General features: G+C 69.6%; 43 protein-coding genes and 7 pseudogenes. 24 read left to right on the top strand and 26 right to left on the bottom strand.

The window, feature by feature from the left end:
- The first annotated feature begins 92 nt into the window (after window positions 1-92).
- On the top strand, window positions 93-287 hold the full coding sequence (locus ACWD6R_RS26260) for a hypothetical protein (RefSeq protein ID WP_451820949.1): 195 nt from the start codon (window positions 93-95) through the stop codon (window positions 285-287).
- A gap of 93 nt (window positions 288-380) precedes the next feature.
- On the opposite strand, the gene ACWD6R_RS26255 is transcribed toward ACWD6R_RS26260, so the two are convergent.
- Window positions 381-1,496: a glycerate kinase gene (locus ACWD6R_RS26255; RefSeq protein ID WP_451820952.1), complete on the bottom strand. Its 1,116-nt coding sequence runs from the start codon at window positions 1,494-1,496 to the stop codon at window positions 381-383.
- Between the two features lie 151 nt (window positions 1,497-1,647).
- Between ACWD6R_RS26255 and ACWD6R_RS26250 the strand changes: the two genes are divergently transcribed.
- Together ACWD6R_RS26250 and ACWD6R_RS26245 are read left to right on the top strand one after the other, a co-directional pair.
- Complete coding sequence (locus ACWD6R_RS26250; protein WP_451820948.1) at window positions 1,648-2,142, top strand: NUDIX domain-containing protein; 495 nt, start codon at window positions 1,648-1,650, stop codon at window positions 2,140-2,142.
- A gap of 260 nt (window positions 2,143-2,402) precedes the next feature.
- Window positions 2,403-3,146 (top strand): SIR2 family NAD-dependent protein deacylase, encoded by a 744-nt coding sequence (locus ACWD6R_RS26245; RefSeq protein ID WP_451820947.1) that lies wholly within the window; start codon window positions 2,403-2,405, stop codon window positions 3,144-3,146.
- 438 nt (window positions 3,147-3,584) lie between these two features.
- Here ACWD6R_RS26245 and ACWD6R_RS26240 read toward each other — a convergent pair whose 3' ends face one another.
- A complete protein-coding gene (locus tag ACWD6R_RS26240; protein WP_451820946.1) occupies window positions 3,585-3,995 on the bottom strand; it encodes a (2Fe-2S) ferredoxin domain-containing protein in 411 nt (136 codons plus the stop codon).
- A 349-nt stretch (window positions 3,996-4,344) separates the two neighbouring features.
- On the opposite strand from ACWD6R_RS26240, the gene ACWD6R_RS26235 reads away from it, so the two are divergent.
- A complete protein-coding gene (locus ACWD6R_RS26235; protein ID WP_451820945.1) occupies window positions 4,345-4,929 on the top strand; it encodes a TMEM165/GDT1 family protein in 585 nt (194 codons plus the stop codon).
- Window positions 4,930-5,011: 82 nt separating this feature from the next.
- On the opposite strand, the gene ACWD6R_RS26230 is transcribed toward ACWD6R_RS26235, so the two are convergent.
- The 4 genes and pseudogenes from ACWD6R_RS26230 to ACWD6R_RS26215 all read right to left on the bottom strand — a co-directional run bounded on the left by ACWD6R_RS26230 (window position 5,012) and on the right by ACWD6R_RS26215 (window position 8,594).
- Window positions 5,012-5,530: a methylated-DNA--[protein]-cysteine S-methyltransferase gene (locus ACWD6R_RS26230; protein WP_451820944.1), complete on the bottom strand. Its 519-nt coding sequence runs from the start codon at window positions 5,528-5,530 to the stop codon at window positions 5,012-5,014.
- Between the two features lie 12 nt (window positions 5,531-5,542).
- The gene (locus ACWD6R_RS26225; protein WP_451820943.1) at window positions 5,543-7,015 is read right to left on the bottom strand and encodes an AlkA N-terminal domain-containing protein; all 1,473 of its coding nucleotides are present in this window, start codon (window positions 7,013-7,015) and stop codon (window positions 5,543-5,545) included.
- 173 nt (window positions 7,016-7,188) lie between these two features.
- Window positions 7,189-7,350, bottom strand: a pseudogene (locus ACWD6R_RS26220) (helix-turn-helix domain-containing protein); the annotation flags it as partial.
- Window positions 7,347-8,594: an MFS transporter gene (locus ACWD6R_RS26215; protein WP_451820942.1), complete on the bottom strand. Its 1,248-nt coding sequence runs from the start codon at window positions 8,592-8,594 to the stop codon at window positions 7,347-7,349. The gene ACWD6R_RS26215 and the pseudogene ACWD6R_RS26220, both read right to left, overlap by 4 nt.
- A gap of 122 nt (window positions 8,595-8,716) precedes the next feature.
- Here ACWD6R_RS26215 and ACWD6R_RS26210 point away from each other — a divergent pair, with 122 nt between their 5' ends.
- Window positions 8,717-9,685: a LysR family transcriptional regulator gene (locus ACWD6R_RS26210; RefSeq protein WP_451820941.1), complete on the top strand. Its 969-nt coding sequence runs from the start codon at window positions 8,717-8,719 to the stop codon at window positions 9,683-9,685.
- A 106-nt stretch (window positions 9,686-9,791) separates the two neighbouring features.
- Window positions 9,792-10,076 carry a methyltransferase domain-containing protein gene (locus tag ACWD6R_RS26205; protein WP_451820940.1) on the top strand — a complete coding sequence of 95 codons (285 nt, stop codon included), beginning with the start codon at window positions 9,792-9,794 and terminating at the stop codon, window positions 10,074-10,076.
- A gap of 86 nt (window positions 10,077-10,162) precedes the next feature.
- Here the strand turns inward: ACWD6R_RS26205 and ACWD6R_RS26200 are convergent, their stop codons facing one another.
- Complete coding sequence (locus ACWD6R_RS26200; RefSeq protein ID WP_451820939.1) at window positions 10,163-11,578, bottom strand: phytoene desaturase family protein; 1,416 nt, start codon at window positions 11,576-11,578, stop codon at window positions 10,163-10,165.
- 111 nt (window positions 11,579-11,689) lie between these two features.
- On the opposite strand from ACWD6R_RS26200, the gene ACWD6R_RS26195 reads away from it, so the two are divergent.
- The 3 genes and pseudogenes from ACWD6R_RS26195 to ACWD6R_RS26185 all read left to right on the top strand — a co-directional run.
- Window positions 11,690-12,514 (top strand): nucleotidyltransferase family protein, encoded by an 825-nt coding sequence (locus ACWD6R_RS26195; protein ID WP_451820938.1) that lies wholly within the window; start codon window positions 11,690-11,692, stop codon window positions 12,512-12,514.
- A gap of 43 nt (window positions 12,515-12,557) precedes the next feature.
- The gene (locus ACWD6R_RS26190) at window positions 12,558-12,983 is read left to right on the top strand and encodes a VOC family protein (protein ID WP_451820937.1); all 426 of its coding nucleotides are present in this window, start codon (window positions 12,558-12,560) and stop codon (window positions 12,981-12,983) included.
- A 10-nt stretch (window positions 12,984-12,993) separates the two neighbouring features.
- Window positions 12,994-13,170, top strand: a pseudogene (locus ACWD6R_RS26185) (3-oxoacyl-ACP reductase); the annotation flags it as partial.
- Between the two features lie 19 nt (window positions 13,171-13,189).
- Here the strand turns inward: ACWD6R_RS26185 and ACWD6R_RS26180 are convergent.
- The 3 genes and pseudogenes from ACWD6R_RS26180 to ACWD6R_RS26170 all read right to left on the bottom strand — a co-directional run.
- Window positions 13,190-14,017, bottom strand: coding sequence for an inositol monophosphatase family protein (locus tag ACWD6R_RS26180; RefSeq protein ID WP_451820936.1), 828 nt, complete (start codon window positions 14,015-14,017; stop codon window positions 13,190-13,192).
- 87 nt (window positions 14,018-14,104) lie between these two features.
- Window positions 14,105-14,569: pseudogene (locus ACWD6R_RS26175) on the bottom strand (IS200/IS605 family accessory protein TnpB-related protein); the annotation flags it as partial.
- 23 nt (window positions 14,570-14,592) lie between these two features.
- Window positions 14,593-15,208: pseudogene (locus ACWD6R_RS26170) on the bottom strand (gamma-glutamyltransferase); the annotation flags it as partial.
- Window positions 15,209-15,245: 37 nt separating this feature from the next.
- Between ACWD6R_RS26170 and ACWD6R_RS26165 the strand changes: the two are divergent.
- Together ACWD6R_RS26165 and ACWD6R_RS26160 are read left to right on the top strand one after the other, a co-directional pair.
- The gene (locus ACWD6R_RS26165; protein ID WP_451820935.1) at window positions 15,246-15,836 is read left to right on the top strand and encodes a hypothetical protein; all 591 of its coding nucleotides are present in this window, start codon (window positions 15,246-15,248) and stop codon (window positions 15,834-15,836) included.
- Window positions 15,837-15,846: 10 nt separating this feature from the next.
- On the top strand, window positions 15,847-16,413 hold the full coding sequence (locus ACWD6R_RS26160; protein ID WP_451820934.1) for a M23 family metallopeptidase: 567 nt from the start codon (window positions 15,847-15,849) through the stop codon (window positions 16,411-16,413).
- 584 nt (window positions 16,414-16,997) lie between these two features.
- On the opposite strand, the gene ACWD6R_RS26155 is transcribed toward ACWD6R_RS26160, so the two are convergent.
- The 5 genes from ACWD6R_RS26155 to ACWD6R_RS26135 all read right to left on the bottom strand — a co-directional run bounded on the left by ACWD6R_RS26155 (window position 16,998) and on the right by ACWD6R_RS26135 (window position 24,559).
- Window positions 16,998-20,027 (bottom strand): alpha-mannosidase, encoded by a 3,030-nt coding sequence (locus ACWD6R_RS26155; protein ID WP_451820933.1) that lies wholly within the window; start codon window positions 20,025-20,027, stop codon window positions 16,998-17,000.
- An 84-nt stretch (window positions 20,028-20,111) separates the two neighbouring features.
- The gene (locus ACWD6R_RS26150) at window positions 20,112-21,365 is read right to left on the bottom strand and encodes a glycoside hydrolase 5 family protein (RefSeq protein ID WP_451820932.1); all 1,254 of its coding nucleotides are present in this window, start codon (window positions 21,363-21,365) and stop codon (window positions 20,112-20,114) included.
- Between the two features lie 50 nt (window positions 21,366-21,415).
- Window positions 21,416-22,276, bottom strand: a complete 861-nt coding sequence (locus ACWD6R_RS26145; protein ID WP_451820931.1) for a carbohydrate ABC transporter permease — start codon at window positions 22,274-22,276, stop codon at window positions 21,416-21,418.
- Window positions 22,273-23,142: a carbohydrate ABC transporter permease gene (locus ACWD6R_RS26140; protein WP_451820951.1), complete on the bottom strand. Its 870-nt coding sequence runs from the start codon at window positions 23,140-23,142 to the stop codon at window positions 22,273-22,275. The genes ACWD6R_RS26145 and ACWD6R_RS26140 overlap by 4 nt, the downstream gene beginning before the upstream one ends.
- A gap of 118 nt (window positions 23,143-23,260) precedes the next feature.
- Entirely contained in the window at window positions 23,261-24,559 is a 1,299-nt protein-coding gene (locus ACWD6R_RS26135) for an ABC transporter substrate-binding protein (protein WP_451820930.1), read from the bottom strand.
- A gap of 414 nt (window positions 24,560-24,973) precedes the next feature.
- Here ACWD6R_RS26135 and ACWD6R_RS26130 point away from each other — a divergent pair, with 414 nt between their 5' ends.
- The 5 genes and pseudogenes from ACWD6R_RS26130 (at window position 24,974) to ACWD6R_RS26110 (ending at window position 27,557) form a co-directional block, all read left to right on the top strand.
- Window positions 24,974-25,993, top strand: coding sequence for a LacI family DNA-binding transcriptional regulator (locus ACWD6R_RS26130; protein WP_451820929.1), 1,020 nt, complete (start codon window positions 24,974-24,976; stop codon window positions 25,991-25,993).
- Between the two features lie 74 nt (window positions 25,994-26,067).
- Window positions 26,068-26,280: a DUF4287 domain-containing protein gene (locus ACWD6R_RS26125; RefSeq protein ID WP_451820928.1), complete on the top strand. Its 213-nt coding sequence runs from the start codon at window positions 26,068-26,070 to the stop codon at window positions 26,278-26,280.
- A 59-nt stretch (window positions 26,281-26,339) separates the two neighbouring features.
- Window positions 26,340-26,504: pseudogene (locus ACWD6R_RS26120) on the top strand (lipoate--protein ligase family protein); the annotation flags it as partial.
- Window positions 26,505-26,663: 159 nt separating this feature from the next.
- Window positions 26,664-26,876, top strand: coding sequence for a hypothetical protein (locus ACWD6R_RS26115; RefSeq protein WP_451820927.1), 213 nt, complete (start codon window positions 26,664-26,666; stop codon window positions 26,874-26,876).
- Between the two features lie 327 nt (window positions 26,877-27,203).
- Window positions 27,204-27,557, top strand: a complete 354-nt coding sequence (locus ACWD6R_RS26110; protein WP_451820926.1) for an antibiotic biosynthesis monooxygenase family protein — start codon at window positions 27,204-27,206, stop codon at window positions 27,555-27,557.
- A 473-nt stretch (window positions 27,558-28,030) separates the two neighbouring features.
- Here the strand turns inward: ACWD6R_RS26110 and ACWD6R_RS26105 are convergent, their stop codons facing one another.
- The 3 genes from ACWD6R_RS26105 to ACWD6R_RS26095 form a co-directional block, all read right to left on the bottom strand.
- A complete protein-coding gene (locus tag ACWD6R_RS26105) occupies window positions 28,031-28,306 on the bottom strand; it encodes a hypothetical protein (RefSeq protein ID WP_451820925.1) in 276 nt (91 codons plus the stop codon).
- Between the two features lie 526 nt (window positions 28,307-28,832).
- Window positions 28,833-29,396: a GNAT family N-acetyltransferase gene (locus tag ACWD6R_RS26100; protein WP_451820924.1), complete on the bottom strand. Its 564-nt coding sequence runs from the start codon at window positions 29,394-29,396 to the stop codon at window positions 28,833-28,835.
- 21 nt (window positions 29,397-29,417) lie between these two features.
- Window positions 29,418-30,029, bottom strand: a complete 612-nt coding sequence (locus ACWD6R_RS26095; RefSeq protein WP_451820923.1) for a hypothetical protein — start codon at window positions 30,027-30,029, stop codon at window positions 29,418-29,420.
- A gap of 523 nt (window positions 30,030-30,552) precedes the next feature.
- Between ACWD6R_RS26095 and ACWD6R_RS26090 the strand changes: the two are divergent.
- Both ACWD6R_RS26090 and ACWD6R_RS26085 read left to right on the top strand, forming a co-directional pair.
- A pseudogene (locus tag ACWD6R_RS26090) lies at window positions 30,553-30,648 on the top strand (IS5/IS1182 family transposase); the annotation flags it as partial.
- 393 nt (window positions 30,649-31,041) lie between these two features.
- The gene (locus ACWD6R_RS26085) at window positions 31,042-32,106 is read left to right on the top strand and encodes a lipoate--protein ligase family protein (RefSeq protein ID WP_451820922.1); all 1,065 of its coding nucleotides are present in this window, start codon (window positions 31,042-31,044) and stop codon (window positions 32,104-32,106) included.
- A 39-nt stretch (window positions 32,107-32,145) separates the two neighbouring features.
- Here ACWD6R_RS26085 and ACWD6R_RS26080 read toward each other — a convergent pair whose 3' ends face one another.
- On the bottom strand, window positions 32,146-32,766 hold the full coding sequence (locus tag ACWD6R_RS26080; protein ID WP_451820921.1) for a DUF7134 domain-containing protein: 621 nt from the start codon (window positions 32,764-32,766) through the stop codon (window positions 32,146-32,148).
- 166 nt (window positions 32,767-32,932) lie between these two features.
- Here ACWD6R_RS26080 and ACWD6R_RS26075 point away from each other — a divergent pair, with 166 nt between their 5' ends.
- Both ACWD6R_RS26075 and ACWD6R_RS26070 read left to right on the top strand, forming a co-directional pair.
- Window positions 32,933-33,523, top strand: coding sequence for a hypothetical protein (locus tag ACWD6R_RS26075; protein ID WP_451820920.1), 591 nt, complete (start codon window positions 32,933-32,935; stop codon window positions 33,521-33,523).
- Window positions 33,520-34,302, top strand: coding sequence for a class I SAM-dependent methyltransferase (locus ACWD6R_RS26070; RefSeq protein WP_451820919.1), 783 nt, complete (start codon window positions 33,520-33,522; stop codon window positions 34,300-34,302). The genes ACWD6R_RS26075 and ACWD6R_RS26070 overlap by 4 nt, the downstream gene beginning before the upstream one ends.
- A 38-nt stretch (window positions 34,303-34,340) precedes the next feature.
- Here the strand turns inward: ACWD6R_RS26070 and ACWD6R_RS26065 are convergent, their stop codons facing one another.
- Both ACWD6R_RS26065 and ACWD6R_RS26060 read right to left on the bottom strand, forming a co-directional pair.
- Window positions 34,341-35,777, bottom strand: a complete 1,437-nt coding sequence (locus ACWD6R_RS26065; RefSeq protein WP_451820918.1) for an amidase — start codon at window positions 35,775-35,777, stop codon at window positions 34,341-34,343.
- Window positions 35,778-36,359: 582 nt separating this feature from the next.
- Complete coding sequence (locus tag ACWD6R_RS26060; RefSeq protein WP_451820950.1) at window positions 36,360-36,713, bottom strand: hypothetical protein; 354 nt, start codon at window positions 36,711-36,713, stop codon at window positions 36,360-36,362.
- Window positions 36,714-36,889: 176 nt separating this feature from the next.
- On the opposite strand from ACWD6R_RS26060, the gene ACWD6R_RS26055 reads away from it, so the two are divergent.
- Window positions 36,890-37,015, top strand: coding sequence for a hypothetical protein (locus tag ACWD6R_RS26055; RefSeq protein WP_451820917.1), 126 nt, complete (start codon window positions 36,890-36,892; stop codon window positions 37,013-37,015).
- Here ACWD6R_RS26055 and ACWD6R_RS26050 read toward each other — a convergent pair.
- Window positions 36,987-38,572, bottom strand: a pseudogene (locus ACWD6R_RS26050) (NCS1 family nucleobase:cation symporter-1). The gene ACWD6R_RS26055 and the pseudogene ACWD6R_RS26050 sit on opposite strands and share 29 nt — an antisense overlap.
- Here ACWD6R_RS26050 and ACWD6R_RS26045 point away from each other — a divergent pair.
- The 3 genes from ACWD6R_RS26045 (at window position 38,493) to ACWD6R_RS26035 (ending at window position 42,017) form a co-directional block, all read left to right on the top strand.
- Window positions 38,493-38,678 (top strand): hypothetical protein, encoded by a 186-nt coding sequence (locus ACWD6R_RS26045; RefSeq protein WP_451820953.1) that lies wholly within the window; start codon window positions 38,493-38,495, stop codon window positions 38,676-38,678. The pseudogene ACWD6R_RS26050 and the gene ACWD6R_RS26045 sit on opposite strands and share 80 nt — an antisense overlap.
- A 17-nt stretch (window positions 38,679-38,695) precedes the next feature.
- Window positions 38,696-39,763 (top strand): effector-associated domain 2-containing protein, encoded by a 1,068-nt coding sequence (locus ACWD6R_RS26040; RefSeq protein WP_266749895.1) that lies wholly within the window; start codon window positions 38,696-38,698, stop codon window positions 39,761-39,763.
- A gap of 364 nt (window positions 39,764-40,127) precedes the next feature.
- Entirely contained in the window at window positions 40,128-42,017 is a 1,890-nt protein-coding gene (locus ACWD6R_RS26035) for an HEXXH motif domain-containing protein (RefSeq protein ID WP_451820916.1), read from the top strand.
- Here ACWD6R_RS26035 and fxsT read toward each other — a convergent pair.
- From fxsT to ACWD6R_RS26015, 4 genes are all read right to left on the bottom strand, one after another.
- Complete coding sequence (gene fxsT / locus ACWD6R_RS26030) at window positions 42,014-46,327, bottom strand: FxSxx-COOH system tetratricopeptide repeat protein (protein WP_451820915.1); 4,314 nt, start codon at window positions 46,325-46,327, stop codon at window positions 42,014-42,016. The two genes, ACWD6R_RS26035 and fxsT, sit on opposite strands and share 4 nt — an antisense overlap.
- A 110-nt stretch (window positions 46,328-46,437) precedes the next feature.
- Complete coding sequence (locus ACWD6R_RS26025) at window positions 46,438-47,478, bottom strand: AAA family ATPase (RefSeq protein ID WP_451820914.1); 1,041 nt, start codon at window positions 47,476-47,478, stop codon at window positions 46,438-46,440.
- A complete protein-coding gene (locus ACWD6R_RS26020) occupies window positions 47,475-49,076 on the bottom strand; it encodes a VMAP-C domain-containing protein (protein ID WP_451820913.1) in 1,602 nt (533 codons plus the stop codon). Before ACWD6R_RS26020 ends, ACWD6R_RS26025 begins: the two co-directional genes overlap by 4 nt.
- Before the next feature lie 68 nt (window positions 49,077-49,144).
- Window positions 49,145-49,543, bottom strand: coding sequence for an alpha/beta fold hydrolase (locus tag ACWD6R_RS26015; protein ID WP_451820912.1), 399 nt, complete (start codon window positions 49,541-49,543; stop codon window positions 49,145-49,147).
- Window positions 49,544-49,664: the final 121 nt, after the last annotated feature.

The raw sequence follows: 49,664 nt of genomic DNA, 5'->3' as shown, positions 1-49,664 counted from the left end.
CCGCCCGGAGGTGAAAGCGGACGACCAGTGCGCCCAAGACCGTTCGGGGCGCGCCAGTGCGCGGACTCACTTCCGCTCACTGCCAAGGAACGGTGGGCGAGTTCCAGGGTGACGATGCCGCTCAGGAAGTCCGGCCGGGCCGCGGCGCCGGCAGTGACTCGGATGCGGTCGAAGCGATCCCGGAACACAACGGTGGCGATCAGGGCGGCGAAGGCGATGCGTTGTCTCACGCAGGCGGCGAGGTTGCCGCGGCCTGCGCCCGGATCACGAGCGTGGGCCGGCCGTGACAGCGCTCGCCGGTGACGCCGACTCCGTGCACCGGCGGCGGCCGGTCGGCGAGGGAACGGCCTCGCCCCACCTCAGCTCGACAGGGGCTCTGCTCACGACAGGAAGTCGCGCGCGATCCCCTCCGCCACCCGCTCCAGCAGTGGCCCCGCCTGCGCCATGCATACGGCGGGGTCCGGCTCCAGGTCCGTGAGGGCGTACGCGCGCCGGATGCCCGCACGTCCCAGCGCCTCCGGGGGCAGCGCGAGGCGGCCGCAGACCGCCACCACCTCCAGGCCCGCCGCGCGAGCCGCCGCCGCGACGCCCGCCGGAGCCTTGCCGTGCAGGGTCTGCTCGTCGAGGGAGCCCTCCCCCGTGATCACCAGCGTGGCGCGGGCCAGCGCCGGGGCGAAGCCGAGGACGTCGAGCATGACCTCTATGCCGGGGCGGAACCGGGCGCCGAGAGCGACGAGCGCCCCGTAACCGATGCCGCCTGCCGCACCCGCCCCGGGCAGTTTCGCGTGGTCCGCGCCGAGGACGGACGCGTAGTGGGTGAGTGCCGCATCGAGGGTCGCGATGTCGTCCTCGGTCGCGCCCTTCTGCCGCCCGTAGACCTCCGGGGCGCCCTTCGGGCCGGTCAGCGGGTTGTCCACGTCGCTGGCGAGGATCAGGTCCACATCGGCCAGCCGCGGGTCGAGGCCGGTCAGATCCGCCTCGGCCAGCTCCGCGAGGCCACCACCCCCGGGGCCGACGGGCTTGCCGTCCGCGTCGAGGAAGCGGGCGCCGAGTGCGGCGAGCATGCCCGCGCCGCCGTCTGTGGTGGCACTGCCGCCGACCCCGAACACAATGGTCCGGGCGCCCGCGTCCAGCGCTGCGGCCAGCAGCTCGCCGGAGCCGTACGTCGTGGCCGTCAGGGGGGCGAACACCCCCGCCGGAAGATGCTGAAGGCCGGAGGCCTCGGCCATCTCCACCACCGCGGTGGTGCCCCGCAGGGCGTACGCCGCGGTCACGGTCTCCCCGCGCGGCCCGGTCACCTGCGCCTCGCGCCGCTCGAATCCGGCGGCCACCGCCGCCGCCACCGTGCCGTCGCCGCCGTCCGCCACGGGCAGGGTCTCGACCTGCACCTGGGGGACGACGCGCCGCAGCCCGGCCGTCACCCGCTCCGCGACCTGTACCGCCGTGAGCGAGCCCTTGAACTTGTCCGCCGCGACGAGCACGCGGGCGGTCTCCATCACTGCTCCGTCCGTCACCTTGCATCCCTTGCTTTCGAACAGGCAGTCGCGCCGCCCCGACCGTATCCGGAGCACCGGCCCTCTGCCCATGGGTGTCCGGGCCCTGGACCTGCGGAACGGCGGACGCGCCGGCCCCCATTACGCTGCGCACGTGACCACCACTGACTACGCCACGTACATCGCAGGACTGCCCAAGGTGCTGGCCGCCGCGGCAACCGTCTTCCGGGACGGGGAAGGACGAGTGCTGCTCGTCGAGCCGAACTACCGGGACGGCTGGGCCCTGCCCGGTGGAACGATCGAGTCCGACGAGGGCGAGACCCCGCGGCAGGCCGCACGCCGCGAAACGGTCGAGGAGATCGGCCTCGATCTGGAGCCGGGACGGCTGCTGGCGATCGACTGGGCACGCAGCCCCGAGCGGCCTCCGATCGCCGCCTACCTGTACGACGGCGGGGTCCTGGACGAGGCGCAGTTGACGGCGATCCGGCTGCAGGAGGAGGAGCTCCTCTCCTGGAAGCTGGTGGAACGCGGCGCACTCGGCCGGTATCTGCCCGGTTCCCTCGGACACCGGGTCCGGGCGGCGCTGGAGGTGCTCGACTCCGGAGCGGGCGCCGTGGAGCTGGAGGACGGCAGGCCCGTCGCCTCCTGACCTCCCGACTCACGGTCATTCATCCCGTATCGGCATCGTGTGCCTCCGCGTCCGCTGTTCTGACAGGCCATCACAATGCTCGTGCGTAAGGAAGTTGTCGGCACCGTCGGAAGCGCGGCCGCAGATCAGGCCCCGGCTCCGGCCTCGCATGCGTCTTCCGTTCCGCTGCCGCTCCCGGCGAACGGCAGTTTGACGACAGGACCCAGCACCGGCCGATATCACCTCGCGGGCGGCAGCCGCCGCTGCGTACGCTCGCACGTATGACTCTCGTCGCGATCCTCAGCGGCGCCGGAATCTCCACGGATTCCGGCATCCCCGACTACCGCGGGCCGAACGGGCTCTGGCGGAAGGACCCGGAGGCCGAGAAGCTCGTCACGTACGACTTCTACATGGCCGATCCGGAGATCCGCCGCCGCTCCTGGCAGATGCGCCGCACCAGCGCGACCTGGCGCGCCGAGCCGAACGCGGCCCACCGTGCCGTGGCGGACCTGGAGCGGTCCGGGGTCCCCGTGCGGGTGATCACGCAGAATGTCGACGGGCTGCATCAGCTGGCCGGCCTCTCCGCCCGCAAGGTCCTCGAACTGCACGGCACCGCGCGTCAGGTGGTCTGCACCCGCTGCCATGCCCGCTCACCGATGGCGGCGGCGCTGACCCGGGTGGAGGCGGGTGAGGCGGACCCGGCGTGCACGGTCTGCGGCGGCATCCTGAAGTCGGCGACCGTCATGTTCGGTGAGCGGCTCGATCCAGTGGTGCTGGGCGAGGCGATGTCGATCGCGAAGGCGTGCGAGGTGTTCATCGCGGTCGGTACGACGCTGCAGGTACAGCCCGCCGCGTCGCTGGCCGGGATCGCGGCGGAGCACGGGGCGCGGCTGATCGTGGTGAACGCCGAGCCGACGCCGTACGACGAACTGGCGCAGGAGACGATCCGCGAGCCCATCGGGACCGCGCTGCCGTCGCTGCTCGCGCGGCTGTCCGCCGAGGCAGCCCCGGGGACCGGCGGCTAGTGCCCCTCCCCGGGGAACGACCTCGCCCGCCCCGCCGTGCGGTGAGCCTTCCCTCATGAACCGGTCGCGCCCATCGCACCACCGTGCACGGCCGGTTCAGGTCACCGTCCTGCTGCGCAGGCTCCTGCGGCGGGGCACCACTCGCGATCATCCGCCAGCACATCGCTCAGCAACAACGTCCGCTCTGACCTGCGGGTCAGAGCAACCCGGAGATGCGTTTCATCCCCGGCCTGATGGCCGAGGCTTTCACGCAACATGATCGGTAACGACATATTCTTCCCCGAACCCGGCGCCCGCGCCTATGTGCGCGATCTGCCCGACGCCGAACTGCACCTCTTCGACACCGGGCACTTCGCGCTGGAGGACCACCTCCCGGAGATCGCCCCGCTCGTGGCGGACTTCCCCCACCGCACCTGGGAGAAGGAGGTCCAGGCCGGTCTAGGCCCTGTCCAGTTCCTGCGCGATGCGGCGCGAGGGCCGGAACGTGTAGAGGTCGAGAATGTCGGGGGCGTCCGCGAGGCCGGGGCCGCCCGCCTCGACCCAGGTGACGATGTCGGCGACGGCATCCGGGTCGTTGACCAGGCCGAGCCAGACCGGGCGGCCACCCGCCCTCCTGCCCTCGGCCGACGGCTGCACGACCATCACATTGGCCTGCTCGCACGCGTCCAGACATTCGACGGCCCGCACCGTGACGATCTCGCCGAGTGACCGGCGCAGCGTGGCGAGCTGTCCGGCATGGTCCACGTCCGGGATCTTCGGCGTACCGCAGCAGCAGCCGCGGCAGACGCTGACGGTGGGGCGGGGCGCGCCCTGGGCGGGCGCGGCAGCCTTGCGCGTGCGGCGGCTCATGCGGGAACGCTCCAGGTGGTGGCGCGGATGATCACCGTGGGACTCTATCGAGCACTCTCCGCAATCGAACACCTGCACCCCTCCCGCGGCGGCCGAGTGAACCGGTGAGGTAAGGTGGGTGGCTGCGAAGGGGAGTAGCCCCGCAAACCGGTCGTCGACACACTGGAACCCCCGGGTTCCCGGTGGCCGGGCTCGTAGATCATTACGGGCGGGCGAGACCTTCGGTCAGGTATGACACGCCCGCACCTTGTGGGCGCTGCAGTCATGCCGGGCCGAGTGGTCCTCCGAAAAGCCCGAGTGGCGCTTCGCGGAAAGGCCCGGGCCCGGCTCTCACAGAAAGCCACCCGGAATGCATCTCGACCCCCTGGCGATCGTCACCGCCTTCGGGCTGATCTTCCTCGCGGAGCTCCCCGACAAGACCATGTTCGCGTCGCTGGCCATGGGCACGCGCATGCGGCCGCTCTACGTCTGGTTCGGCACCTCGTCCGCGTTTCTCGTGCATGTCGCGATCGCCGTCGGCGCGGGCGGTCTGATCGGGCTGCTGCCCGACTGGATCGTCAAGCTCGTCTCGGCCGTCCTCTTCGCGTTCGGCGCGTTCATGCTGCTGCGCGCCGGGGGTGGCGACGGCGACGAGGAGAGCGAAACCAGGACCGTGACCGGCTTCTGGCCGGTCTACTCGACCGCATTCATGGCGGTGTTCATCAGCGAATGGGGTGACCTCACCCAGATCACCACCGCCAACCTGGCCGCCAGCAACGGCACCTGGTCCACGGCCATCGGCTCCGCGGCCGCTCTGATGTCCGTCTCGGCGCTGGCGCTGGTCGCCGGGCGCTTCATCGCCAAGCGGGTGCCGCTCAAGACTGTGCAGCGCATCGGTGGCCTGTGCATGCTGGGGCTGGCGATCTGGTCGGTCGTCGAGATCTTCATGGCCTGAGCCGGTTCCATGGCGCAGCCACCACGAAGCCCGACGGTCGCCCCGTGCGTCCGCCGGGCTTCGGCGTGTCCGGAGCTCGGCACTAGAAGAGCGCCGGTGTGTCGCCCTCCGTGCCGTTCTCGAAGGCCAGCAGCCGCTGCTTGCGGTCGAGTCCGCCGCCGTAGCCGGTGAGGCCGCCCGACGCTCCGATGACCCGGTGGCAGGGGACGATGATCCCGACCGGGTTCTTGCCGTTGGCCAGGCCCACAGCGCGGGAAGCACCCGGCTTGCCCAGGTTTTCGGCGAGTTCCCCGTACGAGCGTGTCTCGCCGTACGGGATCGACCGGAGCTCTTCCCATACGCTGCGCTGGAACGGGGTGCCGTCCAGGTGCAGGGGCAGGTCGAACTCCCGCAGCTCGCCCGCGAAGTAGGCGTCCAGCTGGCGGATCGTCTCCGTGAAGGGGCGTGGGTCCGGGTCGCCGAAGGTTTCCTCGGGCGGGCGGTGCCGCTGTCCGGTCATATAGAGGCCGGAGAGGACGCCGTCGGTGGCGACGAGGGTCAATGGACCGTACGGGCTGTCGACGACCGTGTGCTGCCGGGTCGCGGCGCGTGTCGCAGTCATGCGTGAACTCCCTTATACGGGAAGGTGATTGATGGGGTGATCGTCGACGGTCCAAAGATACTGGACCGCGTACGCCCGCCAGGGACGCCAGGCCGCCGCGCGTGCGGTCAGCGCCGCGGGGGTCGACGGGAGACCGAGTTCCTCCGCCGCCCGCCGGATGCCGAGGTCGGTGGGGAGGAAGGCGTCCGGGTCGCCGAGCGCTCGCATCGCGATGACCTCGACGGTCCAGGGGCCGAAGCCGGGCAGGGTGATGAGTTCGGCCCGGGTCCTTTCCCAGTCGGTGTCGGTGCCGAGTTGCAGCGAGCCGTCGGCGAGAGCGCCGACGAGGGTCGTGAGGGTGGTGCGACGGCTGCGCGGCAGCGCGAGCTGCTCGGGGTCGAGCCCGGCGAGCGCTTCCGGGGTCGGGAAGAGGTGGGTAAGACCGCCCTCGGGGTCGTCGACGGAGATGCCGTGGGCGGTGACCAGGCGGGCCGCGTGGGTGCGGGCGGCAGCGGTCGAGACCTGCTGGCCGAGCACCGCCCGTACAGCGAACTCCGCCCCGTCGACGGTACGCGGCACCCGTCGCCCCGGCGCCTTGTCGACCAGCGGGGCGAGCAGCGGATCGGCCCGCAGCTGATCGTCGACGGCCACCGGGTCGGCGTCCAGGTCGAGCAGCCAGCGGCAGCGGCTGATGGCGAGGGTGAGATCGCGCGGGTCGGTGAGCGAGAGCCGGCACGCGATGTGGTCGGGGCGCGGAGTGAGGGCGACGATGCCGTGCCCGTACGGGAGGGTGAGCGTCCGGCGGTAGGCGCCGTCGCGCCACTCCTCGACGCCGGGAACCGCGGTCGCGGCGAGATGGCCGAAGAGGTTGGAGGGATTGAGCGGGGCCCGGTACGGCAGCCGAAGCGTTATCACTCCCGGCGTCGACGGCGGTTTCGCGGACCGGGCGGCGCGGGTGCGCAGCTCGCTCGGCGCGAGCGCGAAGACCTCACGGACGGTGTCGTTGAAGGTACGGATGGACGAGAACCCGGCCGCGAACACCACGTCGGCCATGGGGAGTTCGGTCGTCTCGATGAGCAGCCGGGCGGTCTGGGCGCGCTGGGCGCGGGCCAGGGCGAGCGGACCGGCACCCAGCTCGGCGAGCAGCTGCCGCTCGATCTGCCGGGCGGAGTAGCCGAGCCGGGCGGCCAGCCCCGGCACACCCTCGCGGTCGACGACCCCATCCCCGATGAGCCGCATCGCACGGGCGACGGAGTCGGCGCGGGCGTTCCACTCCGGGGAGCCGGGGCTGGTGTCGGGCCGGCACCGCTTGCACGCCCGGAACCCGGCCTGCTGGCAGGCGGCGGCACTTGGGTAGAAGGTCATGTTCTCGACCTTGGGCGGCACGACGGGGCAGCTCGGACGGCAGTAGATCCTGGTGGTCAGGACCGCCGTGAAGAACCAGCCGTCGAAGCGGGCGTCCTTGGACTGGACGGCCCGTACGCAGCGCTCGGTGTCGGTGTACATGGCTCAAGCATGAGCCACCCGATAGCGCCGGGCTAGCGGAAATCCGACATCAGCCTTGCGCTGCCAGGGCCTCTTCGAACTCCGCGTACGCATGTGCGTCGAACAGCACGAATCGCACCTCCTCCACCGGCGCTCCCGCCTCCGCCAGGACCGTGCGGACGGCGATCCGCGCGCAGTCCGAGCTCGCCGTAGCGGCGGTAACGATTCACCCACTTCGACGCCGTCGCTCGCGATATCCCCATCTCCGCGGCAACATGCGCGACCGGGCGGGTGCGACAGCGCTCGATGAGCCTGCGGCGCCCTTCCGGGGTGAGCGGGGCGTTGCGGTGAGTCATGCGGCCCGGACGTCTTCGGCCCACACGGCGGGTTCAGGGTCGGACAAGTGTGTCCGTTTGGGCAGCAAGAGTGGGGTGGCGAGCAGGAGAACGCCGGAGATGGTGATCGCGGCGAGGGGGCTGGTGAGTGTGGCGAGGATGCCCCAGATCACCATGAGGGTGGCCTGCACGAGTTTGCTGCTGACACTCCATGTGCTGAGGACTTGGGCGGCATGATCCGCGGGAGTCCGTTGCAGGCGTTCTGTGGCGTAGATCGGGTTGAAGATGCCCATGCATGTGATCAGCAGGCCCTCGACGATGATCACGGTGAGGAGTCCGGGGATGCCGGGATGGATGAACGCGAGACCGAGCGGGAAGAGCGATCGCAGCCAGCCGGAGCCGGTCATGACCCGGTGCCGGCCGTAACGCTTCACGAGGCGTGCGGAGAGGCGGGCGCCCACGAAGCCGCCGAGTGCCGGGATGCCGAAGGCAAGACCGTATTGCCAGGCCGGGAAGTGGTATTCGCCCAGCAGGAGGACGGCCAGGAGCGGGACGGTGGCCATGATCAGGCCGCCGACCAGGATCGAGTTGAGGAACAGGCACCGTAGTGCGCGGTCGTGGAGGATGAACCGCCAGCCACCAAGAAGGTCGGCTCTGCGCAACCTGGTGGCCGGGTCGCGGGGTGCCGCGACGTCGCCTCCGCGGATGCGGAGGACCCCGAGCGCGGATAGCAGGTAGCTGAGGGCGTCGGCCATGACAGTGACGACCGGGCCGAGCAGCCCGATGAGCGCGCCGCCGAGGGGCGGTCCGGCCGCAGTCGCCACCCAGCTCGTGCCCTCGAATCTCCCGTTCGCGGTAAGGAGGTGATCGCTGCGGACGAGGTATTTCAGGTACGCACCGGATGCGGCGGTGAAGGCGATGCTTGCGGTTCCGGAGATGACCGAGACGATCAGCAGCTGGCCGTAGGACAGCAAGCCGAGGAAGTACGCGACCGGAATACTCGCCATCGCGAGGAACCGAGCCAGGTCCATCGTCATCATCACCGGACGCTTGGCCCGGTGCTCGACCCACGGCCCGAGCGGGAACGCAATGATCGCCGCGACGGCAAGCCCGGCTGCCTGCAGAAGCGAAACCTCGAATGCCGACGAGTGCAGCACTCGAACCGCGATGAGTGGGAACGCTCCGAAGGCGATCCACGTGCCATACGTGCTGACGGCGTAGGCCGACCACAGCCAGCCGAAACTGGACCCCAATTTCACGCGCACATGACTCCTCCGCAACAACCGATGTTTGGGTACCTGAATCACATCGGCTACACGAGAGCAGGATCAAACAACCGCCTTTCGGCGAGCCACAACGATCAGTTGGGCGGGCATAAGCTGGACCAATGGATACCGAGGCAGTGCGATCGTTCGTCCGGGCGGCCGAGCTCGGACAGTTGCAACACGCGGCCGACGAGCTGGGCGTGACACAGCAGGCGGTCTCGAAGCGGATCGCCGCCCTAGAGCGCGAGCTGGAGGTCCGCCTGTTCACCCGTACCGCCCGAGGGGTCGAACTGACGCTCGACGGCCAGGCGTTCCTCCCGCACGCACGGAGTATCGTCGCGGGTGTCGATCGCGCCGTCACCGCGGTCAGGCCGGGCTCGCGGGCCCTTCGGATCGACGTTCTCGGCCTGCGAAGCGCGCAGGCCGTCGTTCTGCACGACTATTGGCGATCGCATCCCGAAACCGACCTCGACGTGGTGACCCTCAGGGTCAACGACCCTCACGGGGCGGCCGCCGCCGTCCAGGCAGGCGATATCGACGCCTCGTTCCGCACCGTCACCGATCCGGCCACGCTGCCGCGCGACGTGCAAATGATCCACGCCTTCGACTCCCCACTGGAACTCCTCGTCGGCCCCAGGCATCCGCTCGCCTCCGCACGAACACTGACACCACCCCAGCTGCGCAAGCTTCGGATCTGGGTGCCGGGTATCGCGCCCCGAAGCGAATGGGCAGAGTTCTACGATCAGCTCGCCACCGCCTTCGACCTCCGCATCGACGCGGCAGGCCCGAACTTCGGTAACGAGGTACTCCTCGACGCCCTCGCGGACTCCGCCGACGTGGCCACCCTCGTCGGCGCGCGCGACCGGTACATCTGGCCGACGAACTACGACCTGCGCCGCATCCCGATCGTGAACCCGACGCTCGCCTACCCGCTCTCCCTCATGTTCCCCAGAACGAATCCGCACCCGGGACTTCGGGCGATCATCAACCACTTCGCAAGCCTGACACCGCTCCCCGAGACGGCCTGGCTCCCGTCCTGGGCAACGACACCATGCCGCAGCGCCGGCGACATCGCGCACACCCGCCACTAACAATCGTTTGCACGGGTGCATACCAACATGACTCGCTTAACCAGCTCGCCACCGATTTGACTCAATCTGCCGCCGCCAACAACGTCATGGCCAGCAACAGCTAGTTGTGTTGGGCGGCGCGGCGCTGGACGTCGCGTGCGGGACGGGCGAACTGGCACGGCTGCTGAAGGCGATGGGCTACACAGTGGATGCCGTGGACTACGCGTCCACCGCCATCGGCCGCGCGACGCGCCCAAGACCGTTCGGGGCGCGCCAGTGCGCGGACTCACTTCCGCTCACTGCCAAGGAACGGTGTGCGCATGCTCCCATCCTGCCGTTCCCGGGGCTGCTCCGCGGGACGGGAACTCCGCCGTACCGAGTTCACCGGCAGGGCGCCAGGTGTGCCGCATGACCGGCTGGCCGGGCAGGACGCCGGTGGCCGAGGTTCGCGGGGCGGCGTGCTCGGGCGCCTTGCCCCGCAGCCTCTTCGGCCTGACCTCAGGTCGCGCGGAGCCTGCGCCACACCGCCTTCGCCGCGTGGTGGCCGGACATCCCGTGCACGCCGGGCCCGGGCGGGGTGGCCGAGGAGCACAGGAACACCGCCGGGTGCGCCGTCGCGTACGGCACGCGGGCCAGCTTGGGCCGGATCACCGTCTGCAGACCGGCGAACGCACCGCACGCGATGTCACCGCCGACGTAATTGGCGTTGCGCGCGGCGAGTTGCGGCGGGCCCGCGACGGCGCGGGCGAGCACCAGATCGCGGAAGCCGGGGGCGAACCGCTCCAACTGCCTCTCGATGACCTCGGTGGCGTCGCCCTCCCAGCCCGCCGGGACATGTCCGTACACCCAGAAGACGTGACGGCCCTCGGGTGCGCGGGACGGGTCGATCAGGCTGGGCTGTGCAGTGATCAGGAACGGCACGCTCGGGTCGCGGCCCGCCACGGCTGCCCGCATCGCGCTGTCGATCTCGCCTGCCGTGGGCCCGATATGGACCGTGCCGGCCCGCCGGGCCTCCTTCGCGGTCCAGGGGACGGGGCCCGACAGCGCATAGTCGATCTTGAAGCAGGAGGCGCCGTACCGGTAGCCGCGGTAGGCCTGGCCCAGTCCGGCGATCCGTGCGAGGGCGGTCGGCGAGGTGTCGAAGACATAGGCGCGGGCGGGCGGGAGCTCGTCGAGGCGCTTGACCTCCGTGCCGGTACGGATCGTGCCGCCCAGTTCACGTACGTACGAGGCGAGGGCGTCGGAGATGGCCTGTGAGCCGCCTCGCGGCACCGGCCAGCCGTTCTCGTGGGCGGCGACGGCGAAGAGCAGCGCGATGCCGCCGGTCGCAAGGCCGCTGGTGGGGGCTATGGCGTGGGCGGCGAGTCCGGCGAACAGGCCGCGCGCCTTCACGCCCCGGAACCGGCGGGCGAGGAGCGTGGCGGGCTGGATCGCGTCCAGCCCGAACCGGACCCAGCGGTACGGATCGCGCGGCAGCCCGATCCACGGCGTGCGCAGGATGTCCTCCGCGAGCGTGTCCCAGTGGCCGAGGTACGGGGCGAGCAGCCTGCGGTACGCCCCCGCGTCCTGCGGTCCGAGCGACATGGCGCTCTCCCCCACCGAACCGGTGAGCACGGCGGCGGAGCCGTCCGGGAAGGGGTGAGCGAGCGACAGCTCGGGCTGGAGCCACTCCAGACCGTGCCGGGCGAGCGGCATCCGGGCGAACGCGGGCGAGCCGATGCCCAGCGGATGCACGGCTGAACACGGGTCGTGGCGGAAGCCGGGGAGTGTGAGCTCCTCGGTACGGGCGCCGCCCCCGACCGTCTCCTGCGCCTCGAACACTTCCACGGAGAAGCCCCGGCGGGCCAGTTCGGCTGCGGCGGTCAGTCCGTTGGGGCCCGCCCCCACGACGACGGCATCGAGCATCGATGGCACCTTCGGACTCCTTCGTCAGCCGACGGCAAGAAACTCCAGGATATTCCGCTGCGCCGACAACCGAACCGCGGGTACCGTCCGGGCCGATGAATGCGGGTACCGTCCGGGCCGATGAATACGGAATCGGCAGCAGAACGAGTTCGCGCATCGATGGTCGACGACATGGCGGCCCGGCTGACCGCGGTGTCCGGCGTCCGGGCCGTCGCCCTCGGCGGCAGCCGCGCCCGCTCAACGCATCGCCCGGACTCCGACTGGGATCTCGGCGTCTACTACCGCGGGACACTCGACCTGGTCGCCCTCACCGCACTCGCCTCTCAGGCGCAGCGCTCCCCGGTGGAGGTGGCCGGTCCGGGCGGCTGGGGTCCCTGGGTCAACGGCGGCGCCTGGCTTCGGGTGGACGGCACGGCGGTGGACTGGATCCTGCGCGATCTGGACCGGGTCGAGAGCGTCTGGTCCGACTGCCGCGAGGGCCGCTTCGAGGTGGGCGTCCAGCCCGGCCATCCGCTGGGCTTCTGGTCGCCCTGCTATCCGGGCGAGGTCGCCCTGGGCCGCGTACTGGCCGACCCCTACGGCGAATTGACGGAACTTCAGCAGCAGACGCGTAACTATCCGGACCCCCTGCGCAGGGCGCTCTGCGACGCCGCGTGGGAGGCGGACTTCTCCGTCACGGCGGCACGCAAGTCGGCGTCCTCCGGGGACACGCTCCATGTCGCGCTCTGTCTGTCGCGAGCGTTCGGCATTCTGGCGCAGGCTCTCCACGCCCACCACCGCACCTGGTGCCTGAACGAGAAGGGGGCACTGGCCGCGGCCGCGCTGCTGCCGGAGACTCCGGCGGACTTCGCCGAGCGGGTCGGTGGGGCGCTGCGCGGCCTGGACACGGCCGCGGTGGAGACGGCGGCGTCCGTGGTGCGCGACGTGCGGGAGGTTCTCGGGTGAAAAGGTGCCCTGCCGGGTACCGGGCCGGGTTTAGGGTCCGGGCATGATCGCCGAACTTCAGTGCGTGGTGCTCGACTGCCCCGATCCCGTACGCCTGGCCGAGTTCTACGGGTCGGTCCTCGGCGGCCGGGTCAACGAGCCGGACCGGCGGTGGACGCTCGGCGAGGACTGGGCGACGCTGCACACCGACGCCGGTCTCGTCCTGGCGTTCCAGCGGGTGGCGGACCACCGGCCGCCGCGGTGGCCGGACCCGGCGCGGCCCCAGCAGTTCCATCTGGACTTCGGCGTGCCGGATCTGGACGCTGCGCAGACGGAGGTCGTCGCGGCGGGCGCGACCGTGCTCGACGACGGGAGCACGAGCGGGACCGGGGGCGGGGAGGCGGACGCGGAGCGGGCCGAGCGGCCGTGGCGGATCTATGCCGATCCGGCTGGGCACCCGTTCTGCCTGGTGCTGCACCGGGCGGCGTAGCCGCTGTCGCGCCGTCCCGGTCGACGAGGGTGTACGGCCCGTCGTGCGGCTGATCACCGACCCGGCTCTGGCCACCGTCACCGGGCGGTACTTCGACCGATTCACGGACACCAGGGCCCATGAGCAGGCGTACGACCCGCGGGCCCGGGCCCGGCTCGCCGCGGTGACCCGCGCGCTCATCGCCTGACCGGTGCCGCCGGTGAAGGTCAGCCCCCGGCGCGCAGCGCCGCCAGGATCCGTTCGGCCGTCGCCTTGTCGCGGGCGGCCGTGAACGGCAGGTCGTTGCCCCCGACGATGCGGAACGGGGCGCCCGAGAGCGTGGCCTGGGCGCCGCCCGCCTCGGTGACCAGGAGCAGGCCCGCCGCATGGTCCCAGGCGTACTCCCAGTTGAAGGCGACCGCGTCCTGGTCGCCGCGGGCGACAGCCAGGTATTCGAGGCCCGCGGAGCCGCACGGACGGGCGTGGATGCCGTCGACGAACAGGCCGAGCAGGGCCCGCTTCTGGGCGGCGGTGGTGTAGTCGGGGTGCGACATCGCGACGTCGAGTTCGGCGCCGGGCGCGGGCGATCCGGAGCGTATCGGCACACCGTTGAGCACGGCTCCCCGGCCGCGTACCGCGACCGCCATCTCGTTCAGTGCCGCGGCGTACGTCCAGGAGGCAAGTAGTTCGCCGTGGTGGGCGAGGGCGACGAGGGTGCAGAAGCCGGGCTCGCCGCGGACGAACTGGCGGGTCCCGTCGACCGGATCGACGATCCAGACCGGTGCGTCGCCGCCCAGGGCGTCGTACACCTTCGGATCGGCGTGGACCGCCTCCTCACCGACGACCACCGAACCGGGGAGCAGCCGCGTCAGGGACGCGGTGAGGTGTTCCTCGGCAAGGCGGTCGGCGGTGGTGACGAGGTCGTGCGGGCCGCTCTTCTCGACGATCTCGTGTGCGGCAAGCTGCCGGTAGCGCGGCATGATCTCGGCGGCGGCCGCTGCGCGGACCGCCTCCTCGACCTCGGTCAGGTCCCCGGCAAGGAAGGCATCGATCATGCCTCCAGCTAAGCACGGTCCACCGGGAACCCGACGGCCTGGTCATGACGCGGAGGTGACCGGTCAGCGACCGACGGCGTACCGTTCCTAACCAGTGTGCGTAAGTGAGTCTTGGACCCACTGCTGCGTCCTGGGCGCATCCCGAACGGTTTTGGATGCACTGGGTTCCCGCTTTCGCTTCCCGCTCGGCGGCACTCCTCCAGGGGCGTGGTCCGTCGCGGGCGGGCGGGTTCCCTCACGCCCCTGGTCACCTGACCCGGCCTGGACGGTCCGATGCCCCGCACGATCACTCCGGTCGTGCGGGGGCGGTGCCGTCCGACGCCGGACCGGGTGCCCGAGGGCGCGTCGTCCGATCGCGATGCCCGCGGCATCGTGACGGGACATCTTTCGGCGTGGGGTGGTCAGCGGTTTCTGCCAGTGCTGGGCACCCCACATGCTGGTGTAGGCGGGGTCGACCGCGACAATGCTCAGGCCGTGTTCGGCGGCCATGGACACCAGCCGGGCCTTGAGCTTGCCGGTCGGCATGCCGGAGATGAGCTGCCGGAACCGCTTCACCTCAGCAAACCGACAGCAGCTCACAACCCCTGCATGCCGCGGGGGCTCGCAACGGCGGAGAGCACACCGGTCTCCGGATCGCGGGCGACGGCGCACATCCGCCCTTCCGGCCACGGGTCGCCCACGGTGACGTCATGGCTGCGGCGGCGGAGCTCCTCGACGACCACCGGGTCCATGCGCTCCTCGACGGTGACGCTGCCGGGCCGCATGCCGCGCGGGAAGAACGAGCCGGGGAAGCTGTCGTTGTGCCAGTTCGGGGCGTCGATGGCGCCCTGCAGGCCGAGTCCGCCGCGTACCTCGGCGCGCAGGGCGACGGCGAGGAAGAAGTGCAGCTGCCACTGGTCCTGCTGGTCGCCGCCGGGCGTGCCGAACGCCATCACCGGGACGCCGTTGCGCAGGGCGAGGGACGGGGTGAGGGTGGTGCGGGGCGGCGGCCGGGGGTGAGGGAGTTCGGCAGGCCCTCGTCGAGCCACGCCATCTGGAGACGGGTGCCGAGCGGGAAGCCGAGCTCCGGCGACCGGGTTGGACTGCAGCCAGCCGCCGCTGGGGGTGGCGGAGACCGTTGCCCCAGCGGTCGACGACATCGATGTGGCAGGTGTCGCCGCGGGTCGCGCCGTCCGCTGTGACGGTCGGCTCATGAAGCGGACACACGCCCGGCGGCTAGGTTCGACACATGTCACGGACCGGCACTGCTCTTCTGCTCCTGAACGCCGCCTTGATCCTCTTGGCTCTGACGGCCGTCCACCGGCACCTGTTCCGGCGCCTCGTCAAAGACGTCTCCCACGAGGGCTCCCCGTGGCGGCGTGCCGGCACGGTGCTGGTGTGGCTGCTCTCGGCGACCACAGCGGTCCTGCTGTTCGCCGGGCCCGCCGAGCCGCCGTTCGAGATCGCACGGGTCCTCACCCCGGCGGGTGAGGTCTGGCTGCCGCTGCTGATGTACCTCACCCTCGCGCTGCTCCTGGGCGAACTCGTCCGCCTCCTGCTCCGCCGGGGCCTCGCCCGGCGGGCCGCCACACCGTCATCGGACGGACCCGACGCCCCTGGTGGGAAGGACCCCTCCCGGCGGCTCTTCGTCGCGCGCACCGTCGCGATCGGCGCCACCGCCTTCGCCACGGCAGGCGTCGCCGCCGGGGCAGGCGGAGACTCGGGCGCGGGGCGTCGAGCTCTCGCTGCCCTTCACCGGGCTGTGGCGTGCCAGGAACAGCCCGGCACGGCGGATTCCGAGTCATGGGACCGAGCTGTTCGGCAGCAGTCACGCCATTGACTTCATCGGCGTGGACGACCGCCACCGCACGGCCGGCCACCGCAGCTGGCGGACCTTCTTCGCCACCGAACCGCCCGAGCTCTTCCACAGTTTCGGCCGGTCGGTCCTGGCTCCCGCCGCCGGCACCGTGATCGCGGCCCACGACAGCGAGCCCGACCACGAGGCACGCAGGTCGCAGCTCGCCCTGGTGCCGTACATGCTGGGCCAGGCCGCACGGGTACGCCGAGGGGCGAACGCCATCGCAGGGAACCATCTGATCATTTCGCTGTCGGAGCACGGCCCCTACGTTGCCCTGGTGCACCTCAAGTCCGGCTCCGTCCAGGTGTCCGCCGGACAGCGGGTGGTGGCCGGCCAGCACCTCGCGAACTGCGGCAACTCCGGCAACTCGACCCAGCCCCATGTGCACATGCAGGTCATGGACAGCTCCGACCTCTCGGTCGCCCGAGGCATGCCGATGCTGTTCCGGCGCTTCCGTGAATGGCCCGGCGGCCCAGGTGGGGATTGCCGGGTCAGGGAGTTGGCGGTGCCGGACGAAGAGGCGGTCGTGGAAGCGCTTCCCGCCCCGGCCCGGGACTGACCGGTCCCGCTCGTCGGCCGGCCGGCCCGGTTGCCAGGCGCGGTGCGCCGGGAGGGAAGCGCCGGTCGCAGTGGATCCTCTGCGGCTGCCGGGCCGGGCCGGCAGCCGGGTACCTTCCCCGTTCGCCGGTGGTGTCGAAGGCCGCCGTGAAAATCCTGTGGGTCATGACGTGACCGGGGTGCGGGTGGCCGCCGTTCTCGTGGTGGGCGGTCATCCCGCGCGGGCAGAACGCGCGCGGATGTCCGCCCGGGGGAGAGTGTCGCCCTGGAGCCCGGGGCTGAGGACGGATCCGCGGGGCGATGCTCCTGGCTCAAGTGGGCCCGGCCAGGAGCATCGCGGAGTCGTCCGCCCTTCCGCGGTCGCGGCTCAGGGCCGCCTGGAGGTCATCCGGTAGGTGATGAGGAACCCGATGAGGGACCAGATCGCCAAGACGGCGAAGGGGAGCGCTGCGACGCCCTCCGGTGGCCTGTTGAGTGTGTCCCGGACCGCCTCGGCCATGTACTGGAACGGGAGCAGCTCATGGCTTTCCGCCGCAGTCCGGCCATCCCCTCAGCGGCTGAGCGGCGACGCGTCAGCCGCACGCATCAGCTGCGCCCGAACCGCAGCGTGATCAGCTCGAACGGGCGCAGCGTCAGCTGTACACCGTCGCCCGCCCGCTCCGGTACCGTCGCCCCGGCCAGCGGCCGCTCCAGCAGGTCGGTCACCACGAGGTCACCGAACTCGAATCCCGCACCGAGCCGCACCTTGGCACGGCCGCCCGTCGACTCGTAGAGCCGTACGACCACATCGCCGCTCGCGTCGTCGGCCAGTTTCACCGCGCTGACGACGACCGCGTCGTTGTCGACGGTCACGAGTGGCGCCACCGCGCGGTCGCCGGCCACCTGGCGCTCCGGCAGGTTGATCCGGAAGCCCTCGCGGACCGCGTCGGCGATCGTCGCGCCGGGCACGAGCGCGTGGCGGAAGCGGTGCACGCCCTGGTCGGTCTCGGGGTCGGGGAAGCGCGGGGCACGCAGCAGGGAGACCCGGACGGTGGTGGTCGTCCCGGCGGTCGAGTCGCGGACGGTACGGGTCACGTCGTGGCCGTACGTCGAGTCGTTGACGAGCGCGACGCCCCAGCCCGGCTCCTCCACGTGGACGAAGCGGTGGTTGCATGCCTCGAACTTGGCGGCCTCCCAACTGGTGTTGGTGTGGGTGGCCCGGTAGAAGTGGCCGAACTGCGTCTCGGAGGCGTACCGCTCGGCGTGGATGTCCAGCGGGAACGCGGCCTTGAGGAACTTCTCCGTCTCGTGCCAGTCGACCTCGGTGTCGATGTCGAGCCGCTTGACGCCCGGGGCCAGTGTCAGCAGCTGGGTGACCTTCGAGTCGCCGAAGCTGCGGACGATGCGTACGCCGACCGATCCGTCTGCCTCGACCGGGGTGAGCTCGTCCAGGTCCGTCAGGTCGGTGACGGTGTTGCGGTAGAACGCGTCGACGTCCCAGGCGTCCCACATGTTCGGGAAGTCGGGGTGGATCTGGAGCAGGTTCGCGGCACCTCCGGGCGCCACGGTCTCGCGCCCGGCGGCGATGTCGTACGCGGAGACGACCAGCCCGCGGCCGTCGATCTCCACCCGGAGCAGGCCGTTGTCCAGGACGTGGCCGCCGCCCTCGCCCGGTGCGAGCCGCCCGCCGCTGCCGGTGGTGAGCGCCCCGGCGCCACCGGCCGGAATCCCGCCGCGCGCGTGCGGTGCGGAGTTGAAGAGGAGCGTCTCCCCCGCCGCGGTGTCGCCGGCCAGGGCACGCTGCGCCGCGTCCACGATGCCGTTCAGTTCCTCGGCGACAGCCGCGTAGGTCTTCTCGGCCTCGCGGTGCACCCAGGCGATCGAGGAGCCGGGCAGGATGTCGTGGAACTGGTGCAGCAGCACTGCCTTCCAGATCCGGTCCAACTCCTCGTACGGGTAAGGGAACCCGGTCCGTACGGCGGCGGTCGCGGCCCACAGCTCGGCCTCGCGCAGCAGGTGCTCGCTGCGCCGGTTGCCCTGCTTGGTCTTCGCCTGGCTGGTGAGGGTGGCGCGGTGCAGCTCCAGGTAGAGCTCTCCGACCCACACGGGCGCGTTCGGGTACTCCGCCTCCGCCTTGGTGAAGAAATCGGTGGGGGTCTCCCACGTCACGGTCGCCGACCCTTCAAGGCTGCGCATCCTGGCCGCCTTGGCGATCATCTCGCGGGTGGTGCCGCCGCCACCGTCCCCCCAGCCGGACGGCGCGAGGGAGTGCTGGGCGACGCCCTTGTCCTTGAAGTTCTTCGCCGCGTGGGCGATCTCGCTGCCCTTCATCGAGCAGTTGTAGGTGTCGACGGGCGGGAAGTGGGTGAAGATCCGGGTGCCGTCGATGCCCTCCCACTGGAAGGTGTGGTGAGGGAACTTGTTGGTCTGGCTCCATGAAATCTTCTGCGTGAGCAGCCACTTGGATCCCGCAGCCTTGATGATCTGCGGTAGTCCCGCGGCGAATCCGAACGTGTCGGGGAGCCACGCCTCGTCGTTCTCGATGCCGAACTCGTCGAGGAAGAACCGCTTTCCGTGCACGAACTGACGGGCCATCGCCTCGGAGCCCGGCATGTTCGTGTCGGACTCGACCCACATGCCGCCGGACGGCACGAACCGCCCTTCTGCCACGGCCTTCTTGACCTTGGCGTAGACCTCGGGGCGGTGCTCCTTGATCCAGGCGAACTGCTGGGCCTGCGACATCGCGAAGACGAAGTCGGGCTCGTCCTCCAGGAGAGCGGTCATGTTGGACGTCGTACGGGCGACCTTGCGGACCGTCTCGCGCAGCGGCCACAGCCAGGCGGAGTCGATGTGGGCGTGACCGACGGCGCTGATGCGGTGCGCGGACGGCTCGGCGGGGGTCGCGAGGACGTCGGCGAGCTCGGCGCGGGCTGCGGTCGCGGTGCCGTTCACGTCCTGCAGATCGACCGCGTCGAGGGCGCGGCCGATCGCTCGCAGGAGGTCCCAGCGGCGAGCGCCCTCGATGGGAAGTTCCTGCATCAGCTCGCCCAGCACCTCCAGGTCCTGGACGAGGTTCCACACGTTCTCGTCGAAGACGGCGAGGTCCATCCGGGCGAGGGTGTACTGCGGTTCGCTGCCCGCGGTCTCCTTGTCGCCGAGCCGCGTGGGCAGGAAGGGGTGGTAGTCGAGGATGACCGGGTTGGAGGCGGCCTCGATGTGGAGCAGCACCTCCTCGCCGCCTGCGGCGGGGGCTCCGACGCGCACCCACTGGTTGCGCGGGTTGAGGCCCTTCACCGGGGTGCCGTCGGGGCGGTGGACAAGGCCCTCGCACTGGAAGCCGGGCATGTTCTCGTCGAAGCCGAGGTCGAGGAGCGCCTCGACGGTGCGGCCCGCCCACGTCTGCGGGACGGTCCCGGAGACCCGGAACCAGCTGGTGCCCCAGGGGGCGCCCCACCGGTCGCCGACCGCGATCGGCACGGTCGGAGCGGCGAGGCCCTCGGCGACCGGCACGGGCTCGCCCGGCGCGGTCCAGACGGCGACGTCCAGCGGTACGGATTCCGGGTATACGGCCGGTCGGATGCGCTCGTCGAGGACGCGCCCCAGACGGGCTTCGACCAGGCTGCGGTCGTCATGCATGAGGGTGGCTCCGTGGTGAGGTGGGGGCGGGTGGGGCGGGTGGGGCGGATACCGGGTGCGCGCGGCGGGGCGCACCGGGCGGGGTCAGTGGACCTGGTCCGGGGTGAGGACGTCGGTGATGCCGCGCGCGGCCAGGTGCTCCTTGTTCCCGGCCTGGCTCGCGAGGACGGCCGTGGGCCGGACCCCGTCCGCGGTGAGCCGGGCGAACGCCTCGAAGAACGCGCCGCCGGGGGCGCACGTCGAGCGGCGGGGTGCGGTCTCGTCGTCGCCGGTGTCGACCAGCAGGGCCGTGGTGCGGCGAGCCGGCCGGACGGCCGCCCCCCGCCGCTCCTCGACGATCCGGGCGATGGCCTCCCCGGCCGGTTTCACCTGCCGGTTGTTGGTCAACAGACCCAGTCCGTATTCGAGTTCGGGGAAGTCCGCCAGGGAGCGGGACACGTCGTGGGAGCACCACCAGGTGACGCCCCACACGTCCTCGCAGTCCAGCGCGTTCGCAACGGTCGCCTCGGTGAACGCGGCGGCGTGCTCGGCGGGGATGAGCGGCGAGGGGGCACCGACCTCCTGCAGCCAGACCGGCCGGTGCGGGTCGACGGCCCACGCCTTGGACAGTTCGACCAGGTAGGCGGCGTGGTGCTCGGTGGCGGTACCGGTGCGGCCGTGCCGTTGGGCGGTGCCGTTGAAGACCCAGGAGTGCACGGCGGTGACGGCGCCGATCCGGGCGGCGTGGGCGGGGGTGAACGCGTGGTCGTCCTGGTACCAGGCGGCGTCGTACTCGGCATGCAGATGCAGCTTGCCGGGCGCCCCCGCCTCGCAGGAGTCGAGCAGGGTACGCAGCCAACTGCCCGCCTGCGCAGGGGTGATGGGGTCCGGGTCGGGGTGCGGAGGGCCCGAGAACTGGTTGATCTCGTTGCCCAGGGTCATGCCGATGAAATTCGGGCGGTCGGCAAGGGCGGCGGCGAGCGTACGCAGGTACGCGGCCTGGCCCGCCACCACGTCCGGGTCGGTGAAGATGTTCCGCCGGTGCCAGGTCTGCGTCCACGCGGGCAGGAAGTCGAAGCTCGACAGGTGGCCCTGTAGTCCGTCCACGTTGACGTCGAGGCCGCGCTCGGCGGCGGCGTCGACGAGCTGGACCAGCTGTTCGACGGCGCGTGGCCGGATCAGGGTGCGGTTGGGCTGGAAGAGCGGCCAGAGCGGGAAGACCCGGATGTGGTCGAGGCCGAGTGCGGCGATCGAGTCCAGGTCGGCGCGGACCACGTCGAGGTCGAAGTCCAGCCAGTGGTGGAACCAGCCCTGGCTGGGCGTGTAGTTGACGCCGAAGCGCAGCGGGGAGTGAGGCATACGGTACGGGTGTCCTGGTTCTTGTGGTGGGGGGTGGCGGCGGCTCGGGGTCAGCCCTTGACGGCGCCTTCGCCGACGCCCCTGAAGAAGAAGCGCTGCAGGCAGGCGAAGAGCACGATGAGCGGGAGCACGGCAATGATCGTGCCCGCGGCGACGAGGCGTTCGTCATTGGCGAACGTGCCGTGCAGATAGTTCAGCCCGATGGTCAGGGTGAAGTTTCCCGGGTCGCTCAGCACGATCAGCGGCCACAGGAAGTCGTCCCAGGCCCCCATGAAGGCGAAGATCGCGACAACGGCGAGGGTGCCTCTGACCGAGGGCAGGGCGATCCAGAAGAACCGCTGCCAGACGTTGGCGCCGTCGACGAACGCCGCCTCCTCCACCTCGTGCGGGAGGTTGAGGAAGGCGTTGCGCATCAGCAGGACGTTCATCGCGGCGACGGAGCCCGGCAGCAGCACACCGATCAGGGTGTTGTTCAGACCGAGCTCACGCATGGTGGTGAACTGGGCGATGATGATGCCCTCGACGGGGACGAGCATGGCGAGGATGAACGCCAGCGCCGCGGCCCCGCGCCCCCGGTACCGCATTCTGGCCAGCGCGTAGCCGGCCAGTGCGGAACCGACACAGTTGGTCACCACATTGGCGGTGGCCACCTTGAGGGAGTTCAGCGCGTAGTCCCAGACCGGGATGGTGTCGGCGACCCGTGAGTAGTTGTCCAGCGTCGGATGACTGGGCAGGAAGCTCGGCGGCGAACTGAAGATGTCCTCGCCGGGTGCCTTGAGCGAGGTCGAGAGCTGCCACAGGAACGGTCCGACGGTCAGCGCGAGTACGGCGAGCAGCAGGACGTAACGGAGCAGGAGCTGCCAGGCCGGGATGCGGCGCCCCTCGGCGTCGGTGATGTTCAGGATGCTCACGCGTCCTCCTTGCGGTCGGCGCGGAGCACCAGGAGCATCAGGGCGACCGTCACGACGAAAATGACGACGGAGATGGCCGAGGCATAGCCGACCCGCCCGGTCAGTCCGGTGCCCACGCGCTGGACGAGCATCACCAGGGTGGTGTCCTCGCCTGCCGGACCGCCGGAGGGTCCGGCCATCAGATAGACCTCGGAGAACACCTTGAAGGCGGCGACCGAGGCCAGCGCCCCGACGAGGACCATGGTGGAGCGGACGGCGGGGACGGTCACGGTGAAGAATCGGCGGACGGCTCCGGCACCGTCCACGGACGCCGCCTCGTGGAGTTCCCTGGGGACGTTGGCCAGCGCTGCCAGATAGATGATCATGTAGTAGCCGAGGCCCTTCCAGACCGTGACCGTCATCGCGCTGAACAGCAGCAGCCACTGGTCGCTGAGGAAGCCGACCTTTCCGATCCCGACGGCTTCCAGCGCCGCGTTGATGAGCCCCCGGTCGTCCAGCATCCACACCCAGATCAGACCGACGACGACGATGGAGGCGACGACGGGGGTGTAGAACGCGGAGCGGAAGAAGGCTATGCCGGGAATGTGCCGCTGGACGAGCATCGCCAGCAGCAGCGGCAGGATGACGAGGGCCGGGACGACACCGAGGACGTACAGCGTGCTGTTCCGCAGTCCGGTCCAGAACATGTCGTCATGGATCAGCTCCCGGAAGTTCGCCAGACCGACGAACTTCCCGGGCATCAGCGTCCGGCGGTCCGTGAAGGCGTTGACCAGGGTGCTGAAGAACGGGAACAGGCTGAAGGTGCCGACGACGAGCAGTCCGGGGGCCGCGAACAGCCAAGGACTGAAGGGCAGATGACGGCTGATCCGGTGGCCGGACCGGCGGTCGCCGGAACGTGTGCTCCGGGCCGCCGGTACCGCTGCGACGGTGTCCCGGAGCGGCGGGGAATCGGTGGATTGCACGGCGGAGGTCTTCACAGAGGACTCAGCTCTGCTGCAGGAGCCGGTCGCAGGCCTTGACAGCGTTGTCAAGAGCTTCCTTGGGGCTCTGCTTCCCCTGCAGCGCCTTCGCGATCTGATTGCGCAGCTCGGTCTTCATCTGGTCACTGAAGAGGACCGGCGTGTAATTGACCGCCGTCTTCAGTGACTTGGCGGCGGCGACCCGGACACGCGTCACATCGGTGCCGTCCTCCTCGGTGAAGTACGGGTCGTCGAGGGATCCGGCGGTGCTCGGGAAGATGGCGACCTGCTTCGCGAACTCCATCTGGCGGGTCGCGTCGGTCACGTAGTGCGCGAAGGCCACGGCCGCGGGCTTCTGCTTCGTCTGCGCGTTCACCATCACGCCCATGACGTACATGTTGGCCTTGCCGGTGCTGCTGATCTGGTCGGTGATCCCGATGTTCTTGTAGAGACTCGGCGCCTGCTTCTTGAAGTTCTCCAGGTCCAGCGCGCTGCCGGGGTTCATCGCCACGGAGCCGGTGAGGAACTTGTGGCCGGACGACTCGGGGGTCGCCGTCAACGCCTGCGGGTCGAGCGCCTTGGCGTCGTACAACTCCTTGTAGCGCGTGAGCAGTTCGAGGCCCTTGGCGTCGTTGAAGGCGAAGCCCGTACCGTCCTTGTTCATCAGCTGTCCGCCGTACCGGCCGAAGTCCTCGATGGTGGGTACGTTCGCCAGCGTGGCGACCCTGCCCTTGCTGTGCCGGGCCAGCTTCAGACCGGAGTCGAAGAGTTCGTCGTACGTGGTCGGCGGCTTCTGCTGGTCGAGTCCGGCTTCCCTGAAGAGGCTCTTGTTGTAGAACAGCGGGCCGGTGTTGAGGTACCAGGGGAAGGCGTATGTCCCCTCCAGGCCCGGTATCCGATGGCTCTGCCAGGCGCCGAGGAGGTACTCCTTGCGGTACTTCGACGCCGCCTTGTCGAGGTCCAGCGCGATCCCCGCCTTGGCCAGCGGTGCGACCAGGTCGGGCGAGACATTGACGACGTCCGGCAGGGTGCCACCGGCTGCGTCGGCGCTGATCTTGTCCGCGTAGCCCTCGGCCGGCCGGTCGACCCACTTGACCTCGGCGCCCGGGTACTTCTTCTCGAAGTCCGCGATCAGCCCGGTGAAGTACGGCTTGAAATTGGCCTGAAGGTTCCAGGTCTGGAAGGTGATCCTGCCCTGGATCTTTCCTTCGACCTTGCCGGACCCGTCGGACGAGTCCCCGCCGGATCCACCGCCACAGGCGCTCAGCGGGAGGACAGCGGCGAGAACGGCGGCAGCGGCGACTGCTCTGCGGGAAATACGCACGGTGAACGGCTCCTTTGCTCGGACCAGGCGTGCGGACGGGACGCGCCGGGTCCGTGGTGGACTCACCGGCTGCGTACGCCCAGCAGACCTTCCAATGCGCGCGACGCAAAGTCAATACATTCGCTTGAAATTAACCCGAACTTTCGCCATACATGCAGGTCAGAGCAGCACAGACAGGCATTGGCGGTGATTGACTAATGCGCTTTAGGCCTACACAGCTCAAGCGCATTAGTCGACAACGGACCTCGTTCGACCCATGCCGTCGGAAGGCTTACGATGCCCCGGGGTGGAGCGAACACCGCACCCCTCGAGAACCATGGGGAACGCAGGAAGAGGGCAGACCGGGTGACACCGAAGGGGCCACCGGGCGGGGAGACGCCGCCGACCAGGCGCACACCTGCGCGACGGCCGACCATGAAGGACATCGCCCAGCGCGCCGGAGTGTCGGAGAGCGCCGTGTCCTTCGCCCTCAACGACCGCCCCGGCGTCTCGGAGATCACCCGGGACCGCATCCGGCGCGTCGCCGAACAGCTCGGCTGGCGGCCGAGCACCGCCGCCCGCGCACTGTCGGGCGAGGGGTCGGCCACCGTGGGACTGGTCGTGGCCCGCCCTGCGGCGAGTCTGGGCGTGGACTCGTTCTTCCTGCAACTGATCTCCGGCATTCAGGAGGTGCTGGCCGAACGCCAACTCGGCCTTCTCTTCCAGGTGGTGGAGGACGTAACCGCCGAGTGCGCCGTCTACCGTCGGTGGTGGGCGGAGCACCGGGTCGACGGGGTGCTGGTCGTCGATCCGCGGACGGACGACCTACGTGCCGAGCTGCTGGACGAGCTCGGGCTGCCCGGAGTCGTGATCGGTGCGCTCCCCGGCAGCGACACCGGCCCGCACCCGGGCCTCTCCCAGGTGCGCGCGGACGATGCGGGCGCCATGGCCGCGATCGTGGGCCGGCTGCACGAGCTGGGGCACCGTCGCATCGTGCACATCGCGGGCCTGCCCTCGCTCGCCCACACCGACCGGCGCATCCGCTCCCTGCGCGTCGAGGCCGACCGGCGCGGGCTGGCCGAGGCCCACTCGGTGACCACGGACTACTCCGATACGGAGGGAGCGGCCGTCACCCGCCGGGTGCTGGAACAGCCCGTCCCGCCGACCGCGATCATCTACGACAACGATGTGATGGCCGCTGCCGGGACCGCCGTCATCGCAGGGCTCGGCATCTCGGTCCCGCGCGATGTGTCGGTCGTGTCGTGGGAGGACTCCGCGCTGTGCAGACTGACGGCCCCGTGGCTCACCGCGCTGTCCCGGGACACGGTCGCGTTCGGGCGGATCGCCGCACGCGAGCTGACCGCGCTGCTCGACGGCGGCACGGCGCGCACCGTACAGGTACCGCTGCCCGGGCTGATCGAACGCGGAAGCACGGCTTCCGCACAGGGCAGTTGACGGGACGGCACCCCTGTCCGGCAGCATCCTCTCGGTACCCGGCAACGGCCGGTGCGCCATGGCAGACTGCGGTCATGACTGAAGCCGTGAACGGCCCCGCCAGCTACTTTCCGTCGATCGAGAAGAAGTACGGTCGGCCGATCCCGGAGTGGAAGGACCTCATCCGGTCCTCACCCCTGACCAAGCACATGGAGCTGGTCTCCTGGCTCAAGGCCGAGCACGGCCTCGGCCACGGCCACGCCAGCGCCCTCGTCGCGCACACCCTCGCGGAGGACAAGGGCAAGTAGCGGCGCCGTGATCGCCGGAACGCCTCGGCCTCACGGCTCACGTGGCCAGAATGGGAGAATTGCATGGAATGAACCGAGTCACCCGTGGCGTTGTCATTGGTGGGTACCGGTTCATACGGGTCGCCGGCGACTTCTTCCTCGAACCCGACGACGCCATCCTCGCCCTCGACGCGGCCCTGGAGGGCGCCCCGGCCCACACCGACACCGCAGGCCTCGCCGCCCGACCTGTGCGGCGACCGGGGCCCGGGTCGTGTGTCAACGCTCTCTAGTTGTCGGGTTTCGGCACTTCGTCGCCCGGGAGACGGCCGATTGGGCCCTGTCTTGACCCCAACACGTCCTCATATGCTCGACGTTCGGCTTATCCGCCTGTTTCAGGAGGTGTCATGCCACCAGACACGATGTACTGCTTCACCTGCGACTCCGACGAACAGCACCGTCCCCTCACCAGGAACGAGAAGGTCTGGCTCAAGAACCGCACGGGCCGCAGGACCGTCGAAGAGTTCTTCATGTGCAAGGCGCCGAGCTGCCGCAATGTGCGCAGCGGTTTCAACAAACGCCCCTTCGATCCCGTTATCCGCGTGCCCCTGCCCGACTGACGCTCAACGGCAGCACGCTGCAGGGCCCCTGGACAGAATCCGGGGGCCCTGCAGCATGGGGGAGCCTCACGATTCGATGTACGCCACCACCACGACGGTTATCTGGGGTTGTCAAGGCATCATCGCAGCTCAGCTGGCAAGTCATAGGTTCTGACACATGAGGCACATAGCTCATGTGCAGACACACTGCGCGCACAGATTCCGCCGTCACCAAAGGTGGCCGGAGAACGTCAGTTCAGACAGCTTTGATCAAGAGCCGGATCCCTTATGTATCCCGTTCAGGAAAGACGCTGGATCGTTGGGCGCATCCCGCCTTACGGTGGCGGCATGAGCAATCACTCCGAAGCGCCTGTCGCGCCCGTCGAGGCCTATGACCCCCCTTACTACGTGGCTGTCTTCACTACGGTGCGAACCCAGGACCAGAGCGGCTACAGCGAGACCAACGCACGCATGGAAGACCTGGTGAAGGACGTCCCTGGGTTCCTGGGGATGGACCACGCGCAGACTCCTGGTGGGCTGTCCATCACCGTCGGGTACTTCCGCGACGCCGACGCCCTCACGGAGTGGCGGTGCAACGCCGAGCACCGCGCGGCGCAAAAGCGCGGGCAAGTCGAGTGGTACCAGAGCTACACGCTGCATGTGGCGAAAGTGGAGCGGAGCCACGGGTTCATGCGAGCGTAGGTCCCGCAGCGCCCGACAGCAGGCTGACCAACCGAAGTCACCTCAGCGACCGTCCCGCCACAAGCTCGCATCGAACGGGTCGGCGTGCCCCTCGCGAGCCCGATCTAGCGGGAAACCGCGGGGAATGACGGGTAATCACGGGCACCGCGAGCAGGAAATGCCCGGGAGCTGGGGCCGCCCGCCCTCGGGGGAGCGGCCCCGTTCGCCACCTGCGGGGTGTTCCCCTCCGACAACAACGGCTACTTCGCGGTGGCGCTGACGAGATCCGCAGGTCTTCGACGCCGCGGCAAGACTCTTCCCCGGTGGAGCGGACTGGCTGTCCCTGCACCACCGGCCGGTGACCCCCGTGCACGTGATGGCAGGACTCGACAACCGGTGGACGGCGCTGGTGGACGAGCACGGGCCGCAGGTCACTGGCCTGATCAGCATCGGCGACAGTGCCGTCCACACCAACCCGACCCTCGGACAGGGAATCAACCCTCGCCCTGCGAACCGCCCACTGGATCGCCCGCCACGACCTGACGGACCATCACCTGACGACGTCCTACCACCAGTGGCGTGTCGACCACCTGAGGCCGTGGTTCGATGCCCAGGCGGCAGCCGACCGAGCCAGCCGGAAACGGCTCAGGGCCGGCATCCTCGGCACGCAGCCACCCGCCTTGACCGGCGAAGCCCTCCTCAGCGCCGCCCTGCCTGCCTGCGGCCGTGACGACCTGGAAGTCGCCCGTGTCCGCGCGCAGGTGCGCCATCTCGTCCGAACGTTCGCAGTGCTCTTGGCGCGGTACTGCCGCTCAGCTCCGGGCCGACGGCTTCGAGGTGGCATCGGCTCCTCCACCAACCAGCGCTGAAATGCCATCAGCTGAGCCAGAGACGGCGCCGTCCAGTCGATCCCGAACTCCTGGCAGTAGGACAGGTATAGCGCGATCCGCGGGGCGTAGGTCCGGCCGGTGTTCCACTCACGGCCCGCCAGGAAGAGGCAAGCCTCCGGACGGAGCTCGAAGGAGTCGTCGACGACCACCCACCGGACACTCCCGTCGCCGGACGTGGCACGCTCCGACCGGAAGTGACGAGGCAGCACATCTGATGTAACCAATGTGCCTTAACACCCTCAGATATCATTCAGTGGCTTCGTCCACGAGAACGGACAGCGCTTCGACAGCGTTTCGGGAGGCGTTCGGCCGTCTCCGCCTGGTGAGATGTTCACGAGTTTCAACAGCGCTGGGCTCCGTCCTAGCAGTGCTGTCGAGTTGCGGATCCGCGCTGTCGAGCACGAGCTCAATCGGACGGCGTGGCCGAAGACCACACGCCGAACCACTGCTCGGCGCCGTAGTCCTCAAACCGCTCTACCTCGATGAACCCCAGCTTCGCCGCGAGGCGCATCGAGCGGACGTTGGCGGTCTGGGTGGCGAGCACCACTGGTTCGCCGGGAAGCGCGCCGGCGAACCAGCCGAGTGCTGCTGCGCACGCCTCGGCGGCGTACCCGCATCCCCACGCCTCCGGCAGGAACAGGTAGCCGAGCTCGGCCTCCCCGGCAGCCTGACGAATGTGCCCCGTTGCTCTGGTGAGCGTGATCTGGCCGATCATCGCTCCGTCGAGATCGACTATGAAAAGGCCGGGGCGCCGGCTGGGCGCCCCGGGCATCGCGCGCTCGAGCTCGTCACGCGGTCGAGGGCCACCGAGGTAGGTGCCCACCTCTGGCGCACCCTCGTCCGAGATCTGCTGCCCGGGTTCAAGAAGTACGCCGGAGCGGAAGGAGTCGAGGAACTCCTCGAACTCGCGCGGGCCAACTGACCTCCGTCCGCCGATGGCCCGGCCCGCGCTGCCGCCGCAGGGGTGCACACAGCGGCAGCCCGTTTCCGGTTACTTCCGGGCGGGGAACGCCTCGTCGAGCGAGGGAACAGTGAGGTGGCCGGTAGTCAGTGCCTGCTGGACGTCGTCGACCCGCAGATACCGTCCCTGCTGGATCACCGGCGCAATCTTGTCGATCGTGCCGGCCTCGCTGAGGTAGAAGACGGTCCACGGCTTCTGCGAGGTGTCCAGCGTCTCCCCGTCACGCACGATCTTCCGGGTCCTCGCGGTCGTACTACGGGTCCCGGGGACCTGCTGGTTGACGGTCTCCACCGCATTGACGTTGAAGACCAGGCCCTGGCCCCCCGGCCGATACATCACGAACAGCCGGGGGCGGGCGAGCCCCACGTGGCTGCTGCTGAGTGGGCACAAGTACGCGTTGTACATGGCGAGTTCGGCCACGGCCAAACAATTCGCGGGCACGACCACCGCGTGCTCGTGCAAGGCGCGGAACCAGTCCAGCGCGACCTCCTCCTTCCATACGCACTTCCCGCGGTTGCGATGGGTCGGGTCCGCGACAAGCCCGCGGCTCGCCATCAGCTCGATGCTGCGGGGCTCGCGCCCCACTATGGAGGCGAAGTCGGACCGCGTGAGGACCTCCGGCAACTCCTGGACCCACGACATACAACCGCTCTCCCACGAGGCGAAGTTGAGGAACCTTGAGGCGCCCTCTCCAGGATAGCGGTTTCCGAACACGAGCATCCGATTCTCTGAAACCTCGCTTCTCGGAGGTCGCCAGCCGTTGGGAGCGGTCTTGAGGACCCGGTCGCGGACTACGACGCGACCCGCCGCCGCTTCAAAACAGGGCAGCCCCTGAACTCAAAGGTCACCGTGGCAGAGTGGCTCGACATCTGGCTGGGGGGACGCAAGCGTCTGCGGCGCGGCGGGGCAGCTCGCTACGAGTGCGATATCCGCGTCCACCTGAAGCCGCATCTCGGCCACTGCGCCTCGACAAGCTCCGCATGCACCACATCGATTCGATTTTCGACGCGATCAACGAGCGCAACATCGAGATCCAGGAACAGAACACCCAGCGGCGCGTAGTGCGCGAAGACCTCAAGGCCACGTCGAACAAACGTGCCGAGAACCGCGCCCGACGCCATTGGCTGTGGGCCCAACTCGACGCGATGCCTCCCCTTCAACCGCCGTCATCGACGCCGACACCCGGCTGGTCGTTGCCGTCCGGAAGCTGCTGCCCGGCAACCGCAATGACTGCCGGGCCTGGGCGGAATCCGACGCGAGGACCCGAGCCCGAGCCCGGACTATTCGCCCATCTGAGCTGAACCGGATTCTGTAGCGGCCCTGAAGCCGGGCATGATTGCCTCGGCAGATGGGAAGCACAGGGTCTGATGCCTGCACCCCGGAAGTATCCGACGAGCTTCGCGAGCGAGCCGTCCGTGAAGTACAGAACTCTGGCCGTCCGGGGTCGCACATGTGGTCCGGGTTCTGTTCGGCCCGCAGGCGTATGGCAGGCCTGACGGTCGCACTTCCGATGCCGCTCCAGCGGCATCGGGGCTGCGTAGCCGCTCGTCACGAGCGAGCATTAAAGTGCGATGCGAAGTATGTGCGCGTCTATCCGGATGTCGGAGCAACAGGGGCTCAGGAACCACGCCGCGCACTGGAAGGGGACGAAGCCGTGCATGGCGAGTACAAGGTGCCCGGCGGCAAGCTTGTCGTCGTAGATCTGAACGTCGAGGAAGGCGGTCTACGCAACGTGCGCGTCGCCGGGGACTTCTTCCTGGAGCCCGACGAGGCGATCCTCTCGATCAACAGGGCCCTGGAGGGCGCCCCTTCTTCGACGGACGCCGCAGGCCTCGCGGCCCGGATCACGGCGGCACTGCCGGAGTCGACCGTCATGCTCGGACTGACCGCGGAGGGCGTCGGCATCGCCGTTCGGCGAGCCTTGGCCCACGCGACCGAGTGGAGCGACTACAACTGGCAGCTGGTGCACATGGAGCCGCAGGCCCCGGCCCTGCACATGGCGCTGGACGAGGTCCTCACCGCCGAGGTGGCCGCCGGGCGACGGGCACCCACGCTGCGGGTCTGGGAATGGGCCTCGCCTGCTGTGATCATCGGCAGCTTCCAGTCCCTGCGGAACGAGGTGGACCCCGAAGGGGCCGCGAAGCACGGGATGACCGTGGTTCGCCGCATTTCTGGTGGTGGTGCCATGTTCGTAGAGCCCATGAGTACAATCACATACTCCCTGTCCGTGCCGGAGTCCCTGGTCTCGGGCCTCTCCTTCGCCGACAGCTACGCCTACCTCGACGACTGGGTCCTGGGCGCACTCGGCGACATGGGCATCAAGGCCTGGTACCAGCCCCTCAACGACATCGCCACCGATGCCGGAAAGATTGCCGGTGCCGCCCAGAAGCGCATGGTCGGCCCTGATGGCGGCCCTGGAGCCGTCCTCCATCACGTGACGATGTCCTACGACATCGACGCCGACAAAATGCTCGAGGTGCTCCGCATCGGCAAGGAGAAGATGTCCGACAAGGGCACCAAGAGCGCCAAGAAGCGCGTCGACCCGCTCCGCCGGCAGACGGGCCTCGCCCGGGAGCAGGTCATCGAGAACATGATCGCCTCCTTCCGCAACCGCTACGGGCTGACCACCGGCGAAGTCACAGCGGAAGAGATGGCCCGCGCGGAGGAACTGGTGCGGACGAAGTTCGCCACCGAGGAGTGGACCGCGCGCGTGCCGTAGGGGTCCGTCCCACCGCTCCGGACCCCCGACAGGTCGCGGCTATCGGGGGCATTCGCCAATCGCGCATTGTGACAGCCCTTCTCCTGCGCCGGCCTGACCTCGTCCGGCACTGCTGCCGGTGGGTCCAGATGGAGGGGAGGGCATGTCACGGGCGTTCGAGGCGATCGACCGGTTCGAAGCGAGGATGCAGGCGGGTGCCCGCCGGGGCGCCTGCCAGTTCTTGTCGATGAGTCCGGTGACCCCGGCGCAGAGGAACCAGCCGAGCAGCAGCAGGGTCCGCTCGACGGTGTCCTGTGCGCTGGGTGCGGCGACGATCAGGACCGTGAAGTACCCGGCGAGGAAGAGAACGCCCGCGGCGATGCCCCCCACGCGGTGTCCATTGCGTGCCGCCGCATGCACGGCGGCCAGCACGGGGAACGCCGCCCAGCTTCCGGGGTGGGCGTGCACGACGTACCCCAGCATGGAGACGGTGGTGACGGCGAGCACGGCGCGCGGCGCCCGCCGGTGCCCGGCGAGTGCCAGGGTGCCGACTGCGACGAGCAGCAGGTCGAGTGCGTCCGGCCCCGAGGCGGCGTAGGCCGCGGCGAGGACCGCCGCGCCGATCGCGACGGCGAGTGCGATGTCCAGCAGGTGAGTCCGCCGGTCGATGTCCCCCTGCATGAGCCGCACCCTAACTCCGCTGCAAGCGTGGTCATCATCCTGCGGGACGGACTCCGCGCTACTCCCGGGGCAGTAGTCGCGGCCACCGCTGGTCGGCCGGGACCATCCTCGACTGCCTTCGGCTGTACGACGACCGGGCACCGTTCGACGGGTGAGCATCGTCTCCATGACCGGACCCTTTCGATACACCTCACCCGAACCGCCGAAGTCGGCGACCGGAGTGGTCGCCGATGTGTACGCACAGCTGGCCACCGACTTCGGCATCGACCGCGCCACGACCTTTGTCGTCCTGTCCGCCGCACCGCCCCTGCTGGCCGGCACCTGGGCCGTCATGCGGGAGTCCCTGCTGGCCGGTCAGGCGTCGCGCACCGGAAAGGAGGTGGTGGCGGCCGAGTGGGCGGCGGACACCCCGATCGGCACCGCGTTCGGCGCGCTGCGAGCGGCGGCGCACCTGGGCGCGGGGCTGCTCAGCGACGACGACGCGGCGCTGGTACGGGCGTCGGTGGCGGCCTGGGACGGTGTCGCCCCGCTCCCCCTGCACGGCGAGGAACTGCCGGACCGGGCGGAGCGGCCGGGCGCACGGCTCGCGCTGCTCGCGGCGCGTGCCCCGTACCGGATCACGGACGAGGACGTGGCGGCCTGGCTGGCGCCGCCGTTCACCGATCACTGCCTGGTTCATCTGATCGCGTTCGGCGCGATCTGCGCCGTCGAGCGCATCGAGGCAACCCTGACCGCTAGGACCGAGGAGCACGCATGACTGTGTCCGACGCGTGGAACGGACCGATCGGCCTGCACTGGGCCGACCATCCCGACCGCTACAACGCCATGCTGGCCCGCTTCGACGAGCCGCTGTTCGACGCCGCGGCGATCGGCGCGGAGGACCGGGTCGTCGACATCGGCTGCGGCAGCGGGCCCTCGACCCGGATCGCCGCCCGGCGCGCCCCGCGGGGCCGGGTCACCGGCGTCGACGTCTCCGTGCCGCTCGTCGAACGCGCCAGGGCTCTCACCAACCCTGGAGAATTCCCCTCCGTCTCTTACGAGTTGGGGGACGCACAGGTCCATCCGTTCGAGCCCGGCGGCTATGACGTGGCGATCAGCCGGGGCGGCGTCATGTTCTTCGCCGACCACATCGCGGCGTTCACCAATATCGCGCGCGCCCTTCGCCCCGGCGGCCGGCTGGCGTTCATCTGCCCGCAGCCCCCGTCGCCGGACGGCGAGGAGCGCAAGGCGCTCGGGCTGCTGGCTTCGCTGCTGGGACAGGAGCACCCGGTGGAGAACGCCGTCGCGGAGGCCATGGCCTCGCTCTCGGACCCGGAGCATGTCCGGAAGGTGCTGGGCGCGGCGGGCTTCGAGGAGATCGGCATCGCCCCCGTGACGGCCACGACCTGCTGGGGGCGGGACGCGGCGGACGCGGTGGACTTCTTCGTCTCCCGTACGCCGGGTCTCACCGTCTCCGACACCACCCGGGCCTCGATGACGGACAGCCTGCTGCCGTACGAGGCAGCGGAGGGCGTGCTGCTGCGGGCGGGGGTGTGAGTGGTCGACGCCCGCCGCCCGCTCTGACCGGCGGTGCGTCAGAAGCCCGCGGGGGCAGGCGGCCGGTGCTCGTACCAGCGCTGATCGGCCTCCAGCTGGGCGGCGAGGGAGATCAGCAGCTCCTCACTGCGGGAGGGGCCGAGCAGCTGAGCGCCGATGGGGAGCCCGTCGTGGGTGAACCCGGCCGGGACATTGATGCCCGGCCAGCCCAGCACATTCCACGGCCAGGCGTACGGACACGCCTCGGTGATCGCCACATCGGTGCGCCAGGCGCTCAGGCCGTCGAATGTGCCGATCCGGGGTGGGGGCGCTGCCGTCGTCGGGGTGAGCAGTACGTCGAACCGGGCTCCCACCCGGGGCGCGTGGAAGAGCGCACCGATCCTGCGCTGCTGGCGCACCTCCCGGGCCCGGGCCGCCCGCACCACCTGTCCCCCGAGCCGGGTGCCGGTGCGCAGGGCGCTACGGGTGCGCGGGTCGAGGAGGGCGGGTTCGGGGTGGAGCGCGGCAAGTTCGGCGATCCCGGCCGTGGCACGGGGGACGAAGCCGAGACCGATCAGCCCGTAACGGGGCCTGGCCTCCTCGACCTGATGGCCGAGCCGGGCGAGCGCCTCGGCGAGTACGGTGACAGCCCTTCGTACGTCGGGGTGGGGGGCGGTACCGGTGAGAGTGAACGGGGGCTGCCACGCGAGGGCGATCCGCAGTCTGCCGGGGTCGCGGCCGGCGGCGGCCGAGGCCGCGACGGGCGGTGGCCGGTGCAGGTCGTCGGGGTGCGGTCCGGCGGCCGCGTCGAGCAGCAGGGCGGCGTCAGCGACGGTGCGGGCCAGCGGACCGTTGACGGTGAGGCCCTGGAAGGCGTCGTGGTGCGGGTGGACCGAGATCCGGCCGCGCTGCGGTTTGATGCCGACGAGATGGGTCCAGGCGGCGGGGATACGGACGGACCCGGCGCCGTCCGAGCCAAGGGCGGCGGGCACCAGCCCGGCGGCTACGGCCGCGGCGGAACCGCCGGACGAGCCGCCGGGGGTGTGGTCGGTGTTCCAGGGGTTACGGGTGGCACCGAAGGCGGGTCCTTCGGTGAAGGGCCACTGTCCGAGCTCGCAGGAGTTGGTCTTCCCGACGATCACGGCCCCGGCGGCGCGGAGCCGGCGGACGGCCTCGCTGTCGGCGGTGGCCGCGGGCAGGTCGCCGCGGCAGCCGAAGTAGGTGGGCATTCCGGCGACATCGGTGTCGTCCTTGACGGCGACCGGCACCCCGAGCAGGGGCAGCCGCTCCCCCACGGCAAGGCGCCGGTCGGCTTCGGCGGCCTCGGCGAGCGCTTCAGTGGCACGGAGGTGCCGGAAGGCGTTGAGAGTGCTCTGGCTCGCTTCGATGCGTTCGAGGGCGGCGGACACCTGCTGGATCGAGGTGGTCCGGCCGTCGGCCAGCTCGCGTGCGCTGTCCGCCAGTCCGGTCGACTCGGTGAACTCTGCTGAGGACATGGCCTGCCTGCCTCCCGGATTTCGACGCGTGCCCGCGCCTTCCGAATCTGTCCGCCCAAGCGAACTTACTGGAGGGTAACGAGTAGCGGCCGGTCCACTCAACCGTTCAACGGGGAGTGTCCGTACCGCTTGCTGGTTTCTCCGGCAGGAGTGGACAGACCGAACGGCTGGGGTGGGGCCTGTGGGAGCAGAGTTCGCGGGAGAGTTCGAGACGCATCTGACGGTGCGCCTCGACACCGCGGCCGGCGCTTGGATGCGAGTGCGCGCCTGGAACACTGGGCGGGCCGGATCGGACTGAAGCTCGCCCGCATCGTCCTGGACCGCGGTTCCATGCCCGACCAGCCCATGCTGACCGAGACCGGGCACGGCACCCTCACCGAGCGGCGGGCCGCCGCTCTGCTCCGTTCGGCCGAACTGCGGGCGGCGGACTTCCCCGTCATACGGGTGAAAATCGAGGTTTCCCCATGGAACGCGGACAAACCGCAAATGGCGGATACGGACAGCCGCGCGGTAACGGACCCGGTCGGCCGAGGACTGTCGACTCACCACCGCGCTCACACACGCCCGCTCCGGCGGGCTGCCCTACGGCCGGACGCTGATCTCGCCGATCCCGGTGCCGATGCCCGCGCAGTGTGCGGTGGACTGGCCGGACTGGCCGGGGTTGAGGGTGACGTGTTCACCGTCCACGTCCGGCGACCAGCCGCAGACCAGGTGCACCCAGAAGGTCTGCGCCGTGGTGCCGTCGTTCCGGCACAGCGCGTATCCCGTGTGGTCGTCGATCTCGTGCTTTCCCGTGTCGCAGGACAGGCCGGGCGGCGTCGCCATGGGGGTCACGGCGGTGGCAGCCGTCGCGGGTGCCGCGAGCGCCGCGGTCATTCCTGCGACAACGGCGCCCCGCAGCACGGCCCCGGACAGACTCCCCATGCACAGCTTCATCGTTCGCATTTCCTCTTCCTGGTGACGGACTCGGTGCCCCGACACCGTCCCCCACCGTCCGTGACAGAAAACAGGGCTGGGCCTCACCCTGTGTACGCAGGTGGGCGGCCGTTCCGGCCCGGGCGCCGACGACGTGCGTCGCGGCCACGGGCAAGCCGTATCCGCTGAGGATCGACGTGCGGAGCGACTCGCCGAAGGCGAACGCGACCGTGAGCTTCTCCGCGTTCGACAAGCCGGTGCCGGCCACGCCGCCGCCGGCCGAGACGCTCGACATCAGCGCGCCGCTGAGCCGTTCCCAGTAGCCGCTGTGACCCCCGACCGGCCACTGAGCAGCACGTACAACAGCAGTGAGGAGGCCAGACCGACCGCCCAGCCATAGTCCGCGAGCGGCTTCAGGAACGGGATCAGGCCGTCCTCCGGGAACGGCCCTTGCTGGGAGCGGAATGGGAACCGCCGATGGCCAGAACGCCGCCGACCGCGAAGGCACCGACGGCGCGCCAGTTCCAGCGTCCTTGTACCAGTAGCGGCCGTCGGGGCGGTAGAGGTCGGCCAGGTCGAGGACGGTGCGCCGGACGATCCAGTGGTCGGCGATCAGGATGCCGGCCACCGTACCGAGCAGACCGCCGACCAGGCCGAGCCAGGTGAAGATGTACAGCTCCGGGGTCTCGGTGAGCTTCCACGGCATGATCAGCACACCGACGACACCTGTGGTCAGCGCGCCCGTACGGAAGTTGATGAGTTTGGGTGCGAGGTTGGCCAGGTCGTACGCGGGCGACACCACATTCGCCGCGATGTTCACGGAGATCGTCGCGATCAGCACGGTCACCAGGGCGTAGAGCAGTCCGAAGACGTTGTCGGTCCTGGCGACGAGCTCGACCGGGTCCCAGATCGCCTTTCCGTACACGGCCTGTGAGCCGGAGGTGACCAGGACCGAGAGGAGCGCGAAGAGCGTCATCGTGGTCGGCAGGCCCAGCTTCTTGCCCCAGATCTGGGCGCGCTGACCGGCGCCGAAGCGGGTGAAGTCGGGGATGTTCAGGGAGAGCGTGGCCCAGAAGGCGATCATGCCCATCAGGGAGGGGAAGAAGACCGGCCAGAAGTCCGCGCCCCAGCCGAGCTTCGAGGGCTGGTCGAGCAGCGGGCCGAAGCCGCCGGCCTTGACGGCGACCCAGACCAGCAGCACCAGGGCGCCGACGATGACGAAGGGCGCCGCCCAGTTCTCGAACCGCCGCAGAGTGTCCATCCCCCGGTAGATGATGGCGAGTTCAACCGCCCAGAAGAGGGCGAAGCAGAGCCAGAGCGTCCAGGGCTGCCCGCCGATCTCGGAGGCGTCCGCCCAGCCACCGAAAATCTTCCCGAGCAGCGTGAAGATACCGACGCCGCCGATCCAGGTCTGGATGCCGAACCAGGCGCAGGCCACCGCGGCCCGGATCAGCACGGGCAGGTTGGCCCCGCGCAGACCGAAGGAGGCGCGGGCCAGCACGGGGAACGGGATGCCGTACTTGGGTCCGGCGTGGCCGGTTAGCAGCATCGGGCCGAGCACGATCAAGTTGGCCAGCGCGATGGTGAAGACGGCCTGCTTCCAGTCCATGCCGAGGGCGACAAGACCGGAGGCGAGCAGCCACGACGGGATGTTGTGGGGCCATCCCGACCCACAGGACTGAGTCCGCCACCCGACCACCGCTGGAGTCTGTCGTCAATGTAATCTCGGCTGGTGGATCACGGTCGGGTGATACGCCGCCATGAACTGACCGATGCCGAGTGGGACTTCGTGGAGCCGCCGTGCCCCGGACGTCGATCGAGCGGCCTCGGCTGGATGACGACCTCGGCGACGGCAACGCCTGCGGCGGCCACGGGGTCACCACCTTCCTCACGGCGGGCGAGCTCCCGGTGCGGGACGCGTACTGCGCGGACGAGTCCCGACTGCCGCCCCGGGGCCTGCTGTTGGCCCACAATGGCTGTGGGTAAGGCGACGGGAGATGTGGATGCGGGCGCTCGTGGTCGGGGTGGAGTCTTACGAGGCGGGGTCGGTCTGGAACCTCGACGGGCCGGTGCACGACGCGCTGGGGTACGCGCGCTGGCTGCGGGAGCTCGGAGTGAGGGACGAGTCGCTGACCCTGTTGCTCTCTCCACTCGAGCGCAACCGCGAACTCGCCGACGGCTTCGGTCTGCCGTACCGCCCGGCCGACCGGAACACCGTGCACCAGGTGCTGACCCGGGAGCTGGCGGACGAGAGGACTGACTGGCTGTTCGTCGCCTGGTCCGGGCATGGCCTCATCGACGCCGATCGCAGCCGCCGACTGCTTTTTGCGGATGCGGTCCACCGGGATCTGCGTGGTCTGGACGTCGAGGCGGTGCTTGCTATGTACCGGTCGGACGGCGCACCGGGACATCCGCGCCAGCTCTGGCTGTTCGACGCCTGCCAGACGTACGCTGACCCGGCGACGACGGCTGGGGCCCTGCGGCCCGACCCCATACCGCGTTCGACTCCACGTCAGCAGGCCGATCAGTACGTGCTGTTCGCCTGTGGTCCCGGTGAGGCGACGCGCAATGGAATGCGCTCAGGTGTGTTCAGTGCCGAGGCTCTGCGGATGCTGCGCGAGCACCCCGACTGGCGGCGGTCTCCCCGGCCACTGGCCGAAGCGCTGCGCAGCCGGTTCGGGACTACCACCTCTCTCTGGTTCGAAGGGGACGGGGAGGCCGGGCGGACCGCCGTGAGGCGGAAGATTCCGGGGCGGAGACTCGATCTGTCCGACAAACGTCGTCTGCGCGACGCACTGGCCGCGGTGGGGGTGATGCGGCAGCCGGAGTCGCGTAGCCAGGTCATTGGCTTGCTTCCTGATGAGATAGCGGGAAGTGTCGCCAGATCAGGGGTAATGCTCCTGGAGATCCTGGATCTCGTCGAAACCTGTCTGACATTTGGTGACGGATTGACGCACTTGTGGTCGGCGGTGTCCCTGGTTGATCCTGGTACGACTGCGCTCGATGATCTCCTGGAGGTCTTCCGGAGTTATCCGGAGTGGTTTACTCCGCCTCATCTCGACGCGAATTGACGCTTCGTGATTCAGCCATTTCAAGCCTGTGATGGCGCAGGCTGACCGGTTGAGCATGTTTCCAGCAGCGCATGCATAGGACATCATGTAAGTGTGGGTCGAACATCGCATCGCACTGACTCGGGGGAGGTCTCACGGCAGTGGTAAAGCCGAAAAGCGCCGCCATATCGGATCTGCCTGATCTCACTGGTACGTCCCTGGAGGCGTTGCGCGCTCGATCGAACGACGACAGAGCGGCCGCCAAGAAGCGGCTGCTGGAGGAAGTCGGGCGGTCGGCCAGAAGCCTGTCCCCCGGCGGAGAGAACAGCTGGACCGCCTGACATCCCCGGTCCGTCCCGATCCGGTGCCAAGGCAGAGGGAGCGTATGCGCCCTGACTCACTGCACGAAGCGGAGTCGCGGCATTCACTGACACCCCAGCAATTCCGTGAACTCGCGCGCGGCGACGGCAGTCCCGCCACGCTCGCTGCGCTTTCGCGAGCCGAGTACAGCCACCGCCTGCTGTTGTTCGATCTGCTGATGGATGCTCTCAGCCCTCTGGCCGGGGTGACCGGCCGGCTCCCTGCCGCCCAGCGGGCCTGGGACCTACTCGCCGCGGCACAGCGCCAGAATCCGGCAGCGGTGGAGGAATTGCTCCTCCTTCCGGAAACCGGGCTGTGGCTGACCCGGCTGTTGACCCGGCTGCGCTCCGCCGACCGTGCCGAGACCCCTTTGTGGGCAGAGGCAGGACATCTGCACACCCTGGCCGCCGTGGCCGCGGCACGGGCGGGCCTCACCTTCAGCTTTCCCGTCCCTGCCCTCCAGGAGAGGGTCTGGCTGCCCACGATGGGACTGGCGCGGCTGCCCTCGGCGCACCGGCAGCGGAACACCTGGACCGTGGCAGAGGTCCGATCGGTGTGCGGCCGGCTCACCCTCATCGGCGCATACGGCTATCTGCGTCTGCCCTCCGGCCCGGAGCACCCGGCGCGTGGCTGGCTGCCCCAGCGTCGGCCGGCTCTCGGCGCAGGCGCTTCCCGCCGGATCACGCTGGACGACCTCGGCCACCACCGGCTCGCCCCGCTGCCGGACGGTGCAGCCAAGCGGTTGACGCAGAGCGCGTACGACTCCTGGAGCAGACTGCTGCAAGACGCGTACGGGCTGTTGACCACCATGGATCCGCCGACGGCCGACGCGGCCGCCGGGTTGCTGCGCTCCCTCCAGCCGATGCCGGCCCACGAGCGGTTCCGGGTACGCAGCGTCAGCAGCGGGCACGGCGTCGGCGGACTGGCATCGTCCATGCCGGATACGGCGCCCCTCTGCGCGGCCACGCTGGTGCACGAACTCCAGCACAGCAAGCTCAGCGCGCTGATGCACCTGTACCCGCTCCACGAGCCCGCGCCCCCGGCCGCGGCGCAGCGGCTGTACTACGCTCCCTGGCGCGATGACCCCCGACCGCTCGGGGGAATGCTGCAGGGCGCCTACGCCTTCACAGCGGTAGCGCGGTTCTGGAGTGCTTGCGCCGTGCAGCTCACCGGACACGTCAGCAGCCTCGCCCGCTTCGAAAGTGCCCTGTGGCTCGGCCAGCTGGCCGACGTCTTGCCGGACCTGGCCACCGACCCCGCGCTGACCGCGCTGGGACGTGACGCCCTACAGGACCTGCTCGGGGCCGTCGTCCGGCTGCACGACCGGACCGGTGAAGGCCCCGAGGTGACGATGGCCCGCCGGATGGCCGCCGATCACCGGGCGACGTGGAGGCTGGCCCATGTGCGGCCTCATCCGGACGACGTGGGGCGACTGGCGGCCGCCTGGTGTGCGGGCCGGAAGCAACCGCCCGCGCTGCCACCTCGCCCGCACCCGGAGATCCGGGAATCCGGGGCGCGGCACCTCGACGCCCGCGCCATGCTGGTGCGCGTCGGCCTCGCCGACCCGGCGGCACTCGACAAAATGCGCGGCAGCCAGGGTGACCACGTGCCCGGGGTCGCCGGGGCCGGGTCGGCCGATGTCCTCTGGGCCTGCGCCGAGTTCGCCGCTGCGCGGCGCCTCTACTCACAGGATATCCAGAGCGCATCCGCCGACCCTGGCGCATGGACGGGTCTGGGGCTGGCCCTGGCGGACGCCGGCCGTGCTCCGGAGGCCGTCAAGGCCCTGACGGCGGTGCCTGAAATGGTCGCTGGCGTTCACGGTGCCGCCCGGCGGATGTCACAGCGGACGCCGGACCCGATCGTCCTGGCCAGTTGGCTCGGCCAGGGCGATGCCGGTCCGCCCGGCATCTGTTAGATCGGCATGGGGTCGACGTCGCAATTGGCCCGGCGCCAGGCAAGCGTGTCAGTACTGGCCCGGTGATCCGGTCCCAACTGCTCGTTGATCGCGTCCACAGCATTCCGGTGCAGTTCCTCCGCCTCCCCGGTACGGCCCAGCGCCCTCAGGTCCGACGCGGTATTGCCACGCAGCACAAGCACAGTGGGGTGGGATTCGCCGAACTTCTCGATCAGCGCTGCCGTCGTCTTCCGGTCGAGTTCCAGAGCCGCGGCAGCATCTCCCTGGGCGAAGAGATCGTTGGCCAGGTTGATCGCGCAGATCAATGTGTGCGGGTGTGCGTCGCCGAGCGGTGCCCGGAAACGGGTCAGTGCCGACTCGTTCAGCTTCCGCGCCTCGTCCACCCGGTCGAGCAGCCGCAGCGTGACAGCGAGATTGGCATCGGCCGCGACGGTGTGCGGATGGTCCTTGCCGAATACCTCCGCGTACAACGCCCGGGTTCGCTCCCCCAGCTTCAGCGCCTCCGGGAACTTCCCGTTCTGCCGCAGGTCGATGGAGAGGTTGAGCGAAGCCTGCAGGCCGTCGGGGCTGCGCTCGCCGTACCGGTCGATGAGCGCGGTCCGGGCCATCTCCGTGCTGGCCTGCGCAGCCTCGTGATGGCCCGCCTTGCGCTGCGCCACCCCGAGCCTCGCCACCGCCCGCAGTGCGGACGGGTGGAGGTCGCCGAACGTACCGCGGAAAGTGTCGACCGCGTCCTCGCAGGCCTTCTCCGACGCTGCGTACTCCCCGAGTTCCTGCTTGTCCAGGGTGAGTGAGACCTCCGAGTTGAGAGTGGTGGGCGCGTCCGCGCCGAACATCTGCACCTTGGTGCGCCAGCTGGCCTCGTCCAGGTCCCGCGCTTCGCGGAAGAGGCCGTTGCCGCGCCGGGTCACCGCGAGGTTGTGGGCATGGAGCAAGGTCTCGGGGTCCTCGTCGCCGTACGACCTGACGGCCCGCGCGTAGACCTCCTCGTCGAACTCCAGCGCGCCTCGGTAGTCCCCGCGCGCTCTGCGGTCACCGGACACCTGGCCCTTGACGCGCAGGTACTCCTCCTCGAGATCCGGGCCGGCCTCCTCCAGCGTGGCGAGCATGCGCTCCCCCAGGGCCGCGGCCTGCGGATAGCGGCCCATCGTCCACATGATGTAACGCACATGCCGACCCAGGATCAACGTCTGCTGGTCGTCCTCGCCGAAGAGCCGGCACCAGTTCTCGTACGTCTCGCTGGAGAAGTCCAACGCCGCCTCGTGATCGCCCCAGTAGAAGAGGTATTCCGCGACGTTGTAGACCATCTGGCGCACATTGCGGTTGGGCGAAAGCGACGCCTGGGAGGCGATGACATGCGGGTAGAGCTCACCGAAACGCGTCCAGTTCTGCGGGGCACGCGGGTCGCTGGGGGCGTTCGCCGCGAGGAGCAAGTGCGCTCCGTGCCGGAATGTACGGCGTTGCTCCTCCGCCATGCGCGCTTCGAGCACCGCCTGGACCAGCCGGTGCATCTGGATCGAGTTGGTGCGGTGGTCGATCTTCGCCAGGGAGTAGCGGCTGATCTCGCGGATGGCCCGGCTGAGCCGGATCGGGTCGGTGAAGATCCGGTCCAGCTCCGGGGCGATCGGCTCGGAAACCGCGTTGGTGAAGAACTGCCTGGAGACTGGTTCCGGCGCGAAATAGGCGCAGAGTTCCAGGAGTTGGATGGCCCCGGCGTTCTTCCCTTCGACGTGGTCGAGGGAGACGTTCCACGCGGTGGCGACGGTCTTCTCGTACTGAGTCGGCGGGGACACCGCCATCAGCTCAGCGCTCTTTTCTTCGAACACCCTCAGATATTCGGCCGGAGGCATGCCGGTCTCGGCCCGCCACGCCGATGCCTGCTCCACCGCGAGCGGCAGGTCGCCGAGGACCTCGGCGAGCATGTCCGCCTCCTCGGTGGACAGATCGGGGTTGCGCCGCCGGAGCAGCTGGATGCTTTCTTCCCGCTCGAACACATCGACTTCCAACGGGTGGGCCAAGGTGTTCCACTGGGGATTACGCGATGTCACGATTACGGAGCCTACCGGTCCGCCCGCAGGCGCGCTCGGGAAGTATTCCTGCACCGCTGCCGGACTTTCGGCATTATCGAACACCAGAAGCCATTTACCGTACGGGTTTCCGATGCGCAGCGCCTCCAGGACGGCCGGCACTGCGGTAATCGCCTCACTGCTCACCGGAAGGTGGAGTCGCCGGGCCAGTTCGACAAACGCCTGCTGAATTTGTGTGGGCCGTTCTGCCGGGATCCAGCAGACCACTTCGTATTCGGCCGCGTGCCGGTATACGTATTCGAGTGCGAGTTGCGACTTCCCGACACCGCCCATTCCGTGCAGTGCATGCGGGAGCACCGCGGTCGGGCCGTCCTGCAGACCGCGTTCCAGGTTGATCAGCAATTCTTCGCGTCCGGTGAATACGAGGTTCCTCGGCGGCATGTTGCCCCAGACGGCGGGCATGGGCAGTCGCGCACCGCCTCCGGCCGGGGGTGCCGGGGCCGGGCTCTCTACCGAGGGGCGGACCGTACTCACTTGTGTGCCTCCAGGGGTGGGGATCGTACTGTCGGTGTCGCCGGGGAGTGTCTCATCGGGAGAAGGCCGCGAAGCGTTGCGCCGGGCCTCGGATCCGGGCGTGTTCGCAGCGGTCGGCGGGCCGGCCCCGATGTGCTCGCCAAGACGCCGGGCGCGGTGGAGATGGTTTCCGGAAATCGCCTGCAGCGCCGCATGTTCGGCCTGCCGGAAGCGAAGGTTCTCCGTGGTCGACTCGACTGTCGTGAGCGCTTCCTCACGATGCGGCGATTCTTTGGAACCATGTAAGTAGCCGAGGAACTCACGCGCCGCTTCATTACGCGGGGCCAAAAACTCTGCCGCCTTTTTCAGTGCTCTTGCAGTGGCCGTTCTGCTGCCTGCAGCGAGTAATTCCTCGCGGGCACCGTCAACGAATACGTAGGATTCTCCGTCACACCCGGGCAGCGGATCGACCAATGGGCTGATCAGCAGCTCCGCCAGATGCGCTCGCGAGGCGCGCGGCATGACCTGCCGCTTCACCTCGGACATGGTTTCCAGGTCCAGCTGTACCGCAGCCAGGCGCGTGGCCAGCGCGAACGCCTCCGCCGAAGCCCTGGTGCGGAACCGCGCAACCAATTCGGCGGCGGTCAGCCCCTGAACGGGTGACGGCGCGGGAGACGGCAGCGGCCGGGTACTGGTGAGGATCGCCGCCATATCCGCCCAGCGCGGCGTGGTTCCCGCGACGAACCGGGCCCACGGACCGAGCCACTCGGCGCCCAGTTCCAGCACCGGGACGAGGACGACCTGATCGAAGGGATCGCGCGGGAGCGACGCGGCAAGCGGCTCGGCGGGCTCCCAGTGCACCTGCGCATTGGCCGACCAGGGCCCTTGGGCACGGAGTCTCACCCGTACCGGAAAGAGTCCCGTGCTGGACCACAGGCGCTGTGGCAGCAGCTGGAGCACCACCACGGGCTGGAACTTCCCCCAGAGAGCGGCCAGTCGCTGCGCAGCCCCGGAACGCCAGGCGGGCGCGACCCCGTCCGTCACCAGGAAAACGATCTGCCGCGCCGTCGGGTCGACGAGGCCGCGCGGCGGCTGCGGGTGCGACGCCTGCCCGTGGCCGCGCAGCAGCGCACGCGCGGCATCAGCGGTGTCGAGCGTCATCATCTTCACGTCGCGCATCCCGCCGTACCGGCTCAGCATCGTCCGGAAGTGCTTCACTGCCGGCCGCCACATGGTCATGTGCGGGGCACTGTCGACCACCAGGACCGCGCTCCGTTGCCGCTCCGGCTCGGGCGTGAGCACCGGTGGCAGATGCGGGGCGACTGCGATCCGTTCCGCCGTCGCCGACTCGTCCAGGACGTCGGAGTGGGCGGAGGCGACGAAGGAGCGCAGCGGACGCAGCGCACGACCGAGGCTCAGACGGTCGCGCGGGGGGCGGTCACCTCTGCCGGGGCCGACGGCGGTCCGCAGCTGCGAGGCCGCGGGCAGTTCGGCCGTCGGCGCGAGGGTGTCCCTCGTACCCGGCCCGGCGACGGGTGGCGGTCCGTCGTCCCGTGCGGAACGCGGCAGCGGTTCGGGCCCCGGAGGCCGCTGCTGTTCCGGCTGCGGCTCCTCGTCCCGATCCGGCTGCTCCGGCTCAGTCACCCGGTCGTCGTCCTGCTGCGCGGGGGCAGGCTCCGATGGCTCGGCGTCCTCACGACCGGTGTCCGCCAGGTCCTCGTCGGTGGCCAGCCCAGGATGGTTCGCCGCCAGCCATAGCGAGTCGGCCACTTCCCATGGGTACAGACCGGTGAGAGGCAGCGGTCCGCCGTCAGGCGGGCTCATCGGGCCGTCGCGGCGGTGCTGCGCACCAGTGCCTCCGGCCCTCGAAGATTCCCCGGTCACCCCGAATCCGCCCCTTCACCGCCCAGCGGGTGCCAAATAGCGGCGAGGACCGATTGCCACTCGTTGGCGTCGCTTCCGTCCTGCTGGTAGAGGCCCGATGTCGCCAAATGCGCGGCATTCAGCAGCTGATCGGCGGCCAGCCCGCCCATCCGGGAGCTCCGTCGGAGAAAATCACGGATCAGCGCGTCCTGGCTGTCGCCGAGGAGTTCTCCGAAATGTCCGGAGACGAGGTCTCCCAATGTCTCCGCGTCGGGGTCCGGAATGTTGAGCCGCAAACAGCGCCGCATAAACGCTTCGGGGAACTCACGTTCACCATTCGAGGTCATGACGACGACGGGGAAGACGTGAGCCCTGACCACTCCGTTTTCGACCACCGCGCTGTGGCCGGGATCAGCCGTATGGACGATGGTCGTTGCTTCCGTCTGCTTCACCCGTACGAGGGGTGGTACTTCGAACCAGGCGTCCTCGAACAGGGTCAGAAGGTCATTGGGCAGATCGGCGTCGCACTTGTCGATCTCGTCGATGAGGACCACTCGCGGGAGCCGGTAGGGGAGCATTCCCGTGCCCAGCGGCCCCAACTGGACGTAGTTGCCGATGCTGGGCCGTCCGGTGCTTTCGGCGGCGTCCTGGGTGGCCTGCGCGCGTCCGATGGCGTCGTACTCGTACAGACCGGAGGTCAGCGTCGTCCGGCTGGTGACGGGCCAGTGCAACACACGTCCGAGCCGCAGCTCCCGGGCGATCCGGTAGGCGAGGCCCGATTTTCCCACTCCTGGCCGTCCGGTGACCAACAGGGGCCTGCGGAGCAGGAGCGCGGCGTTGACCAGGCGAAGCTCCTCGGCGCGAGGGACGCGCCGACGCCCGGGCGGGCCGAGCCGGCGGTCGGCCTCGTCGTCGTCCGGTGGCTGAGGCATGGTCGCCGTGCTGCGGAAGGTGCGCCAGGGCGGCCCCTTGGGCCAGGTGCGTTTCTCGTACGCCTCGTCCGGTAATGGGTCTCCGGTGCCCCGGTAGAGCCGGCCGTCGTTGTCCGCCGCGTTCACTCGGTCCCCCCTACAAAGGTGGCGGGAGCGTTCTGCCCGCCCTCAAGAAGATGCTCGGGGTCGTCCCAGATCATGCCCATCGAACGGATCGCGTCAACATCTCGCTCCCGTACAGCACTTGACTCGTCTGCGACCGTGGCACGGACGGCAACGTCGGACTTCCACTGTTGCGCACTTTCGGGAAGGTGTGCCAGCCCCTCATTGGCCAAGCTTTCACGAATAATGCTCCGGAACACCGCTGACGCGGGATCCGCCCGGTGGTAGACGACTATGGGCACTCCGAGGTCCAGGGCGAGACTCAGCTCGCGCAGGCCCAATTCGCTCTCGCGGTGCGGCGGCCTGCTGAGCACCATGCCGACCACGTCGTCGTCCCGCCCGATCTTCGCGTCCAGCAGGGCCAGGTGCTCGGCGTCCGTCAGCCCCTCGGGAGCGCATTCGTACATCTGGCCCTGGCCGTCGCCGGTCCGCCAGTGCGCCCAGCGGGCGCGCCACGCGTTGTGGAAGGTGGGACGCTGTACGCGCTCCAGGCTGTGCAGCATGATCTCCCGGTATCGGCTCAGCAGAGCGTTGGGAAAGCCCAGCGAGGGATCACGGTCCCACCACTCCACGGGCTCGGTGAGCAGCTCCGCCGGAAGAAAGATCTCCAAGGCGGCGTTGTCCGCGCGGGAGTGGCGCAACTGTGTCATGTGAGTGAGTAACTTGGCTATTTCGTAGGGTAGTTGAGATCTGGTCACTGATTCCAGCGGCTCGGTGTGAGGATCTCGTTGGAGTGCGTTCGAATCCGGATATCTGACACAGGCGGAGACGTAGTAGCGCTGCGCCCTGCCCATCCGCCGCCTGCCCGCTCCGCTGTGGGGCGTACGGTCCGGCTCCACCTTGACGTAGATCCTGATCAGCGGCCTGGCCGGGCCACCGCGACCGGCGTGCGGGACGTCAGGGGAACCGGCGATCCGGGGGTCGGCGCCGTCCCTGAGGTCGGCCCGCAGTTCGGCCAGCGGCGCCGGCATGTTCCACAGCTCGGCGAAGTGGTCGTTCCACGTACGTAACTCGCCTACTCCCGACGCCACTTCGGGACAGAGTGACAGATGTTCCAGGAAGGCCATGGCGGGCATCAGCTCGCCGGGGCGCCCGTTGTGGTCGGCGAGATGGAGAAATGCCTCCCAGGGCGTGGCGCAGTTCTCGGGCAGGCGTGCCAGACCGTCGGTGGCCCGGTCCACCAGGGCGCCGAAATCGGCCACCGGAACATCCAGCACGCGGCGCAGTGGCTCCCAGTCGGGACCCGGGAACGCCAGCCGCGCCTTCCACTGCGACAGCAGGAGGAGCAGCGCCGGCTCCAGCGCGGGCGTGACCAGGCACGTGGCCTCCACCAGGAGGTCCATGCCGTCGTCCAACGTGGCGCAGCTGTACACGATGCTGACGAATTCCTGATGCGTCACGGTGAAGCTCACAGGCGTCAGGCCAGGAATATGCTGGTGGATCATCTGACGCCACAGGTCCCGGCTGCTGTCGTTGATGAGCCGCCCCGCCGGGTCCTCCAGCGCTTTGATCACCGCACGCAGGACCCGGTGTTGTACGGCATCGAATCCTCCCGTGGCCACGCGCGTCCTCTCTTGCACCGTGACGTGTGTTCGAATCGAGGTGGGGGCCCAGGGTAAGGGCTCCCCGATCAGCCGGGAAGTGCATCGGCCAGGACCCGGTAGAGATACGTGTTGGCCCAATAGGAGCTGTGGGCCGCGGATACCGGCTGGCGGTTGTCCACCGCCACATCGGTGATGCGCGGGTCATTTCCGAAGGCCTCGGCTGCGACGTAGGAAAGCAGGTCGCGGCGGTCGTGGACGTTGAGCCAGCGGGGGAACGCGCCGGGCAGTCCGGTGCCGTAGGGAAGGGACGGCAGCGCGTCCAGTTCGTACAGCAGCGGCGCTTGCGAACCTACTGTCACCAGCATGTCCGCGACGGGGTTCGAGGCCTGGGTCGCCAGCAGGTCGAAAGCGATGATCCCGCCCAGGCTGTGCCCGAGCAGGACCACAGGCCCCCGGTCGGGAAGGGCCCGAATCGTGTCGGCCACGTGGCCACGTACCGCCTGACCACGTGTCAGAGGGCGTTAAGTCCCTTTCCGAATGATCTGGTGTCGCTCGTTCGTGGGTAAGGACATCGTTCAGTCCCACTCCAGTGTCGTGTGCATGATG

Source organism: Streptomyces sp. NPDC005151, assembly GCF_053599875.1.
This window is presented reverse-complemented; position numbering and strand designations above follow the sequence as displayed.

Coding starts and splice junctions, on each gene's coding strand:
- ACWD6R_RS26235 (WP_451820945.1), top strand. CDS start 4,345: ATGCATCTCGACCCCCTGGCGATCGTCACCGCCTTCGGGCTGATCTTC.
- ACWD6R_RS26190 (WP_451820937.1), top strand. CDS start 12,558: ATGATCGCCGAACTTCAGTGCGTGGTGCTCGACTGCCCCGATCCCGTA.
- ACWD6R_RS26210 (WP_451820941.1), top strand. CDS start 8,717: ATGGATACCGAGGCAGTGCGATCGTTCGTCCGGGCGGCCGAGCTCGGA.
- ACWD6R_RS26060 (WP_451820950.1), bottom strand. CDS start 36,713: ATGAAGCTGTGCATGGGGAGTCTGTCCGGGGCCGTGCTGCGGGGCGCC.
- ACWD6R_RS26240 (WP_451820946.1), bottom strand. CDS start 3,995: ATGAGCCGCCGCACGCGCAAGGCTGCCGCGCCCGCCCAGGGCGCGCCC.
- ACWD6R_RS26225 (WP_451820943.1), bottom strand. CDS start 7,015: ATGTACACCGACACCGAGCGCTGCGTACGGGCCGTCCAGTCCAAGGAC.
- ACWD6R_RS26065 (WP_451820918.1), bottom strand. CDS start 35,777: ATGTCCTCAGCAGAGTTCACCGAGTCGACCGGACTGGCGGACAGCGCA.
- ACWD6R_RS26080 (WP_451820921.1), bottom strand. CDS start 32,766: ATGCAGGGGGACATCGACCGGCGGACTCACCTGCTGGACATCGCACTC.
- ACWD6R_RS26180 (WP_451820936.1), bottom strand. CDS start 14,017: ATGATCGATGCCTTCCTTGCCGGGGACCTGACCGAGGTCGAGGAGGCG.
- ACWD6R_RS26230 (WP_451820944.1), bottom strand. CDS start 5,530: ATGACTGCGACACGCGCCGCGACCCGGCAGCACACGGTCGTCGACAGC.
- ACWD6R_RS26095 (WP_451820923.1), bottom strand. CDS start 30,029: ATGTCGTGGGTCCAGGAGTTGCCGGAGGTCCTCACGCGGTCCGACTTC.
- ACWD6R_RS26040 (WP_266749895.1), top strand. CDS start 38,696: ATGCGGGCGCTCGTGGTCGGGGTGGAGTCTTACGAGGCGGGGTCGGTC.
- ACWD6R_RS26155 (WP_451820933.1), bottom strand. CDS start 20,027: ATGCATGACGACCGCAGCCTGGTCGAAGCCCGTCTGGGGCGCGTCCTC.
- ACWD6R_RS26035 (WP_451820916.1), top strand. CDS start 40,128: ATGCGCCCTGACTCACTGCACGAAGCGGAGTCGCGGCATTCACTGACA.
- ACWD6R_RS26150 (WP_451820932.1), bottom strand. CDS start 21,365: ATGCCTCACTCCCCGCTGCGCTTCGGCGTCAACTACACGCCCAGCCAG.
- ACWD6R_RS26130 (WP_451820929.1), top strand. CDS start 24,974: ATGAAGGACATCGCCCAGCGCGCCGGAGTGTCGGAGAGCGCCGTGTCC.
- ACWD6R_RS26115 (WP_451820927.1), top strand. CDS start 26,664: ATGCCACCAGACACGATGTACTGCTTCACCTGCGACTCCGACGAACAG.
- ACWD6R_RS26075 (WP_451820920.1), top strand. CDS start 32,933: ATGACCGGACCCTTTCGATACACCTCACCCGAACCGCCGAAGTCGGCG.
- ACWD6R_RS26110 (WP_451820926.1), top strand. CDS start 27,204: ATGAGCAATCACTCCGAAGCGCCTGTCGCGCCCGTCGAGGCCTATGAC.
- ACWD6R_RS26105 (WP_451820925.1), bottom strand. CDS start 28,306: ATGGCGCACCTGCGCGCGGACACGGGCGACTTCCAGGTCGTCACGGCC.
- ACWD6R_RS26255 (WP_451820952.1), bottom strand. CDS start 1,496: ATGGAGACCGCCCGCGTGCTCGTCGCGGCGGACAAGTTCAAGGGCTCG.
- ACWD6R_RS26245 (WP_451820947.1), top strand. CDS start 2,403: ATGACTCTCGTCGCGATCCTCAGCGGCGCCGGAATCTCCACGGATTCC.
- ACWD6R_RS26125 (WP_451820928.1), top strand. CDS start 26,068: ATGACTGAAGCCGTGAACGGCCCCGCCAGCTACTTTCCGTCGATCGAG.
- ACWD6R_RS26195 (WP_451820938.1), top strand. CDS start 11,690: ATGAATACGGAATCGGCAGCAGAACGAGTTCGCGCATCGATGGTCGAC.
- ACWD6R_RS26070 (WP_451820919.1), top strand. CDS start 33,520: ATGACTGTGTCCGACGCGTGGAACGGACCGATCGGCCTGCACTGGGCC.
- ACWD6R_RS26165 (WP_451820935.1), top strand. CDS start 15,246: ATGTCACGGACCGGCACTGCTCTTCTGCTCCTGAACGCCGCCTTGATC.